Genomic DNA, 57671 nt, shown 5'->3' on the forward strand with positions numbered 1-57671 from the left:
GGGTGGGAGTGGGGGTGTGGGAGGTGGGGTCAGCCGACCAGGCTGGTGGCTGAGGCCAGGGTGGAGCGGGTGCGAGTCAGGCGGGAGACCATGAGGCCGATGCAGGCGTAGGCCAGGGCGAAGAGTATGACCACGACCAGGGGGCCGCCCCACACCGATACGCCGTGCGCCGACGAATCCATGATTGACCCGACGGCGGAGTTGTACCACCAGCCCGGCGTCAGTTTGCCGATGGTCTGCATGATCGGAGGCAAGCTGCCGCTGGAGCTGGCACCGGAGGTGAACATGACCAGCAGGCCGAAGGTGACTCCCACCGAGTTGACCACCGACGAGGAAGGATTGAACTGGGAGAGCATGAACCCGAAGGCCGCCGCCGATGCGGTGAAGGCCAACATGGCCGTAAAGCTCAGGATCACCCTCCCCCAGCCCAGCGAAGCTAGGGACACCCCGACGGCATGCATGTTGAACACCGTGATGGCCACATAGTAGGCCCAGGAGATCACAGCCACGATGAAGGCCGCCAGGAGTTCCTGCCCGTTGAGGCGGTTTGATGGCATGGGCGAGGCCAGCAAGCGACGATGGCGGTCGGCTGAGCTGAAGGCGCCAAAGAGGGTGGCCACACAGACCGCAAGGGCGGTCATCAAGGGGTAGGCAGCCAGACTGACCGTCCTGGCGAATCCTTGGGCCAGGGTCTTGCTATCGCCCTTGGGTATGGCGTGAACCTTTACTGCCGGTTGGTTGCTGGCATAGTGGGAGACCGTGTAGGCCACGGCGCTCCTGAGGGTAGCTGCATGGATCGGGGCAGACTCCTGCCGCAGCTTCCCCTGGCCCTGATTCACTTGACCAGATTGAACCGTCCGGTCCATTTGGCCAGCTCCACCAGAGTGAGCAGTTTGACCAGACTGACCGCCTACACCAGCTTCACCAGCTCGAGCGCCTTCACCAGATTGGCCACTCTGAGTGCCTTCAGGACCTTGGTCACTCTGAATCGTTTGGCCGCCCTGCCCACCCTGACCCAAACCCGTGACTGCGGCGGTCCGCAGCCCATCGAAGTAGGCATCCACCTGCAATTGGGCCAGGCTACCCAGGCTAGAATGGTAGGAGGCGGCGGTCTCCACCTTGGGCAGGGCCTCAACGTGGCCGCCAGCCTGCATCTGGGCAAAGTTTTCGTTGAGCTTGTCCATACATTGCCGCCCATAGCCGGCGGGGATGATGACCGTCAGGTCACTTTTGCCTGAGACGTTGGCGTCCTGGAGGGCCTGTGGATCGTCGTCAACCTTCACCAGCTTGGATGACTGTTGCAGGTATCTCTCCAGGCCCTGGCCCAGTTCACGCCCGGCCTCACTGCCCCTGTCCCTGTTGATGACCGCTATCTTGGCCTGGGCCGGCTGGAAACGACCGACCGAGCTGGAGGCATCGGCCTGCACCGCGGACTGCATGCCCTGCGAACCAATGATGACCATGATGGCGCTCATGCCCACCAGGTAGACCAGGAAGTAGAACTTATGCGCCCAGATGATGCGCAAAGCAGTTTTACAAGTACTCATAGCGTTGTTTCCTTAGGAGCAGGGCGGCCACGGCCAGGAAGACGGCGGTCATGATGGCCAGCACGCCACAGGTGCGGGCGAAGGGCGCCAGGCTGTCGTAGTAGACGATGTCGTAGAAGAGGTTGGATACCTGCTTGACCGGGTTGAGCAGGTGCAGGATCGGGGCATGCTCCTGGATGGCGTAGTTGAGTTCCATCATTGGGCTGCCGTACAGACCGGTGAAGGTACTCAAGGTGCAGTTGATTCCCACGGTCAGGCCCACCTTGGTTTCCGTCGAGATCTTCGGGATGGCGCCCATCATGATCCCGAAGGCGGAAGACATGAAGGTTCCCACCGCTATGGCCAGCAGGGCTACAGGGTCTCGGCCACCAGTCTGTACACCGCAGACTGTGCGGATGAAGATGTAGGCAACAAGGAGACTGACGGCCGAGAACAGCCACGCTGCCAGGAATGCACCCACCATCTGCCTCCCCCGAGAACTTGGGGAACAGGCTCGCCGTGCTCCCAGATCCGAGAGGTTTGGCTGGGTCCTGGCGATCATCGAAGCCGCTGTGCTGGCTCCCAGCAGACAGGCCATGCCAAGCACCGCGAAGTAATAGGGCGCTGTCATCGAGGGATGGATATGGGTCAGTTGTATTTGCCGGGTGTAGGTCTGCCCACCGGACCGTACCAGGGCCTGGAAGCCAGGAGAGGCAAGTTGGCTGGGATCCTGCCGGGCCACAGCGGCCGCCACGGAAGAGGTCTGGTTGAACCGACCCAGAGAAGACGACAGGATGGAGACCGCGATGGCCTCGGAGGTGGTTCCGTCGGCCTGAATGGCTGCCGCATCACGGTCCGACAGCACCATGGTGACCAGTCCGTCAGAGCCGGCATAGAGATAGCCGATGTCCTGCTTATTGTCCATTCGGCGGTCAGCCTCGGCCTTGGAGGCCACCGTGGTGGGCTTGAGCAGCTGGGTTCCATTGGAACCGGACTTGGGCGCCTTTGCCAGGGCCGTGACCAGCTGGTCGGACGAGGGGTTGGCCTTCCAGTTGGCGTCAGCGACTACGGCAAAGGGTTGGGGCGTGACGGTGTAGCCGTCATCCTGGTCGCTCATGATGCCCAGAATCAATGAGGCAAGAATGACCGGGAAGGCCAGGACCCAGAAGAGGGAGGAACTGTTGCGTATCGAGGTCTTGACGTTGATCAGAAATGAGTTCCACATAGCTATAGGTGCTCCTTGAAGCGTATGAGCCTGCGGGACCGCGCTCAGTCGCGCAGTTCCTTGCCGGTCAGTTCCAGGAACACGTCGTTGAGGGACGGCGGACGGCTGGTCAGGTGGCCGTAGTTGGTACCGCTGGATTCCAGGACCGCCAGCACATCCTGGAGGTTGTGGTCACCCTGGCGGCAATGGATGACGAGCTCCTTGCCGTCATAGTCGGCAGATTGGGCCAGCGGCAAGGCTCGAAGCTGGGCCAGGGTCGAATCCTGCAGATCCAGGGTCTCCACAGTGACCTGCTCGCCGGCCTCGACCATGCCCTTGAGCTCCTCGGCCGTTCCCAGGGCTATCCGGCGGCCATGGTCCATGATCATGATCCGTGTGCAGATCTGCTCGACCTCCTCCATGTAATGGCTGGTGTAGACGACGGTCGCACCCTGGGCGTTCAGGTGTTCGATGCCCTCCAGAATCGCGTTGCGGCTTTGGGGATCGACCGCAACGGTGGGCTCGTCGAAGAAGATGAGGTCGGGCTGGTGGGCGATGCCACAGGCGATATTGAGCCTGCGCAGCAGACCGCCCGACAGCTTGCCGGGGCGGAAGCTGCTGAAGTCGCCCAAGCCCACGAAGTCAATGGCCTGCTCGACCAGGTCCTTGCGATCGGCCTTCCTGGGCACATAGAGGGAGCAGAAATAGTCGATGTTCTCCCGGACGCTCAGCTCATTGAAGACCGCCACATTCTGTGGAACCACGCCGATACGACGCTTGAGATCGTAGGAGGAGGGAGTCATCTCCCGCCCGAAGATCCGCACCGTTCCCGACTCAAAGCTCAGCAGGGAGAGTATGCAGTTGATGGCCGTCGACTTGCCCGACCCGTTGGGGCCAAGCAGGCCGAAGACCTCACCCCGCCTGACGTCCAGGTCGAAGTGGTCCAAGGCCACCATGTCACCGTAGCGCTTCACCAGTTTGCTGACCTTCAGGGCCGGCTCATCCATCTGCTGACTATTCATATCTCCACTCATATCTCCATCTTCCCAGCCCAGGACCAGCCGAAGCCATGACCATACTCACTCCTTGGGCGTCTGCCGGGCCAGCTTCCGTGACAATTGTCATGGGATGGGTGTCCCAGCCCGCCTCGCCGGGACTGACAGGGTAGCCTACAGGGTAGGGACAGCAATGGAAGCGAGCATGGGTAAGGGAGGTGGGAATGGGGAGGATCGCCAGCTGGGTCGGCTTGCTTGCCATCGGCGGCATCTGCGGAGCCTGGGCTTTCGGTGGATTCACTGAGGTCCTGGCCTCAAGCTTGCTGGCCGCCGTGGCAGCCGGAGCCCTGAGCGAATGGCTCTTGCCCGCCCCGGGTGCCCTATGGACCGGTGCCCTGGTGGCCCTTGGAGCCATATTCGTGCCGACTTGGATGGTGGTGCTGCCTGCACTGGCCTTCGAGGCGGGGGTTGGCCTTGGAATCCTGGCCACCAACCGGCGGACCATACACGATTCCTTGGCGAGCGGCACATGGATGGGGTCCTCCCGGGATACAGTCGCCACGCGCTTGGGAAGAGGCACCTTCGCCTCGGCCCGGTCCTGGCTGGCCCTGGTCCTGCTGCCCGCCTTCGCCTGGCTGATTCCGGCCCTATCCGCCCTCATCCGCTATGACGGCCCCTGGCAACGGTACGCTCTCCTGTCACTGCTGGCTGCCGCCCTGGCTCAACTCGCCGGCATGACCTACGCCCGCCTGGCCCTGGCGGAACAGCATATATGGCAGGTCACGGACGTGGAGCGCTACAGGGTGCGTCAATTGCGCAGCCGCATCAGCGACCTGAACGAGGAGCTGGACCGAGCGACCCACACGGCCCGTCTATCCGAGCGCACGCGCATAGCCCGTGAGATCCATGACAACGTAGGCCACCAACTCACACGCGCCATCATGCAGACGCAGGCTGCCCGGGTCCTGGCACAGGGCAAGGGCGACAAGGACACTGAGCGCTCCTTTGCCGATGTTGGCCAGACCTTGGACACCGCCATGACCACCATCCGCCGTTCGGTGCATGACCTTGAGGATGACGGCACCGACTTCGCGGCCCAGATGCTGGAAGCCTGCCAGGGCGTTGCCATGGCGGACTCGGATGATGTGGTCGGGCAGTTAGGGGTGGATCTCAACAACGGCATCCTCACAGCACCTGCGCCCGTGGCCCGGTGCTTTGCCGCCATCATCCGCGAATCGTTGAACAACACGGCCCGCCATTCCTTGGCCAGGTCAGCTCATGTCACCTTGCGTGACCTGCCCGCCTTCTGGCAGTTGGTGGTGCAGGATGACGGCAGAGTTCAGCAGTCGCGCGCCACTGGCGAAGATGCCGGCATGGGCAAGCCGGACCGGCCACATGGTCTGCCGTCAGGCGAGCGCCCGCCGCAAGGGGTGGAGCTCTGGCGTGGCATGGGGCTGGCCAACATCGAATCCAGGGCCAGGGCCTTGGGAGGCACGGCCAACAGTGGACCCAATGAGCATGGTTGGCGGGTCTTCGTCTCCCTGCCCAAGGAGCCCTGGACCAATGAGGACCATAATGGCTATGAGGTTCACGAGGAGGCAGCGCTATGAAGGTCGCCATCGCCGACGACGATCCGATCGTCAGCTCATCCCTGTCAACCATTCTGACAGCGACGGGCACCGCAGACGTGCTCTGGACCGCGAACGACGGACAGTCCACCCTTGATCAATTCCTGATGGCGGACAGCAAGCCCGACGTACTCCTTCTTGACGTGCAGATGCCCGGCATGGACGGCCTGGAGGCGGCTGAGCATATTCTTGCCGCAGACCCAGCCGCCAGGCTGCTCTTTCTGACCACTTTCGCCGACAAGAGCTACATTGCCCACGCCTTGGCCCTTGGCGCCAGGGGGTACATCATCAAGCAGGACGTCGCCTCGGTGGTGCCCGCCCTGCAAGCCGTCATGGCGGGGCAGATAGTGCTCGGCGCTGAGGCCGTGGCTCACCTGCCTCTGGCCTCGCAGGACAGCGAACAGCACCATCATTTGGCCTCAGTGGACTCAGACCCCGAAGATCCAACAACGATGCCTGATACGGCCAAGCACATTCCCCAACGATTCCAGACCCTTACCGGCCGCGAGCGCGAGATCACCGCCCTGGTCGCCGACGGACTCGACAACCATGCCATCGCCGGCCGGCTCTATCTGAGCGAGGGCACAGTCCGCAATCACATCTCAGCAATTCTGGCCAAGACCAACCTGACCAACCGCACCCAACTGGCGGTGGAATGGCTATCTTCCCAAAAGCCATGAGGGGGTAGGGGCCTTAGGTAGGGTTGGACCTTAAGAGAGAAGGAACCTCAAGGCAATCCAGGCCTTGGGTGAGTCCGAACCTTACGACCCCGTCCGACTCTATTGGGCCCTTCCCTATTCCTCTTTCTCCTTGGTGATCTGCATGAGGACACCGAAGGGGTCAGTGATGACCGCATGGAAATCAGCGAATTCGTTGGCCATCGGCTCGCGCTCAACCACAACATTGTCCATTGATTGCCGATAATCAGCTGACATTGCAGCGAAAAACTGAGTTTTACTTATAACCTGACCATCTCAATGACCTGTATCCAAGCGCACACCCCAGGCGGCATGGGGACTTCGGAGCTGCCTGACAGCGCAGGTGAACCAGGGAATCCTCGCTGAACCTTGTCACTGCATTATCATGGATAGAAATGATGCGTAAGGGAGACAAGCCGTGGATAGTGGACGCAAGGGCCAGCGGGAGCGCGGGGGTAGCCCACTGGCAACAGTCAAGGGCTTGGCCGGGCTGCTCTACCGCATGGGCAGAACCTTTGATGGCCTCAACTCCTCCTATCTGGCAACCGAGGATTTTCTCAGAACCGGCAATCCCAAGGTTTTGGGATCGAAGAACGATCTGGCGCTACTCAGCGACCTGACCGACGCCTCCCGTTATCTGCTGGCCTACGACTACCGGAACAAGGAACTGGACTTGGGTTGGTTCTGCGCGATCAACGCCCACATGAGCCGTACGGCCGCCATTGAACCCGGAGCCCTACGGACCTCGGCAAACATCATCGTGGCCACACGTCGTGGGCCCTACACACCACCCATTCCCCGGGCCAGCCTCATACAGCAGTGGCTTAAGGAGGCTACCCATAGGCGGCAATCATCCGGCTTACGGGCGGCGACCCTCTTCGCCAGGCTCGCCAAAGCCCAACCCTTTGGTGACGGCAACAAACGCTCCGCCCTGCTGGCAGCCAATGGTCTGCTGCTTAAGGAGGGGGCGGGCGCCATTTTGGCGGTTCCGGCCGATGGCCCAGAGGTCGATGACTTCAACCTGCTCCTGACCAACTGGTACCTGGATGGGGACGAGACGCTGATTGGCTGGCTTGACCAGTGGAACCAGTCTCAAGTCTGAGGGCTTGGCCTGCCTGTCGGCTTGACTGAGGCAGTACAGACCTGAAGACCCACAGGCATTCGGGCTGTGGGCGGGCTGGCGTAGAATCGCTTCGGAGTGCCCTGGGCGGGAAGCCGCTGGGGCCACCTTGTGCCCAACCTCACACACGCAAGAAGAGCTGTCCTATGAAGAAGAGTCTGATCGCCCTGGCCGCCGGAGCCTTTGTTTTGGGAGCCGCCGAATTCGTCATGATGGGCATCCTGCCCCAGACGGCGACGAGCCTGGGAGTGTCGATTCCGCAGGCGGGCAACTTCATCTCCGCCTATGCCATCGGGGTCTGCGTGGGTACGCTGATTCTGGTCTTCGGACGCAAGATAAGCCCCAAGAATCTGGTCCTCATCTTCATGGTCCTGGCCCTGGTCGGCAACCTGGCCAGTGCTCTCTCCCCCACCGCCGCGCTGCTGACCATGTCACGGTTTGTGGCCGGTCTTCCCCATGGTGCCTTCTTCGGCACGGCCACCCTGATCGCCAAGCGAGTGGCCGCCCCTGGGCGTGAGGCTCGGGCGGTATCGGTGATGGTTGCCGGGCAGACGGTCTCCAACATGCTTGGTGTGCCGGCCGGTAGTTTTCTGGCCGAGCACCTTTCCTGGCGCCTGGCCTTCGCGCTGCTGGCGGCAGGAGCCGGCCTTGCCATTGCCCTGAGTCTGGCCTGGATCCCCGACATCGAACCGGTCCCGGATGTGGGGTTGCGTGGCCAGTTCCACTTCCTGCGCAAGCCTGGTCCATGGATGGTGTTGGCCGCCGTGTTTCTGGGCAACACCGGCATTTTCTCCTGGTGGAGCTACGTGTCCCCCTGGCTTATCACCGTGGGCGGCTACCAGCCATCGACTGTGCCCTGGCTGATGATGCTGGCAGGCTTCGGCATGGTGACCGGCGGACTGATCAGCGGACGGGTCAGTGACCATTGGAAACATGCCACGACTGCAGCCCTGGGCCAGGCCATCGCCTGCCTGGATCTGCTCCTCATCTTCCTGGTCCCCGGCTCCCGGCTCAGTACGGCCCTCCTGACCTTCACGGTGGCCTTCGGACTCTTCTTCATCAACACCCCACAGCAACTCCTCATGGCCAACGCAGGCCAGGGCGGAGGCGAGCTGATTGGTGGAGCGACCGTCCAGGTGGCCTTCAATTTCGGCAACGCCGTTGGTTCCGTCGTTGGCGGCAGCATGCTGAACGCCTCCGGCATGAATTACCACTTCACCGGCTTGGGCGGCCTGCCCTTCGGCCTCATGGCCGTGATCCTTCTGGCCCTCTACGCGGTGCGCGAGGAGCCCAAGCGCAAGGCCATCGACCGTATGATCGAGGTCAAGGTCTGACAGTTGGGGACCCCTCTCCCATCGCATTGCCCATTGCCTATCAGGGCCCGGCTTGCCACTCCCGGCGAACCCGACCCTAAGCCAACCAGCCAGGCTCTGTCAGGGAAGTCACACACGTTTGCCCTCCCATGTGCCAACCAGGCCATAGACTGGTGGGGAGGTTACCCGCACGCTAAGGAGCGAATATGGGCAAGGATGCAGACAGCGGTCAGACAGCGGGCCGGCAGGCTTTTGATACCGACGGCTTCCTGAAGGGGCTTGACGCGATCTTTGACGCCCACCAGGGGGCAACCAAGGCCGAACCCTACCTACTCCAGGCCGCCAGTCAGGCCAGGGAGGCCGGAGACGATGGGGGACTCCTGACCGTACTCAACGAGATCATGGGCTTCTATAGGTCCCATGGCCAGCACGACAAGAACCAGCGGATCGTCCAGGAGGCTCTGGACCTGGCCACCCACATGGGTCTGGAGGGCAGTGAGGCCTGGACAACCACCCTCATCAACGCCGCCACTTCCCTGCGGGCGGGCCACCAATACGACCGGGCCGAAAATCTCTACCGGCAGGCTCTGGACTCTTCAGCACAGACCCTGGGCCCAAGGGATCGCAGGCTGGCAGCCCTCCACAACAACCTGTCCATGCTCTACAGCGATACGGGGCGCCCAGAACAGGCACAGACAGAACTCGAAGAGGCCTTGGCAATCCTGGCAGCATCGTCAACCAATGCCCAGGAGGACCTGGACCTGGCCTCCACCCACAGCAACCTGGCCCTGGTGCTCCTGGACCTGGCCCGGCAGACCGACGACAGCGGCCAGCAGGACGACGACCTACGCCAGGCCCAGGACCATGTGGCCAAGGCCCTGGCTATTTACAGGGCCGGGCACCTGGAACACAGCGCCCACTTTGCCTCCGCCCTGGCTGGCGATGCCCAGGTGGCCTTCAGCTGTGGCGACTTCGCCCATGCGGTCGGCTCCTACCGACAGTCCCTGGCGGTCATCGAGGAATGCTACGGCAAGGACACCGACTACTGGCGCATCACCAAACAGAACCTGGACCAGGCCGTGGCAGCAGCGGCCCAAGCCGGCCAAGCACTTCCAGAGGGGAACCCAGCCACGACCCCGCCCCCATCAGAAGCCGACGCCATTGCAGCGGGCTCCCACAGCAACCCCAGCACGGCTGCTGCCACCGCCTCCAATCCATCCCAGCGGCACCCAGACCGGCCCGACATCTCAGGCCTGCGCCTGGCCAAGGCCTACTGGGAGGAGTACGGCAAGCCGCTGATCGCCAGCAAGTACCCAGAGTACCAAGGACGCATCGCCGCCGGTCTGGTCGGTCACGGGTCGGAATGCTATGGCTTTGATGACCGCTACTCCCAGGACCATGACTTCGGCCCGGGCTTCTGCCTCTGGCTGACCGATGAGGATTACCAGGCCATCGGCCCCCAACTCCAGGCCGACTATGAGGCCCTCCCCCAGGAATTCATGGGCTTCGGCCCCAGGGAATCGACTACCCGGGCCCAGGGTGCCGGCAGACGGGTAGGGGTCTTCTCCATCGGTGACTTCTTCGAGGGACTGACCGGCTACCGGCAGGCACCGCCCGAAGACCGGCCCTATGAGTGGCTCCTCATGGATGAGCCAACCCTGGCCGCCGCCAGCAACGGCCAGATTTTCGCCGACCCACTGGGTGCCTTCTCCAAACGCCGGCAGGGCTTCAAACTCATACCGGAGGACGTGCGCCTCTCCCTAATCTCAAAACGCTTGGGCATGGCCGCCCAGGCAGGCCAATACAACCTGCCACGCATGTGGAAACGGGGGGACGGTGCCGCCGCCTGGCTCTCAATCCAGGAATTCACCAAGGCCGTCAGCTCACTGGTTTTCCTCATCAACCAGCCCATCTCCGTGGGCTACATGCCCTATTACAAGTGGCTGTTCGCCGCCCTGCGCCGGATCAGCGAACGCATGGCCGCTGTGCTGCCGGATGTGTGCGAGCGCCTGGAGACCATCCTGCGCCTGTCGTCGGCGGCCTGCTTCGGTGGGGTGAGCTTTGGCGAGGGAGGCAAGGGGGCCCAACCCGCCCAAGAGCAGATCAGCCAGCTGGTGGAAGGCATCTGCGCCGACATCGTCCGCGAGCTCATGCGGGAGGGGCTGACCCCCAGCAATGAGGTATTCCTGGAATGGCAGCGGCCCTACATCGAGGAGCATATCGGCAGCCCGGACCCCAGTCTGCACAGTCTCTAAGGCATGCAAGAGACCAAAAGCGCAGTGAGTTGGACCCTCAAGGGGATTGTTGGACCGCATGGCACCGTGGTTCCCCAGAACTTATACAAGAATGCGGCAAGGCGCAGAAATGGAGCAGCAGATGGACAGCAAGCAGCAGGCGCAACAGGGGGCTGACGATGACCTGGCCGAGCGTATAGTCCGGCATGAATGGGAGCAGTTCCAGCAGACCGACAACGAGGGCGGCCGGGCCAACTGCCAGGGCAACTGGCCGATCTTCCACCAAATGCGCCTAAGCCAGTTCCTGACCTGGACCCCTCCCCTGCGCCGCTCCTATGCCAGGGACCTGGATAGGGCGGACCAGATTGGCCGCAACCTGGTCACGGAGAAGTATGGTCGCATGATGGTCTCGACAGCGCCCGAAGACTACCAGCGCAGCATCGAGCCCTTCATTCCGGCCCTTTCCCAGCCACGCATCGAGAACCAGGAGCAGGTCATCGCCCAGCAGGTCGCCTGGGCCGATGACTTCCGCCAGCGCTACCCCAAGCTGGGCCGGGAGATGCGGCTCCTGACCACGGCAGAGGACACGTCCGAAGACACGTCCTTCGAGACCTACCTGCGCGGGGAGCTTGGCACCTATTCCGACAACACCTTCTCCCTCTACCGGGTCTTCGTGCAGAACCTCAAGGCCCAGGGGCGCAATCTGACGGAGGAGACCATTCGCAATACGGTACTTCTGGATGGCTTCGCCGGTTTGGACGAGGCCGAGGCCCAGCAGCGCTAATCCATACGCCCTAGCTGGGCTTGCCGGAAGCCCAGCTAGGACAGGGACTCCAGGACCGCCATGAGGGCATCGGCCTTGGGTTGGTCGCACTTGAGCTTGTGGTCCCCCTGCTGGTCTATGTCAATCTGAGTGAAAGCGAAGAAGGTCTGCCCCTTGCTGTTGGGATAGTTCAGGCTGGCGTGTGATGTCTTGAGGGTCTTACCGTCCAAGCTGCAGCCCCTGGCCCGAAGGACCTTGCTCTGGTCCCTTGGGGCGAGCAGGTAAAGCCGGCTGCTGCCTTTGGCTGGTATCTTCCGTTCATGTCCCTGTGGGCTGACCGTGAAGGTCCGCATGGCGGATTCCCGACCGGCCACCTCCCCCAGGCTTGGTTCGCCACAGCCTGCCAGCCCTACCAGCATCAGGGCAGACAGCAGCACCGTCGCGGCTGTCACTCGCTTGTCCGTCATGGGAACTCCTCTTTCTTGGCCGACCTTATCGGGTTCGAGTCGGTCGGCCATGCTTGTGGTTGCTGGCGGTTCAGGATTCCTGCTGGTCTGCATCCCCCGTCTGGGACTGGTGCTCCTTGCGGGCATGGACCTCCCTGGTCAGGGCCCAGATGGCCGCCCCGGCAAGAAGTATGGCGCCCAGAACCCCGCACAGCACCGCGATGATGATCTTCGGCTCAAAGACCCAACCGGCGAAGAAGGTCTGCGGAAAGCTAAGGCCCACCAGCAGACCCGCCAGGGCCAGGATGAGGAGGATGCAGCCGAGGACTATGGTGACCGGACTCGGACCGGTCCTGGGCACGAACTCCTGGACCGGCTGGCTCATCCTGTCAACCGGAATATAGGCCTGCCCGGCGGACGCCGACCCTGCCCCTGGGTTGCCCGGGGAGCTGTGGGAATCCTGTTGGCTGCGAGGCGGAGTGGTCGCGTAGAGGGGGATCTGTTCGGTCTGCCCGCAGTCACGCCCATCGGCCGATTCACTCATTGTGGTCTTCTCTGGCCTCGGCTCCTGCGCAGTCGTGTCCTGTGATGTTGTCTCCTGCGAAAAAGTCTCCTTTGGAGTTGTCTTCTCCGTAGCTTTTTCCTCCGTAGCGTTCTCCTGCTTACCAGCAGAGAAATCCATGGTCTCCTCATTCATCCTGGTCTCCTCCATCGCCATCGTCCTCCAAATCGAGTAGGTCATCTAAGTCAAAATGATGGTCACCGGCGTGATCAGCCGACTGGTAGCGCACGTGCAGCTTGGCCTCCACCAAATACGAAGCGTTGATGACCAGATCAGGTCCACCTTGCTGACCCTCATCCTTGCGGTTGTTCCCCAGGTACTCGTACCCTGATTGGCCGGTGGCCTCGAGCCGGCCGCCGATGGTGTTGGTGTAGGGGTAGTCGAATTCCTGCCAGCTATTGAATCCGTAGGTGCAATGGTCGGGAAGGATCATGGTTACCTGGGTCCGGTAGGCGGTCAGGTTGATGGTCCCGGTCGGGCAGGTCGACTGGGTGACCTTTCCTGATTGCGACTTGTGCTCATGGGGCTGGCGGCCCTTGGCGTAATCGGTCAGGTCGATGACGAAGTCGCCCTTGTCGTACTCACTGCTGGAGAGGGCAAGTCCCCTTTGCAGGCGCCTCATATCCTTGGCGCCAGACCTGATGACTGTCTTCCTATCTGCGGCGATGGCCTCGTAGGAGGAGCTGGTCTCGGTCATCTGATGGTAGATGACCGAATAGGGAACCGTGCCACACAGGAAGACCAGCAGCACCACGAGCATGATGGACACCAAGGGTATGAGCCCGCCGGTACGGCGCCCCGCAAGCCCCAGAATCACTATCAGCAATCCCAGCAGTCCGCAGACGACGCTGGCCCAGATCAGCCCCACCTGGAGCAAGGTGCCCAATTGCATATGACGACCCGGCATGAGCAGAAAGGCGACGCCCAATGACAGCAGGATCAGACCGATGGAGGACATAACCAGCGCGGGGCCGGCTGGTTTGCGCCTGGCGAGCCTTGGCTTGGTACTGGGTGGCACCGACGCAATGGGAGAGGCGGAGTTCGGAGCCGCATAGGTCGCCGGGCCAGTGGCTGACGGCCGGTAGGGGCCTGACCCATAGAAGGCAGCAGGGCCATGAATCGCCGCCACTCCCCCATAAGCTCCCCCAGCAGAGTAAGCCTGACCTTGGCCCAGGTCTGCAGCTTGGCCGGAGGGCACAGGTCCCCTGGGGGCCGCCGGACCAGTAGCCGCAGCCGGTGGGGTCACCGGTTCCGGCCCTGGCCCAGGGTGATCCTGGCTGCTAGGGGAGGTCCATGAACTGGGACCTGAGCCAGCAGGCCCTTGAAAGGATGCTGCCGAACCAGCGGGACCGCCGTAACCAGGACTATTAGGACCCTTGCCGGGACCGCCGTAACCAGGGCCACCAAAACCACAGGGACCGTACCCGGAGCCACCAGCACTGGGTCCACCAGGGTAGTAACCGGCCGAATTCCCAGCTGGGGCGGAAACCAAGGAGTTGATCATCAGCATGAGCAGACCAAAGGTCAGCAGCGCCAGGAACAGACCAACACCCGGCATGCCGAATGACATAAGCCAGAAGAGGAAGGGCCCCAGGTAAACATTGCGCCAGATGCCGCGGAAGAGGTCCTCGGCCATGATGCTCCCATCACGGGCATCAGGCAGGAGGAACCAGGCCACTGCGTAGAAGGACAGGCCCAGGCCGCCGACCACCAAGGCCGCCAGGGTCAGGGCCCGGACCAGGAGGACGCTGACACCGAACCGGTCGGCCAGCCCCTGGCATACGCCCCCGATCCACCTGTCACCGGACCTGACAAAGCCACTGCGCCGGATCCAGCCGAAGAATCGCTGGCTCCTGCCGTGCCCCTCGTGGCCTTGTTGCTGGAATTGCTGTTGAGGTGGCTGCTGCCAGCCGGGCTGGTCACCACCATTGCTTTCTGGATTGTTCATACCTTCATTAGACCAAACCACGCCGCTGATGCTTATCCGGGAACACCCTGATTCTTCCCTGAACCCACCCCCAGGGGACCCCGAAAGGGGTGAGGAACAGGCACAATGGAAGCATGCAGGACAAACGGACCGAAGACTACCGGCAGTGGCGGGACCCCAGACAAGGACCCCCACAAGGCACGCAAGGGCAAACCGGCCCCGGCGGCGACCCAGCCCAGGGGCGCTTGCGGGGGTATCCAGCCTACACCGGGAGCCCTGGCAGGCCCAATACCCCTTGGCAGGGTCCCTATGACCATAACCGCCAAAGCCTGCCAGTGCTCAATCAAGCTCATCAACCGGGGAACAGGCCTGCACTGATGAGACCCAGGCATGGCCGCGTCTTCTGCGGCGTGTGCCGGGGTGTCAGCATCCATCTGGGACTTTCCGTCTCCCTGGTACGAGTATTGTTCACCCTCTCCGTCTTCCTCTTCGGTTCCGGACTCCTGGCCTACGTCTTCCTATGGATGACCATGCCCGTCGGCGACCCCATGCAGGCCTGGTACCAGGAAAGCGACAGACCAACCGCACCCCTGGCCAGAGGGAACAGCAATCCCAGCGACCCCGACCCGGCAGCCCAGCCTGCCCAGCGGGCCGAGGCCGGGAACGGTGAGGCCGATCAGAAGTCCGAAAGCCTGGTGGTCACGCTCAGCCGGGCCTCCAAGCCCTCACTCATCGCCCTGGCAGGACTTGCCTTCATAGCCCTGGCCGCCATCCTGCTCTACAGCGGCCTGGACCCAAGGCTCCTCTGCTCACTCCTGCTTGCCCTGACCGGCCTGGCCGTCAGTTGGATGCGCTACAACGCCCAGGAGGGAAAGCTCTGGACCATGCTGGCCGGCATCGTGCTCATCATCCTGGCCTACACCCTCCTGCTCTTCACCCTTGACAGCCATATCCTGGTCCTTATGGAGACCCTGACCCTCCTGGTCTGCCTGGGACTGGCCCTGGCCCCTTGGTTCACCTCCCTGATCCGGGACATCGGCACCGAGCGTGCCACCAAGGAACGGGCCGAGGAACGGGCCGACATGACCGCCCACCTGCACGATGGGGTCCTGCAGACCCTGACCCTGATCCAACTGCACCACACCGAAGTACAGACCGTGCTGAGCCTGGCCCGCCAGCAGGAACGCGAGCTGCGGGACTGGCTCTACCAGGAACGCACCCCCTCTGACAGGTCCGTGGCCGCCGGACTCAAGGAGATAGCCGGCCAGGTCGAGGATGGGCAAGGCAAGGCCATCGAGGTCGTGACCGTGGGCGACGCCAGCCCCAGCCCCCAGACCGATGCCCTGCTGAGCGCCACCCAACAGGCCCTGATCAACGCGGCCACACATGGGGGCGAACCCATATCCCTCTACGCAGAGGCGACCGCCAGCATGGTCGACGTGTACGTCAGGGACCATGGGCAGGGCTTCGACCTACAGGCCGTGCCCCCCAACCGTTTGGGCATCCGGGAATCCATCCGGGGGCGGGTGGAGCGGCGGGGCGGCAGCGTCGAGATCGTCTCACGCCCGGGCTGGGGTACGGAAGTCAGGATGCACATGCCCATCAGCTCCAGGGACGACCAGGCGGACCAAGGTGGGTCGCAGGACCATAACACCACTGACAACACACGGGAAAGGCAGTAATCTTGACAACACCCACCGAGGCCGGCCAGGCCCAACCCATCCGCATAGCCGTGATTGATGACCACGAGATGTTCCGGGCTGGGGTCATATCCACCCTCCAGCCCCACTTCCAGATTGTGGGCCAGGCCCCCGATGTTGAGGGTTCCATAGCCATGATCGAGGAGACCAAGCCCGATGTGGCCCTCTTGGACGTGCATGTCCCCGGCGGCGAGGGTGGCGGAGGTGCCGAAATCCTGACCAAGGCCCAGGCCCTGTCGCCCGGCACGGCCTTCCTGGCCCTATCCGTCTCCGACTCCCCCAAGGATGTGGGGGCCGTCATCCGGGCCGGCGCCCGGGGCTACGTGACCAAGACCATCAGCGGCGAGGACCTGATCAGTTCCATCCACCAGGTCCACGAGGGTTACGCCGTCTTCTCCCCCAAACTGGCCGGCTTCGTGCTCTCCACATTCCAGGGAGCCAGCGAGGAGGGGGCGCCAGAATCCTCCAGGGGAAGCCATGACGAGGAACTGGACCGGCTCTCCTCCCGGGAGCAGGAGGTCATGCGCCTCATAGCCCGCGGCTACACCTACAGGGAGGTGGCCGCCGAGCTCTTCATCTCCATCAAGACCGTGGAGACCCACGTCAGCTCCGTCCTGCGCAAGCTCCAGCTCTCCAACCGCTCCGAGCTGACCCTCTGGGCCGCCGACAGGCGAATCGTCTAGGAGCTTGTGTCACTGGCAGCCATGCTGCCGCCCGGACCCAGCCTGCCGGACTGGTAAGTTTTGACTCAGCCTTATGACTGCACCCACCCCTGGCCTTTACAGCTTGGAAATGTCGGAGACACCTTCGGGAAACCAGAAGCACCTTTCATGACAGGAAATAGCCGAACGACCGAAGGAGTTATACAGATGGACTCAGGCAATGCCGCGTGGATGCTCATGGCTGCCGCCATGGTCTTTCTTATGACTCCTGGACTCGCCTTCTTCTACGGAGGCATGGTCCGGGCCAAGGCTGTGCTCAACATGCTCATGATGTCTGCTGTGGCCATCGCGATCACCGGCATGGTCTGGACCCTGTGGGGCTGGTCCATAGCCTACGCCGGCCAGGATTTGGCAGGCATCTTCGGCGACCCGGTTCGGGGTTTTCTCCTGCACGATACCGTGACAGCCGACCAGGGAGTGTTCACTTCGATCAGCGCTGCCCATGCAAGCTACCCGCGCACCATGGATATCGCCTTCCAGATGGCCTTCGCCATGATTGCAGTGGCGCTGATTTCCGGCGCTCTGGCCGAGCGGGTCAAAATCAGCACCTGGATGCTGTTCGTGGCCCTCTGGATCACCTTGGACTATGCTCCCATGGCTCATATGGTCTGGAACCACGGACTTCTGTCCGAAGACGGCATCATCTCCCAGGCCATCGGCGCCCCTGTACACGACTTTGCCGGCGGCACTGTCATTCACATCAACTCTGCCGTCTCCGCCCTGATCATCGTCCTGATTGTGGGAGACCGGGTCTGCTTCAACAAACACCCCATGCGCCCCCACAACCTACCCATGACCATGCTGGGGGCCTTCCTCCTGTGGTTCGGCTGGTTCGGGTTCAACTCCGGCTCGGCCCTAGCCGCCAACGGGACCGCCGGCTATACATGGCTATCAACCACCATCGCCGCCTGCGCCGCCATCATGGGCTGGCTGCTGACTGAGAAAATCCGCTCCGGTCATTACAGCGCCCTGGGTGCCGCATCGGGCATGATCTCTGGGCTGGTGGCCATCACACCGTCCGCCGATGTGGTCTCACCCTTCTGGTCCATGGTCATTGGACTTCTGGCCGGATGCATCTGCTGTTTTGCCTGCGGACTCAAGCTGCGCCTCAACTATGATGACTCCCTGGACGTGGTGGGCATCCACGGAGTGGGCGGCCTCCTGGGCACCATTCTGGTGGGCTTCTTCGCTGTCGGTACCGGCCTCTTCTCAGGTGGCGGATTCAGGCAGCTCCTGGTCCAGATCATCGTGGCCCTGGTCGCCATGCTCTATGCGGCCGCAGTAACCGCCATCATCGCCTTTGCCCTGGAAAAGACCATAGGCTGGCGGGTGGCCGATAAGGACGAGATCTCGGGCATCGACCAGGCCGACCAGGGCGAAAGCGCCTATGAGTTCTTCGGCTCCAGCAAGCTCATCGGTCAATGAGTCCACTGAGCCGCGAGGACCCAGTTCAGCATCGACGCCTGGCCCAGCCCAATATTGAAGCGCACAACCACTTAACCACACGCGCGATCAACTTGACGAATAGATGAAGTGAGGGATGGGCAGTCAGGCGAAAGCGCTCCGGCCAGAGCGCGTTAGCTCATACGTCCCAACAAAGTCGTTATATTTCAGGAAATACCACTAGTGTCGTGACTAGGTCTACCGTCGGGCCTTGCCGTATTGATTCGCTGTTGTGAGGACGGAGCCGTTACAGGTGTGCCATAAGGCATACCGACCCTAGAAAGGTAACAGTATGCGCAAGGTTCTTTGTTCCCCCGGATCCTATATTCAGCAGGAAGGTGCCATGGGGCAGCTGGCCCAGGAGTATGCAGCCATCGGTTCCACCGGAGCCCACCTGCTGGTTGACCCCACGATCGACAAGCTCTACCACAACCAGATCGTCTCCTCCTTCGACCAAGGCAAGGTACCCTACCAGCTCATGGAGTTCGGCGGCGAATGCTGCCAGGAGGAGATCGAGCGCCACCGGCAGCATCTGGGCCAGGCCGACGTGATTATAGGCATCGGCGGCGGCAAGACCCTGGACACCGCCAAGGCCGTGGCCCACTTCTCCCACCTGCCCGTCATCATTGTGCCCACGGCCGCCTCCTCCGATGCTCCTTGTTCCAGGCTCTCCGTGCTCTACACCCCCCAAGGCGTCTTCGACAGGTACCTGCCCCTGCCGTCCAATCCCAATGTGGTCATCATGGACACCGACATCATCGCCAAGGCGCCGGCACGATTCCTGATAGCCGGCCTGGGCGACGCCTTCGCCACCTACTATGAGGCTGCGGCCTGCGTGCAGTCCAACGCCACCACCATGACTGGCGGCCATGCCACCAACGCGTCATTCGCCCTGGCCAAGCTCTGCCACGACACGCTTCTGGAAGATAGTGTCAAGGCCATCGCAGCGGCCAAGGCGGGCGTACGCACGGCAGCCCTGGAGAACATCATCGAGGCCAACACCCTCCTCTCCGGCCTGGGCTTTGAATCCAGCGGTCTGGCGGCCGCCCACTCCATCCACGACGGCATGACCGCCCTGGCCGGCACCCACAAGATGCTCCACGGCGAGAAGGTCGCCTTCGGCACCCTGGCCCAGCTGATCCTGGAAGATCGACCTCTGGAAGAAGTCAAGGAGGTCTACGGTTACTTCCACATGGTAGGCCTGCCGACCACCCTGGCTGAGATCGGCATCGGGGACGCCTCCGACGAAGACCTGCTCAAGGTGGGTGAGCTCGCCTGCGGCCCCGACGAGACCATGGGGAACATGCCCTTCGAGGTCACCCCTATCGACGTGGCCCACGCCATGCGCGCCGCCGACGAACTCAACAAGGTCCTCTAAGCAACAAGATGGCCTGGGGTTTCAGAGATTCGCCCCAAGCCCTACCGGCGCACCAACCCCACTTAGCCATGGGCCGGGGACTGAAACGCCGGTAAAGCACGTTATGCAGGCGACGAGGCACAAAGCGAATCCAACAAGCACCAGGCGGCAACGGTATGGATATACCGGCATCGACCAGCATCTGGCAGCCAACTCCCGCCTTCCTGGTCGGATGGGGTGGCTGGTCCTCGGTGTGGTACACAGCGGCTAGGGTCGCGGCCGCCGGGCGACCTTGAGGATAAGACCGGTGATGGCGGCCAGAGCGAAGGAGAGGAGAGAGCCAGCCAGCACGGCGACCAGAGCCATGCTGGTCAGCTGCCCATCAGCGAAGGCGATGTTGGCGATGAGAAAGGACATGGTGAAGCCGATGCCGCATAGCTGGCTCACCTGAACCATATCGCCCCAACGGGTACCCAGAGGCAGTCGCAGACCCACCGCCGCACAGGCCAGCAGCATGGCCATGATACCCAGGGGCTTGCCAACCGCCAAGCCAGCCATGATACCCAGGAAGACCGGATTACTGAGCCAGGCCGGGCTGAATCCATGCAGGGATATGCCCATGGACAGGAATGCGAAAGCCGGCAGGACCAGAAGGTTGGAGATGGGGGCCAGACTCATGTTGAGGCAGGCCGCCCGCGAGCGCACACCCCCATGGACCGGGTGACCGGGTGTGAGCAATCCCAGGGCAACACCAGCCAACACGGGGTGAATACCGGTGACATAGAGGCCGTACCAGGCTCCAAGCGCCAGCAGACAGGCCAGTGGCCAGACCGGATGCCTGGCCCGCATCAGCAGGAACCAAAGGACCAGGCACCCGGCCACAGGGATCAGGGCCAGTGGATGACTGAGACTGCTATAGCCCACGGCAATCAGTATCACACCGATGATGTCGTCGAAGACCGCCAGGGTGGTGAGGAAGGCCTGCGTGCCCTGGCTGCCATGCTTGGAGAGCAACTTCAGGGCCGTCAAGGAGAAGGCCACGTCGGTTGCGGTGGGGACAGCCCAGCCCTGCAAGGACGAGGGCGACCCCTGGCAGATGGCGAGGTATATGCCTATGGGCAGGAGGACACCACCCATGGCGGCAATCATAGGGAGGAGGGCCTGCTTGGGTGTGCGCAGGGTACCCGTCTCCATCTCCTGGCACAGGTCAAGTCCCATGACCAGGAAGAAGATGGTCAGCAGACCGTCCTGGACCCATTCCTTGATGGACAGGTCAAGCCCCATGCCGCTACCCAGCAAGCCACCGCGAAGAGGGACCCAGCGGGAGAAGCCATCGTAGACGCGGTCAGCTCCGACCATGTTGGCACACAGGAGGCCGAAGGCTGCCAGGACCAGCATAAGCATGCCGCTTGCAGAGCCGCTGCGCGAGAAGGCCACAAGCCAAGCGGCCAGATTATGGATTCCTTGATGAAGCCGCTTGGTGTCCCTTGTTTCTGGTGTTGGCATGGTCCGCACTCCTGAAGGTATGGTCGGTTCAGTTGCCGACCAGACTTCCCGGCATGAGACCTGCCAGCAGGACTCCCAATCTGCGAGCCTACCCGCCCATCGGTACAGCACGAGAAAAGGGTTCCAGTCATTTGACCGAAACCCTTACTTGCGGATAGGGCGAGATTCGAACTCGCGGTGGCTTGCGCCACAACGGTTTTCAAGACCGTCTCTTTAGACCGCTCAGACACCTATCCAAGTGCGTCAGCATGGCCAACACACCGCCAGCCAGTATAACAGCAGCACTAGTCACACCGCCAGCACAAGCAAAAGCCCCTCCCTGGTGCGCAAGCAGAGGGAGGGGCACATGCCGGGAGGTCAGGCCTCCCACTTGGTGGGTTCGATGACCTCACGGCCTCCCATGTAGGGGCGCATGGCCTTGGGGATCTCTATGGAGCCGTCAGCCTGCTGGTGGTTCTCCAGGATGGCGACCAGCCAGCGGGTGGTGGCCAGGGTGCCGTTGAGGGTGGCGACCGCACGGGTGGAGCCGTCTTCGGTACGCTCACGAATGTTGAGGCGGCGGGCCTGGTACTCGGTGCAGTTGGAGGTGGAGGTCAGCTCACGATAGCGACCCTGGGTGGGCACCCAGGCCTCATTGTCGAACTTGCGGGCGGCTGAGGAGCCCAGGTCGCCGGCGGCGGTGTCTATGGTCCGGTAGGGAACCTCGACCTTGGCCAGCATCTCCTCCTCCATGGCCAGGAGCTGCTGGTGCATGGCCCGGGAGTCCTCCTGCTTGCAGTAGACGAACATCTCCACCTTGTCGAACTGGTGGACGCGGATGATGCCGGCGGTATCCTTGCCTGCGGCTCCAGCCTCCCGCCGGTAGCAGGAGGACCAACCGCAGTACCGCAGGGGGCCATTGCTCAGGTCCAGGATCTCGTTCTCGTGCATGCCGGCCAGGGCCACCTCGGAGGTGCCCACCAGGTACTGCTCGTCAGGCTCACGCAAGCGGTAAATCTCATCGGAGTGGGAGTTGAGGAAACCGGTGCCAGCCATGACCTCGGGGCGCACCAGGGTGGGGGTGATGGCCAGGGTGAAGCCCTTGGATTCGGCCTGGTCAACGGCCATGGTCAGCATGGCGATCTGCAGGCGGGCGACGGAGCCGCGCAGGAAGTAGAAGCGGGAACCGGAGACCTTGACCCCCCGGCGCATGTCGATGCCGGCGACACCCTCACCCAGGGTCAGGTGGTCCTTGGGTTCAAAGCCCTCGGCTGCGAAGTCACGGGGAGTACCGACCTTCTTGACGACCTCATAGTCGTCCTCACCACCTTCGGGCGCCTCTGGGTCGACGATGTTGGACAGCTTCCAGATGGCCGAGGTGTACTCCTCGGCTGCGGCATCGGACTTGGACTTGTAGTCGGAGACCTTGGCGGACAGTTCCTTGGTCTGGGCTATCAGGGCGGCCTTCTGGTCCGGAGCGGCCTTGGCCACCTGCTTGCCGATCTCCTTCTGCTCGGCCCGAGCCTCCTCGTAGGCCTTGAGGGAGGAGCGCCGGGTCTCATCGGAGGAGAGCACCTGGTCTACCAGTTCCACAGACTCACCACGCTTGCGCTGGGAATCCTTGACAATATCGGCGTGGTCACGAATGAATTGGATATCGAGCATGGTCCCAAGATTAGCGCCGCAAGCCGACAGACGGACCGTGCACGACCGGCCTGGAGGGGAATGTGCCAATGACGTGCAGAATTCGTTGATGTCGGCCGCATCTGCCGGAAGAATCGCAAGGAGCGAGCACAATGGAACCCATGGCTTCAAACGTCATCATCGTCATTGCGGCCGCCGTCATCGCCGGAGCCCTGGTGCTCGTCATCGCCGCCGCGCTAGTCTCCCGTACCCTCAGACGCCGCCGGCGGGCCAGGGCCATGCAGAGCAGGAACGACGACCAGGTCCATTACGCTTTCATCATCAACCCATCCAAACCCCAGGCGGCACAACACCGCAGACATATCGAACTCTACTGCCATGCCCATAACCTGACCCAGGTTGAGTACATCGAAACCCAGCTGGACAAGGACGGCCGCGCCTGCGCGCAAGAGGCCCTGGCCCACGGTGCCCAGGTCCTGGTGGCCGTGGGTGGCGATGGCACGGTGCGAACGGTGGCCTCAGCCCTCTCCGGCACCGGCCACCCCCTGGGCATCATCCCCATCGGCACCGGCAATCTCTTTGCCCGCAATATGGGCATCCCGGTGGACGATATGGATACAGCCCTGGCCGTGGCCACCTCCCATGGCTCCCGCATGGTGGATGTGGGCCGCCTGAGCCTGCTCGACCGCCCGGATGACGACCACGGCCACGCCTTCCTCATCATCGCCGGCATAGGTTTCGATGCCCTGATGATCGACGACACGGACCCGGAACTGAAGAAAAGCATCTCCTGGCTGGCATACTTCGCCTCCGGCTCCAAACATATATTCGGCGGCAAATACCACGCCCGGGTCACCATCGAGAACGAGGATGGCAGCTCCCGCACCATCCAACGGCTTACCTTCCGTACCTTCATGGCCGGCAACTGCGGCCAGATACCCATCTTCTCCCTCATGCCCAACGCGGTCTATGACGACGGGCTCCTGGACTTCGAGATCATCGACACCACCAGCGGCATCTTGGGCTGGGCCGGCCTCTTCGCCGACATCGTCCACCAGACCATCACCCGCAAGGCCCAGAAAAGCCCGATTTCCTCATCCTCCACCATTGATCAGCTCCAGGGGGTCAGCGCCGACATCAAGCTTGAGAAACCCGCCCTGGCCGAGGTGGACGGGGATATGCTGGGCGAGACCTGCCACATCCGCTTCACCATAGAACACAAGGCCCTGTGCGTCAGGGTTCCCACCGAGACCGAGCTGGCCATGATGCAGGCTGGCGGCACTGTGGAACCGGCTGCCCTGCCGGCACAGATCACTGCATCAGTCGCCCCGACCAAGGCCCCCGCCGCCAACACGCAGAGCACAGACCTGGCCGACCTCCAGTAGTCTGCCGGCCAGCGCCAGAGTGTTGGGTGCACAGGCAACAGTTCCAGCCAGGCTGCGGCGGGTGACCAGCCTGTACCTGTGACTGCCGAGTACCCACAACCAAGCTGGGCGGCGGCAATATCATCAGCCACCGCCCAACTCAGCATTCAGCTGGTGCCTTCGTGCCAGAGCTAACGGTGGCGGCCGGCGTAGCCTATGAGGCTGAGCTTCTGGTCGTCATACTGCGCCAGGAAGACATCGTTGGTGCCCTTAAAACCCTTGTCCTTGACCTGCTGGTCCAGCCAATCCTCATCATGGCCGATGGTCTCCAGCACGGCCTCGTCCACCTGCCCGTCGGTGATGACAGGCAGTTTCAGGTTCTCATCCTCGTAGGAGACGACGGTAAGCTGGCCACTCTGCTCCAGGACGGCCTTCTTGATGCTGCTGGTCTCGTAGATGCCCTGAGAGCGCAGCTTGAGCATCAGGTCGGATGCTGATATGCCCGACCGCATACAGAGGGCCACGTCCACCTTCCCCCGGAAAATCAGGGTCAGTGGCTTGCCGTCGACCAGTTTCTTGACCGAGGAGAACTGCTCCTTGGCCACTTTGAGGACCAGGACCAGAAGGGTCCAGATCAGCATGACGACGATGAAGTCGAGCACGCTGATGTCCTTGTTGTAGATGACGCCGCCGATGATGCCGCCCAATACGTAGTTCTGGACCTGGTCCATGACGGAGATGGGGGCCAGGTTGGTCTTGCCCATGATGTTGATCTGGACGACCAGGAAAAGAATGCCGACGGCCAATTTAATGAATAAAGTGCTGTATACCACGATGTTTGCGCTTTCCTACTCGATACCAACGATTGCTGAACGGCCGCCGCAAGGACCAGCGGCATGACCACGGCCGGGCTCGCCATATGAGGGGGCCTGCACCCGGAAGGCAGCCGCAACGTCAGCCGCATCGGTCCTGCCGAGGGCTTGCCGGGCCTCAAGTCGCCCCCGGGTCTTGCCGCCCGTCATTTGGCGACCTTGGGCTCGGACATGAGATGGGTCTCGTAGAGTTGGAAGGCCGACCGGTCCGAGCTGAGCTTGGTCTGGTAGTACTTGTTTCTGACCTTGACGATCACCCTGTCGTTGAGGGTGCGTGAGTTGACCAACACGTCATCGGCGGGCACCTTCTCGTCCTTGGCCACCTTCTGGATAAAACTGATCATTTGCTGGTTCTGGACACTGGCACTCTGGCTCTGCTTGTACTGCGAGTACTCGCCCACCAGCGCCAAGGCCACCAGCAGGAAGGCGATGATGCCCAGCTGCCGGTATTTGGTCTCCAACCGGTGGTGCATGTAGAGAATGCTGAAGGCAATCAATGCCAGAAGCAGCACGGCCAGTATCACGTAACGAAGCACCTGGTTGAAGCCACCTTGCGATTCCAGGTAGGAAATACTGTAAAACGTCATATCCTTCTCATTTCATCGGTCAGCAACGGCCCGTCCACACATCCAAACATGGACTGTGCTGCCATGGCTGACACTACATTTATACCTTTTATTGTAGAACTTGTTTGGAGTATGGTGCCGATTATCAGTTGGGTGGGAGCAGATGGATTCGTAGGCCTCAGACCATACGCCACTACGGATTTCGTCGACCCAGGTCACCAGAGATAATGACGGGGAACCTTGAATGGGCCATACTCGCCAGACAGGCCGCTGTGGCACAATGGTGTCCATGGTTGCTAACAATGCGGGCAAGCCCGCCACCCCAGCTGATCTCATCAATGTCGACGACCTCATCGCCCAGTACTACGATGCCGTTCCGGATTCCTCAGTACCCGAACAGTGCGTCGCCTTCGGCACCTCAGGCCACCGAGGCTCCTCCCTGAGGACCTCCTTCAACGAGGCCCATATTGTGGCCATCACCCAAGCCATCGCCGAATACCGCAAGCAGGCGGGCGTGACCGGCCCCCTGTACATCGGCCGTGACACCCATGCCCTCTCCGGGCCGGCCCAGCGCACAGCCATCGAGGTCCTGGTCGCCAACGGTGTGCGGGTCCGCGTGGATTCTCGTGACGACTTCGTACCCACCCCGGTCGTCTCCCAGGCCATCCTTACCCACAACCGCGCGGCTGACGGTTCCCAGCGCTTCAGCGGGGCCGACCTGGCCGATGGCATCGTGGTCACCCCCTCCCACAACCCCCCCACTGACGGCGGCTTCAAGTACGACCCCGTCACCGGTGGCCCGGCTCCGGCTGAGACCACCGAGGCCATCGCCAAGAGGGCCAACGAACTGCTGGGCAACTACCGGACAGTCAAGCGGGTGCCCTACGAGGAGGCCATGAGGTCCGACCTGGTGGAGCGGTTCGACTTCCGCGACCACTATGTGTCCGATCTGGCTTCCGTCATCGACATGGATCTGATCCGCTCCTCCGGCGTGCGCATGGGCATCGACCCCCTGGGTGGGGCCTCGGTCAACTACTGGCCGCTCATGAATGAGATGTATGGCCTGAATATCGGGGTCATCCGCCCGCACGTGGACCCGACCTGGCGCTTCATGACCATCGACCATGACGGCAAGATCCGCATCGACCCCAGTTCCCCCTACGCCATGCAGGGCTTGGTAGACCAGCTCAACGCCGGGGCCTGGAGCAAGTACGACCTGGTGGGCGGCACCGACCCGGACGCTGACCGGCACGGCATTGTCTGCCCCGACTGGGGTGTGATGAACCCCAACCATTACATAGCCGTGTGCGTGGAGTACCTCTTCGGTGGGGCGCGTCCTGACTGGCCTCAGGGCGCCGGCATCGGCAAGACCCTGGTCTCCTCGTCGCTGATTGACCGGGTGGCCGCCGCCATCGAGGCCAAGCTGGTCGAGGTGCCGGTGGGCTTCAAGTGGTTTGTGGACCCCCTCTTCAAGGGGCAGGTGGCCTTTGGCGGCGAGGAGAGTTCCGGCATGAGCTTCCTGCGCCGGGACGGCCACGTGTGGACGACGGACAAGGACGGCCTGATTCCCGACCTTCTGGCCGCCGAGATCACCGCCAGGACCGGCAAGAATCCGGCCCAGCTCCACCAGGACCAGGTCTCCCGCTTCGGCGAAAGCTGGTACAAGCGCGTGGACACCCCCACCACCCTCGAGCTCAAGCAGAAATTCGCCAAGCTGGATGGTGGCGACGTGACCGCCAGTCAGCTGGCCGGCCAGGACATAACCGCCAAGCTCACCAGGGCCCCCGGCAACAATGCACCCATTGGTGGCATCAAGGTGACCACCGCCGACAACTGGTTCGCCGCCCGCCCCTCGGGCACTGAGAACATCTACAAGGTCTACGCCGAGTCCTTCGTCTCCCCCCAGGCCCTGGACCAGGTCCTCACAGAGGCCACCACCGTGGTCGACAAGGCCCTGGGCGACTAGTCCTTCTCGTCGCCGCCTCCCTGAGCTGAACACGCTGTAAGCAACAGCCCCATCAAGCGCTCTGCCTCACCGGCAGCATCCGGTCGGCCAGAGCGCTTTCTCATCCCTCCCCCAGTCACAGAACCCAATCTGTATTTTTTGTACATCCGATGTACGATTTTTTGTACATCCAAGGTATGAAACCTTGCTTCGCTCAACAATCCGCAATTGCCCGACACAGTTTCAGCGGAGTATGCCACGGGAACCGGTTCGGGTAAGGGTGTGTCGCGGTTCTTGTTTTTTGATGCGGTAGATCAGTAACCTTCGCCTTCCAGATGAATCTCCCGGTATCTGTTCCATGCACCGGTCAGCGCATGGTCACGGTATTGGTGGATAGGAGGTTGCCATCTTGGCTCATGGGGGGGGGGGCATCGCGGCATCGTAATACTATTAAGCTCCTGGGCAGGCCTCAATCTATCCGACGATTGTTCGGGACGACCATCTAGGCTGGTGGTATGACTATTACGGTTTCTACAGATGGCAGCGCTTTGGGCAACCCCAATGGGCCCATGGGATGGGCTTGGGCCGACCACCAAGTGGGGGCGGCCCGGACGGACGGGCACGCCCATGATGGCGACAGCGACGCGGGCGGAGCAACCAACGGCACCAACCAGATCGGCGAACTTGTGGCAGTCCTCCAGGCCCTGCGCGCCCACCCGGGGGACGAGCCCCTGGTCATCGAGACCGATTCGCAGTATGCCATCAACTGCTCCACCAAGTGGGTCCATGGCTGGAAGAAGAACGGCTGGAAGAACTCGCAGAAGAAGCCTGTCAAAAACGCCCCGCTCATCAAGGCCATCGACCAGGAGATCTCCATACGACCCGCCTCGGTCAAGTTCGTCTGGGTCAAGGGCCACAACGGCAACCCCGGCAACGAGAAGGTGGACGACCTGGCCCATGGCTACTCGGGCGACTGCCGGGCCGGCGTCAAAGACGGCTACCTGCCCCTGGAAGGCTGGCAGTCCCTTATTCAGTCCGACTACGCCAAGGGCCTCGACATTCCCTCCGATGCGCAGCTGCTCCTTGACGGCAAGATCACGCCGGAGGAGTACCAGCTGGGGCGTGGCTCAGAGAGCCAGGAGGCCGAGCCCCCTCACGCCGCCAGCAACGCCCGGACCGATGGTGACGAGCCGCATGACACCCTTCCAGAGGATATGTCGGCTGGTGCCGAAGCATATTCCAAGGACGAGGACAGCGAAGCGGCGACCTCTGACACCGCTCCAGCGCAAGGAGAGACCGGCCAGTCCGGCCGACCCGCTCAGTCCGACCAGCCCAACCAGCCCAACCAGCCTGAACAGCCCAACCAGCCTGACCCGTCCGACCATGAAGATCAGGAAAACCAGGAACCTGCCTCGAAATCCACCGCAGATCGTGATCGCCAGGAACCGGCGGGAGTGAAGGATCAGCACTCATCCGCAAGGCCCGCACAGTCCCCAGACGCCGGCGACGGGTCCTCAACCTTCGCAAGCCCAGTCGCACAAGAGGCACAAGTTTCGATAGCTCCAAGCCCCAGCATCGGCACAGTCACGGGACTGACGGTCTCAGGCCAGCTGCTCTTCTCTCCACCGCCCTCCTCCAGCCCCAGCTATGACGGCCGCCCCAAGCGCATTCACGGCCTGGTTGAGATTGAGGGTGACGTGGACGGCAGGGGTCGCATTCGGATTGAAGGGGCCCAGTTCAGGCTCCTCTAGGCTTGTGCCCTCAGCTGCGCGAGCCCACTGCCCGGCCCAAGCCCCTGGGCAGGTCGACACAAGTCACGACATGGCCCACGCGAACCGCAGCATAGGACCACAACGCAGGGCCGGCCTGGACCACAGTGCACATGCCCGGAGGCAATTAGGGCCATGCGGCTAGTATGGGAGTGGTTTCCAATACACGGATGCATAAACTGAGAGACCTTGCAGGTGCCCGACCCTCCCGGCCGGCACAGCAGCGGGGTACAAGACCGAAGGAGCAGCCATGGACAAGGCAGAGCAGGATGCGCTGAAAAAGGCCGCAGGTGTCGAAGCGGCCAAGCTTATCGAGAACGGTATGATCGCTGGTTTGGGAACCGGCTCCACCGTCCGCTTCCTAGTCGACGAGCTGGGTCGCCGCGTGCAGGAGGAGGGCCTGGAGTTCACAGGTGTGACCACATCCCGCCGCACCCAGGAGCAGGCCGAGGGCTACGGCATCAAGATCGTCGACATCGACGCGGTGGACCATATCGACGTTACCATTGACGGCGCCGACGAGGTGGACAGGAACTTCAACGGCATCAAGGGTGGTGGCGCTGCCCTCCTTTGGGAGAAGATCGTGGCCACCAACTCCAACCGCATCGTCTGGATTGTGGACGAGTCCAAGGTGGTCGAGACCATCGGCAAGTTCCCCCTGCCGGTCGAGGTCATCCCCTTCGGGGCCGGCCATGTCATCAAACGCTTCGAGGAGCGCGGCTACAAGCCCGTCCTGCGTAAGGATGCCGAGGGCAAGGAGGTGCGTACCGACGAGAACAACTATGTGGTCGACCTGCACCTTGACATGATTGAGCACCCGGAGGATTTGGCCGAAGACCTCATCAACACCGTGGGCGTGGTCGAGCACGGCCTCTTCCTCAACATGGTCGACACCGTGATCGTCGGCAACCCCAACGGCCCCAGGGTCATGACCAACTCCAATAAGTAGGCCTCGGCCCAGTAAGCAGGCGACCGGCTTCAGAATATGGCCCGCCTGTTGAGCGGTTGCCGTGACGCAAGCCTTGTTTCGGTTGTAACCACAGATATGGCTGAGCCCCACCAGTATTCACAGCTGGTGGGGCTCAGCCATATCCAACAAAGCCGACGAGCAACACCACGAATCGGCAGGACTCAGATGAAGTGGTGGTCGGGGGTGATCATGTGGTCGGCATTGTATGCTCGGGCGGTTTTGTCTGCCGCCAAACCGCCTCCGATCAGATCGTCCAGTACGAGGACCACGAGGATGAATACACCCAGCACGGACCATCCGACGGGTCCATGGACGTCACCAGCCGTGATGAAACCGGCGACGAGCCCCGCTACGAGATCCACCACTCCCAGCGCGCAGAAACCGGCAGCAGCCATGAATATCCACGAAAAGCGCCTGTGGATATAAACCCAGGTCTCATCGGAGGCCATAACAGCCTGAGTCTTGATGCCGGAAGTGCTGTTGCGCTTCAGTGTCCCCTGGCTGGCGGCCTTGTAGGTCCATAGCATCAGACCTGTGGCGGCAAGCATCACAAGAACGGACACGAGCATGAGCATGAGCATGGCTTTGACATCCTGAGATCTGATTCAGCCCAACTGCTCCACGGCCTGGCGGGCGGCATCATAGTCAGGCTCATTGCCTACCTCGGCGACCTGCTGGGTATAGGCGACCTGACCCTGCTGGTCGATGACGACCACGCAGCGGGACAGGAGTCCTGCCATGGGCCCGTCATCTATGGTCACGCCGTAGTCCTTACCGAAGCTGGACCGGAAGGCGGAGGCCACCTGGGCGTTCTTGATGCCCTCGGCACCGCAGAAACGGCCCTGGGCGAAGGGTAGGTCCATGGAGATGCAGAGCACAGAGGTGCCTGCCAAGTCCTGGGCCATCTGGTTGAACTTGCGTACGGACATGGAGCAGACGTCCGTGTCCAGGGAGGGGAAGATGTTGAGCATCAGCTTGCGACCGGCGAAGGAGGACGAGACGACATCGTTCAGGTCCAGACCTGCCAGGGTGAAGGCGGGCGCCTTGCTGCCGACTGCGGGGAGGTTGCCAATGGTTTGAGTGGCCGTGCCACCGATAGTTATTTGTGCCATAGGACCATCATGGCACGTTTTCCGCCGGCGCGTCCACTTCTTCCCAAGCTGATTCGGTGACCTCCATCACCAGGGCCGCCCGGTATACGAAAAGGCCAGAACCCTGAAGAGATTCTGACCTTCATGACCCCGAAAACTTGCGGAAGCCAAACCGACAAGGAGTGGCGGCCTATAAGGCAAGGGGCTTCACGAACTCGTAACGCTGATGCTACTTGCGCTGGTGACGAGTCTTACGCAGCATTTTGCGGTGCTTCTTCTTGCTCATCCGCTTGCGGCGCTTCTTGATGACTGAACCCATCTGAAGCCTCCATTCCTTGCTTGAAAGTTTGCAACTTGCCTAATAATACACGTACTCGATGACTTTTCCCATCGGTGCGTCCTCATGCCCTTCCTGGCCCCGATCCGGCCCAGCACTTGCCGATCCGGTGGCGGCCTGAGGGGGCGGTCATCAGAGGGGGAACTTCTGGTAGAACCTCTGCACCGAGTCCTTATCACCACTCACCTGGAAGACCACGGTATCGTTCTGCCAGACGGCGGTGGCCTTGGAGGCTTCCTTCCCTTCGGCATGGAGCGTGTAGGAGCCAGTCGTGGCGCCCGAAACCTTGACGTCGCCGCCGGCCAGCTCCTTACCTTCAAGGGAACCGGTCAGATTGACATACTCAGACTTGGCCTTGTCGGATTCGGCCCACTGGGCGACCAGGAGTGTCAGCTTCTTGCCCTTGGCACCGGTGGAATAAGTCAGGGTGTACTGCTCCAGAGGCGAAGAGGACGACCAGCTGGTTGAGGTCTCGGCCTTGGTTCGCGCGAAGTTCAACACACTGTCCGGCATGGCCTTGAGCAGTTCCGAGGCATCGCCGGGCAAAGGCTCCGCCTTGATGGAGGGTTTGGTGGGTGCCGCCGCCTCCTGTGGCTGGTTGGCCCCAGGCTGCTCAGCCTCACGGTTCATGGCCCAGCCCGGCCACACAAAAGCCGAGAGCAGGGCGAGAACAACCACCAGAACCGCCGCAAGCACCGCGGCAATCAACTTGCCATGAGAGGAAGAAGTCTGAGAATTGACCATACGCCCAGTATCTCACACCCATATGACGCTCCACGGTAGATTCGCGGTCATATTTCCCTGTTCGCTCAAGGCCTTCTTGTCGTTCAAGGCCGCTAGCTTCAGAGTATGGCGAAAACAGCGACACAATACCTGTGCAGCGAGTGCGGCTGGTCCGGCCCCAAATGGTATGGACGATGCCCGGAATGTGGGCAATGGGGCACGCTCGAGGAGTTCCATGAGCCGCGCGCCATGGCCTCCTCCCGCACTGCGGCTCCGGGCAGGACCTCCCGCACCAGTGCCAGCACGGTGGCGGAGGGGAAGGCCAAACCCATCTCGCAGATTTCCACGGATACGGTCAACCGGTTGAAGACCGGCTTCGAGGAGTTCGACCGTGTGCTGGGCGGGGGCATCGTACCCGGGTCCGTGGTCCTGCTGGCCGGGGAACCGGGCATCGGCAAATCGACCCTGCTCCTGGAGACGGCGGGCAACATTGCCAGGTCCAATCCCAAGCGGTCCGTGCTCTATCTGTCCGGCGAGGAATCCCAGGCCCAGGTCAAGCTCAGGGCCTCGCGCATCAACGCCGTTCACAACAATCTGCTCATGGCCTCGACCACCGACCTGTCCACCGTCCTGGGCCTGATCGAACAGGAGAAGCCGGGGCTGGCCATCGTCGATTCGGTGCAGACCATCGTCTCCCAGGAGGTTGATGGCATCTCCGGCGGCTCCACCCAGGTGCGCGAGGTCACGTCGGCCCTCATCGACACGGCCAAGTCCCTGGATGTGCCGATCCTGTTGGTCGGCCACGTGACCAAGGATGGCTCCATAGCCGGGCCGCGCACCCTGGAGCACCTGGTTGATGTGGTCTGCCAGTTCGAGGGTGATTCGCAGACCGCCCTTCGCATGCTCCACGCGGCCAAGAACCGCTTTGGGCCGACCGATGAGGTGGGCTGCTTCGACATGTCCGGGGAAGGCATCGAGGAGGTCACCGACCCCTCAGGGCTCTTCCTGTCCAGCGCGGAAAGCCCGGTTGAGGGCACCTGCGTGACCTTCACCATGGATGGCCACCGGAGCCTGCCCATCGAGATCCAGGCCCTGGTCACCAATTCGGTCCTGCCCACCCCACGGCGCAACACCAACGGCATCGACTCCAACCGTCTGGCCATGCTGGCGGCCGTTCTCTACCGGCACGGGCGGGTCAACCTACTTGCCAACGACCTCTATGTCTCAACTATCGCGGGAGGACTGGCCAAGGAGCCCGGCTGCGACCTGGCCATCGCCGCCGCCCTGGCCTCGGCGGCGGCCTCCAAGCCAATCGACCGGACCACCTGCGCCATGGGCGAGATCTCCCTGACCGGGCAGATTCGACCGGTCCCCCAACTGGCCCATCGGCTCAACGAGGCGGCACGCCTGGGCTACACCAGGGCCGTGGTGCCCGTCAGCCGGCGCGGGGCTAAGCATAAGCCGGTCAAGGGCCTGGAGATCATTGAGGTCGACTCCCTGCGGGACGCCCTGGACGCCCTGCAGGTCAGGAAGAGCTAGGGCAGACCGCGCGTTCGCATACGCGCAGGCCGGCATGGAGGCAAGCTAAGGAGATCACGGTGGTTGAACAGACAACTTCGGAAGCCGGGAACGGTGCTAGCGGGCAGGAATCCTACAATTTTGCAGATTGGGCCCGCCGCTATTCCCAGCACACCAACCGTTCACTGGCCGGAGCCAGGCTGGCCCTGCCCACTGTTGCCGGAAGCCGGGACCCACGGCTGCTGGCCCTGGTCAGCCAGGCACAGCAGTGGGGCATGAGCCTTGCCGGTTCAACGACTGTGGCCAGGCCTCCAAGGTCAGCCGCAGCAGAAGAAACCAGGACAGAGCACAAGCCTGCTGACGAAAGGTGTCAACACAAGACACCTTTGGGGACCAAGACCGTAGAAGGTGCCGAGTCGATTCGCAAGAACAGTGGCACGGACCAGAACGATGACGAAAACGAAGACCGGCCAACCGATGGTGATTCCGGCCGACCGGTCGGACAAACAGCCATCAACAATGACGCCGCCTTTGACTTCGCCTACACAGGCGTTGATCAGGTCACCGATATGCGGGAACAATCCGGGACCCAGGCCATGGCCTATGCCCAGGAGCACATGCCGATCCTCCACCAGCTCATGGGCCAGGTGGCCAGCCGCCACGACCTCTCCGGCACCAGCATTGCGGTCTGCCTGATTCTGGAACCCAAGACCGCCGTACTGCTGCGGGAACTGGCCCAGACCGGTGCCAGGGTGGGTGTCTGCTGCGAATCCGGTGCTGTGGACCAGCGGGTTGCCGACCAGCTCAAGACCGAGGGCATCCTGGTTCAGGCCGATGCCTCCTGGAATGAGGAGCAGGCCAGGCAGGGAGCCTTGGACCTGCTGGACCAGCTGCAACCCAACCTCATCATTGACGACGGCGCCTCCTTCGCCCGCCTGGCCAGCCGCGAGCGCCCGGACCTGGCCGCCAGGCTTGTTGGTGTGGCCGAAGAGACGACCAGCGGAGTCAGGGCCTTTGAGGCCATGGAGGCGGCCGGTGCCCTGACCTACCCGGTGATTGCGGTCAACGACAGCCAGATGAAGACCGGCTTCGACAACGCCCACGGCACCGGCGAAAGCTGTGTGACCACCATGCAGGAGATCCTGGGAAGCCATTGTTTTGCGGGCACCCGGCTGACGGTGATCGGCTACGGCCCTGTTGGTGAAGGCTTCGCCAAGCGGGTGCGGGCCCTCGGTGCCCAGGTGACGGTCTGCGACAGCGACCCCCGGGCCGCCCTCAAGGCGGTCTTCGACGGCTTCCCCGCCCGGAACATCAACCAGGCCCTCCCCCAGGCAGACATGGCCATATCAGCCACCGGCGTGTACCACACCATCGCCCTGGAGCATATGCGGGCCATGAGGCCCGGTGCCCTGCTGGCGGTGATCGGCGGCATAGCCAACGAGATCGCCCTGGACCAGCTGCCCGACTTCCACCCGGTAAATGGCCGGAAGATCCGCAGTATCAGCGTTCCCGACGGCCCGGAACTGACCCTCCTGGCCGAGGGTGATGGGGTCAACTACACGGCAGGCGGCGGCAATCCCATAGAGATCATGGACCTCAGCTTTGCCGTCCAGGCCGCAGCCCTGGCCTACCTGTTGGACCAGCGGGGCGAGTTGACCCCCGGAGTCCACCGGCTGCCCGAATCCACGGACCGGCACATCGCCTCCCTGGCGCTGGCCGCCCGGGGCTACCAGGCCAGCCAGCCCCTTGCCGACCACAGCCACAGCTGGCAGGTGACCCGCTTTGACCACGAGCATTGAAGGGACCTGTGACTAGCATCAGGAAGCAACAGACCAGGGCCAGCGGCACACGGTTCAAGAAGGATAGGGATACACACGATGGATTACTCCACTGACTCCAGGAATTCCCCCCTGAGCAACCGCCTTCATACCAGCGGTATGCAGCGGGGGACGAGCAATCCCGCCAGCATCGGTACTGGTCCTGACCTGCTGACCGACGTGGTGGTCTACTCCTCAAGGATGGTCATTCCGGTCACCGCCCCAATGATAGTCAACGGTGCCGTGGCCGTCTGCGCCGGACGGGTGGTGCATGTGGGCACCCGCCAGTGGGTCATGGAGCAGCTCAAGGACGAGATAGCCCCAGGCAGCCGCGTCAAGGAGCGGCATTGGAATGGGGTGCTCATGCCCGGACTGGTCAACGCCCACACCCACCTGCAATACACCGGCATGGCCCAGGTTGGCCAGGGCCACTACGACAGTTTCCAGGCCTGGGAGGCCGCCTTCGACAAGGTCTATGAGGGTGGAGGTCAGGCCAAGGCCTGGCGGCACTGGGCCATGGTCGGTGCCCGGCAGCTGGTCGAATCAGGCACGACCGCAGCCGCGGATGTCGTCACCGACCTGGACGCCGCCGTGGCCTTGGTCTCCCAAGGTCTGCACGGCATCGCCTACTGGGAGGTCATGGGTTGGCGCAATGATGACTGGCTCCACAAGGGCCGCTTCCAGCTCAACCGGCAGCTTGGCAGACTCCGCCGGGAGCGGGTGCCCAACCTGGGCATCAGCCCCCACGCCCCCTACACCCTGGAATCCGAGCCCTTCGTCGACTTGCCCGACATCGCCCGGCAACTCAACATGCGCCTGCACATCCACCTGGCTGAAACGCCCTTGGAGGCCAGCTCCCTCCCGCCAGCCGCCACTAGCTATTCCACAGACTCCTGGCAGGGCGACCACTGGTCCAGCTACCAGGAGTTGAAGCGGCAGGGCAAGGGGGTCTCCGCCATACAATTCGTGGACCAGCTGGGTTCCCTGGGCCCTGACGTCCACATAGCCCACGGTGTCTGGGCCAACGAGGAGGACCGGCGAATCCTGCGCCAACGCCAGGTCTCCGTGGCCCTATGCCCCCGGTCCAACCGGATCACCAACACCGGCCGCGACGCACCGGTGCGCGAGTACCTGGAGGAGGGCAACCCCCTGTCCATCGGCACCGATTCCCTCTCATCCTCCCCCAGCCTGGACCTGCTGGACGAGGCCGCCGTGCTCTACGACCTGGCACGCGAACAGGGCTACCGCAAGGCCGACCTCCCCCGCCGGCTCATCCACATGCTGACCCTGAACGGGGCCGCCTCCATGGGCCTGCACCTGGGCGCCAACCGCATAGGCCAGATCAACGCCGGAGCCCTGGCGGACCTAGCCTTCCTCGACATCCCCACCCGCGTCGACACCCCCCAGCAAATCGAAGAGACTCTGGAGGAGCTGGTCCGCGCTGGCGCCGGCCGCAACCGCGCCACCGTCATCTCCGGCGAACTGGTCTACAACCAGGGAGCCTTCTAAGGTCCCTGAACCCGAATTCCCTTCTGCGCCGGAACAGACCCTGTGCAGCACTGTTATCCGCCATCCTCAAGCTCATCAATAAGAGCATAGGGAACTCTGATGCCCCCAAGGCCTCATCACGTCAACCCAACTGGACCTGGGACCCACAGGGTAGCGTCCCGCCCACCCTGGCAGCCACCACACCGGTCAGCAACGGACCCAAGGGTTCACGGCCAAAATCCGTCACCCCGGAACCTTGCCAAGACTGACCGGCCAACCAATCCGCCTGGTCAGACGAGTCACCTATCTGTCGGGTTACGAGCCGGCAGCAAGCACACCGCTCCCCCGCACCCGGTATCATCGGCAGGGTATACGAGCCCACGGGCGACGTGGCGAAACCGAAAACGAGTGAATAGGGAGTTGTGATGAGTCTGGCGTTGGAATCAATGAGCGAATATGCCCAGTCCTTGGTCAAGCGGTTGGACCTGGAGCCTCACCCGGAGGGTGGCTGGTACGCGAGTGACTGGCGCAGCAGGCATGAGGACACGGTCTCCAAGCGGCCGTTGAGCTCCCTGATTTACTTTCTGCTGGCGCAGGGGGACGCCAGCGCCTGGCACAAGGTGGATGCCGACGAAATCTGGCTCTGGCATGGGCCGGCATCAGTCCGGCTGGAGCTGGGCGGCTACGGGGATGCGCCCGAATCAGACCCTGACAAGATTCAGACCATAAGCTTGGGCAACCAACTGACCGATGGCGGCAGTCAAGATGCATCAACCACACCGGTTGGCCACATGCTGGTGCCGGAGGGCTGCTGGCAACGGACCGTACCCGGCAAGGGCGACGCCCTGGTCTCCTGCGTGGTCAGCCCCGGTTTCACCTTCGATGGATTCACACTTGAGGAGGGCAAGAGCCTGTAACCGGCTATAAGTAACGGTTATATGGCCGCGTTTTCAATTGACCCGGCACGCCGGTTCCCGGTGCTGCCAAGCCACTATCATGGGTGATGTGCCTGGTCCCAGTCAGCATACTTGCAGTCAGATTGCTTGGTTTGGTATCGGCTCATCAGGGCCCATCAGGGCTATCACTCAAGAGAGTACACATATCAACAACAAGGGGCATAGCGGTATGGTCATAAGTGGCAAGAACAAGGTTATCCGTCTGATTGCGGCAGCAGTGAGCCTGGTGGCTCTAGCTACCAGCGCGGGCTGTGGCGCAGGCACAGCGGATGCCGGCAAGTCTGACGACATCAAGCAGCAGACCATCAACCCCGGCAAGCTGACCATCGCTACTGGCCAGCCGGCCTACGCCCCCTATGTCATCGACAACAAGCCCGAGTCTGGTAAGGGCTTCGAGTCCGCCGTGGCCTATGCGGTGGCCGAGAAGATGGGCTTCTCCAAGTCCGACGTCACCTGGACCCGCACCACCTTCGACGCGGCCATCGCCCCCGGTTCTAAGGACTACGACCTGAACATCCAGCAGTTCTCCATGACCCCGGAGCGCAAGACGGCCGTAGACTTCACGCCCAGCTACTACAACCCCACCCAGTCGGTCATCGTGCGCAAGGACTCCAAATACGCATCGGCCAAAACCCTGGCGGACCTCAAGGATGCCTCCGTGGCAGCCATGGTGGGAACCACATCATATGACTTTGCCAAAAGCAAGATCAAGGATGACATCAAGACCTTCAACGACAATGTGGCCCTCTCCCAGGCTCTGGACTCCAACCAGGTTGATGCCATCGTGGATGACACTCCCACGGCCGTCTATGTGATTGAGGACAATCAGGTCAAGAACGCCAAGGTCTTGGGCCAGATTGGCGGCTCGGAGGACCCGGAGGGCATGGGCATTGTTCTGCCCAAGGATTCCAAGCTAACCAAGGCCGCCTCCAAGGCTGTCAGCGACATGACCAAGGACGGCTCCCTCAAGAAGCTGCAGGATACCTGGCTCAAGGAATACACCACCGACATCCCCACCCTCAAGTAAGTCACCAACCAGTAAGTCACTGAGCTTGCTGAGGGCAGGGCTGCGAGCAGAACCATCACGCTCGCAGCCCTGCCCTGTTTTGCACCCTACATGAAGCAAAACATATGAGCCCCACAACTGTGCGCGTGGAAAGCTTCATGTAGAGCCGCTTTATGAAGCTTCCCACGCATGAATGTGTGTCAAGCATATGTTTTTGCTTCATTTGACTGACCTGGGTGTCAGCAGCAGCGAAGTGTCTGAGCTTTAGGACATGCAGCAGATGCCTACCGCTCAGGAACACGGCGGAGGCAGAGCCTAGAGGCCCGGCAATACCTCCAGACTAAGGCTCCAGCGAAAGCCCATCATTGGGCAGCCAACTTCCTGAGCACTCCCAGGGTCAGCCGCCCGGCCTCGTCTGCGGCCAGAGTGGACTTGTCTTCCTGGTCATTGAGTTCCTCATAGGACTGGCCACATGGATTGCTGATGCCACGGATGCAGAGGAAGGGAACCTGGCACTTGCCGCAGATTTGGGCGGCAGCCGCCTCCTCCATAGCCTCGCCATCGGCGGCGAAACGCTCAACCAGCTCCTGCAAAACCTCCGGGTCAGTGTTGAAGCGGTCGCTGGTCGACAGGGAACCCAGCAGGTAATGGCGCCGGTCAGCCCCCTCCCTATCTGCCCGATCAGATACCGCTGCCAGGTCGCCAGCTGCGCCCAACCTCCCGGGGTCAACCACCCCAGACCAACTACCTGACTCCAGCAGCTCACGGACCGACGGAATCCGTTTCAGCCCTGCCTCTTGCGCAGCGGTCACCACAAGCTCCAACAAGCGCGAATCAGCAGGGAAGAATTCTTGATACGGCGGGCATTCGGCAATAATGGCCGTGTTGGTCTCCGCATAGTGCTGTTCGGCACCCACCAGTATGTCGCCTACGCTAAGTCCAGGATTGATTGAGCCCGCGATGCCGCTGAATATAAGGGCCTGGGGCTGGTAGCGGTCAATGAGAAACTGGGCGGTGGCCGCCGCATTGGCCACTCCCATGCCACCCACACATACGGTGAGGTCTATTCCCTGATAGGTCCCTTCAGTGAGCTGGTTACCCAACATTGACTGGCTGGAGGCATGATCCATAGCCTTCACTATTGGAGCCGCCTCCTTGGGAAGGGCACATTGAATGGCTACTCGTACAAGCTGTGGACTGTCCATATCTCGATAGTGCAAGCAAGCCACGACAAGCACAGATCTGACGGCGACCCTCGGCGGGCCTTAATAACCAGTAATAGAAAAAAGCTATATGGTACAGGCGATGGGCCTACATAAGACCGGGGTGTTTACGCGGGTTTGCGGATAGCATGGCAGGTGTCCAGCAAGGACATATGGCATCGGTAACTATCAGTGGTCAACAACAAGCACAACCCAAGGGAACCTGTATGACCTTTAGTCGTAAGAACACCGTTATCCGTCTCATCTCAACCGCCCTCACTTTCATGCTCCTGGCAGGCAGCTCCGCCTGTGCAGCGGATTCAACCGCCAGCTCCGATTCATCCACAGACATCAAGCAGGCAACCATGCAACCCGGCACGCTGACCATCGCCACCGGCCAGCCCGCCTACACCCCCTACGTCTTCGACAACAAGCCGGAAACCGGCAAGGGTTTCGAGTCGGCCGTGGCCTACGCCGTGGCCAAGAATATGGGTTTCTCCAAAGATGAGGTGCACTGGGTTCGCACCACCTTCGATGCGGCCATAGCACCGGGTTCCAAGGACTATGATCTAAACATCCAGCAATTCGGAATTACTCCCGAGCGCCGCAAGGCCGTCGACTTCAGCCCCAGCTACTTCAAACCCACCCAGGCCATTGTTGTGCGGAAAGATTCTAAGTATGCCCCGGCCAGCAGTATCAGCCAGCTTAAGGACGCTTCCATCGGAGCCATGGTCGGGACGACCTCCTATGACTGCGCTAAGCGCAAGATTACCAAGGACATCAAAACCTTCAACGACAACGTGGGCCTGGCGCAGGCCTTGGATACCGACCAGATAGACGCTATGGTGGTCGACACTCCCACCTCAGTCAACATCATCAAGACCAAGCAGGTCCATCAAGGCAAGGTGCTGGGGCAGCTCCCCGGCTCCCAGGACCCGGAGGGCATGGGCATCGTTCTACCCAAGGATTCCAAACTGACCAAGGCTGTGAGCAAGGCCGTCAGCGACATGACCAATGACGGCTCCCTCAAGAAGCTGCAGGATAGCTGGCTCAAGGAATATACCAGCGACATCCCCACCCTCCAATGAAGCGTGGGGACAACCAGGGGCAGCCCATGTGGGAGACCGTCTCACTCGCGGGCCTGCCCGGTGCTGTGCCCTACATGAAGCAAAACATATGAGCCTCACAACTTTGTGCGTGAAGAGCTTCATGTGGCGTATGCGGACTCCCCGCAGGAAGCATGGGACGAACTTCCAATAGCGAACCACGGTTGCGCTGATTGGCGACCGGAACAGGGAGCTGCTAAGCAGACAGCCAACATTCCACGCCGGAATAAGTCGGTATTCTGCGACAAAATGGGTGACGGTGCGGTCCGCATCGGATTCGCCGGACCGGACATGACGACAGGAATCAAATGAGGACAGGGGATTCATCAGTGTCTGTAGAGGGTTCTTCATCACAAACATCGGCCCCGCGTGCCGACGACTGGCCGGCCAGCTCCGGACACCCGGGCTCTTCCGGGCAGCCACCAGTCAGCCAGATTGAGCTTGACCGCGAGCGCTACCGTGAGCGGCAAAGCCTCAAGTCGGTGGTCACGAGCATTGTCTCCACCATGGTCCTGGCCGCCCTAATCATGGTCGGACTCAAGCTCTCCCCGGGTTGGCCCCGGGTCCAGGAGTCCTTCTTCTCCGGCAAGTACTTTGTGGAATCCTTCCCCAAGGTCCTCCAAGGGTTGTGGCTGAATGTGCAGGTCCTCTTCTTCGCTGTCATCGGTGTGGCCATCTTCGGTACCCTCATGGCCATGATCCGTGTCAGCAAGTCCCCCTTCCTCTTCCCCCTACGGCTTCTGGCCCGTCTCTACACCACGATTATGCGAGGCATTCCCATGATTGTGGTCCTTTATTTAATAGGCTTCGGCATTCCCGGCCTGGGCATTTTCGGCCGGATTCCCGCGGCCGTACTGGGTACCATCGCCGTGATTCTTTCCTATTCGGCCTACATTGCCGAGGTGCTCAGGGCCGGCTTCGAGGACGTCCACCCCTCCCAGCGGGCCTCGGCACGTTCCCTTGGCCTGACCTCCGGGCAGACCATGAGAATGGTGGTCATTCCCCAGGCCCTGCGCAAGGTGGCACCGGCCCTGATGAACGACTTCATCTCCATGCAGAAGGATGTGGGCCTGATCTCTGTTCTTGGGGCCGTGGATGCGGTCAGGGCCGCGCAGATTGTGGTGGCCACCTCCTACAACTTCACCCCCTATGTGGTGGCTTCGATTCTCTTCATCCTCACCTCCGTACCCTTCATCATCCTTAATGATTGGTATTCGGCCAGGTTACGCAAGCGCGAGCAGAGTGGAGGCACCGTATGAGCCAGCAGCGGGCAGACAAGAACATGAACCAGCAGCACAGCGACCAGCTCATGCAGCTACAGCAGGGTCCAGGACAGGGCCAGCGTGAGATTCAAGGGCAGGGGCTGCAGACCAGCCAGCACAACCCGACCGGCCGGACCAGCCCAACCAGCCCAACAGGCAAGGCTGTGCTGCGCCTGGACTCCGTGCGCAAGTCATACGGGAGCAATCATGTGCTCAAGGGCGTTTCTTTCGACATCAACCCCCATGAGGTGGTGGCGCTGCTGGGCCCCTCCGGCTCGGGCAAGTCGACCCTCATGAAGTGCATCAACCTACTGGAACAGGTCAACGATGGTCAGATCTGGCTAGCTGGTACCGAGATTACCGACCCTCGGATTAACCCGGACCACAGTCGTTCCCGGATTGGCGTGGTCTTCCAGCAGTTCAACCTCTTCCCCCACATGAACGTTCTCAGGAACGTGACCCTAGGCGCCATCAAGGTCCATGGCATGAACAAGGACCAGGCCCAAGACAAGGCCCTTGAGCTCCTTGACCGCATCGGCATGAAGCAGAAGGCCTCCGCCTACCCTGACCAACTGTCGGGCGGACAGCAGCAGCGTGTGGCCATCGTCAGGTCCCTGATGACCGACCCTGAGCTGCTGCTCCTTGACGAGATCACCTCCGCCCTGGACCCCATGTTGGTCGGCGAGGTGCTGGAGATGGTCACCGAACTCAAGGACCGGGGCACCACCATCCTCATGGCCACCCACGAGATGGGCTTTGCCCACGACGCAGCGGACCGAATTGTGCTGCTCCTCAACGGCCAGGTGGCCGAGAACGGAAGTCCACAACAGGTCATGGACGAGTCGCAGAACCCTCAGACCAAGGAGTTCTTCAGTCATTTCAGAGGTCTCTGACCGCCCACACTCGGCAGGGTTCAGACCGCGTCAATACGGCGCATAGGCTGGTGGTAGCTCGGCGGCCCGTACCCTGTTGGAAGCAGGGACTGGAAGTCGCCCCAGGCTTAGGACCAGAAATGGAACTGGCAGCCGAACCATGGCTAAGACCAGGACCAGTCCTGACCCAGGACTAAGACCAGGGCCAGGACTGGGACGCAGATAAGGACTAGCGCTAGAACCAGAAGACGACACTATTCGGGACCAGAACTGGGGCTAGGACTTGGATGTGCTGTAGGCCGTGACGTCCAAGGTCTGCTGGACGTTCTCAGCCAGGGCCTGCTTGAGTTCTTCCGTGCTGTCGAACTTGACCTGCGGCCTTAGAAAGGTCTCGAACTCGACCCGGACATGGTGGCCGTAGAGTTCCAACCACTGGTCGGTGACGGCGTAGGCTTCAATGACACGGTTCAGCAGACCGGTCCGCTCGCTATAGGTGGGTTTGCTGCCGATGGAAATGGCGGCCGGCCAGCGCCAGGGTGACCCAGGGGCCATACGGGCCCTGTCCGAGACCAGCTGCCGGTGGAAGTCATCCTCATTGAGTGGGGTGCCGGGCGCATCCGTCTGACCTGACCACGCAGTCTGCCCTAAGTCTTTAGTCTCGCCCTTCCCATCAGCCGAGCCATATCCATGAGCCACACTCTGCTGATCAGCCACACCTTGCCCATCAGCAGCGTCTGTGGTCTCAGCTTCGCCAAGGTCCACCAACCAGCCGGCGTACACCCCATCAACAGGTATGAACCCTTCAACATGGTCGGCGAGGTTGACCGTCGGGAATCCTATCTCCCTGCCCCGCTGCTCGCCATGCACCACCAGCCCTTCAACGGCATGGGCACGGCCTAGAATCTCGTTGGCGGCCTTGATGCGCCCCTGGGCCAGCAGATAGCGGAGGTTCGACGAACTCCAGATGCGGGTGAGTCTGCCCTGGTGGTCCTTGCTCCACGCCCTCAGCTCGGCCTTGCTCATGCGCTCGGTCGGGTCCGCGGGCTCACCGGGGCCCTGAGGAACCTGGTAGGTCCATTGGGCCGGCACGCGCACCTCTCCCGGCCCCTGACTGTCGACCTGATCAAACTCGAAGACACCGGTGGCCGCAGCCAAATCAGCTATGCTCTTGGCATCACCAGTACGGCCTGACCCCATGACGGCATCCTTGCCCAAGACCAGGGTTCTCATACCCAGTTTGCCAACCAACTGCCCCAGGAAGAAACGGTAGGATTTAGCCGCAAAGGCCAGGGTGTAGCGAACCACCAGCACATGGTCTACCCCCAGCTCCTCCATAACCCGAAGGCGCTGGTGGATGGAGGTCAAGGCCTGGCTGTCCACGTAATCGGTAGGCAGTTCCATGCCATCGTGGGCGGATCCGTAGGTGTGGGCCACTTTGGGCCGGGGGTCGAACATGATGACCACGGACAGGGCATTGCTCTTCCTGGCCTCCTCCACCATGCGGCTGACCAAGGCCTGGTGGCCCCGGTGCATGCCATCGAAGGAGCCGACGGTGACCACCGAACGCTTCTGGGTGCTGAGGGTGGGCCAATCGACCAGCCCACTGCCGTCGGGGGTCAGACTCATGATCTTCATCTACTGTCCTTGTTCACTTTCCTGTCATGTGGCCCAGGCAGCCCGGCTCTCGTGTGGGCCAGGCGCGCAGGCCGTATCCGGGTCCACTCTATCAGTCCATCATTCCACCGGAAAGACCAACAGCGGCTTCAGTTTGCCGAGCTTCCCGGCTCCCACCGGACCGACCACGGCCACAAGCTCCGGTGATTGGGGAACCTCCTCCTGGGAACCGGGGCCTAGCCCCTTGGCAGGCACAGCTAGGAGGGCTGCGGTTGGCTCTTCGATCGCCGGGCCCGCCGACTGGTCGATCCACCTGCCGAAACGTAGGTCACGGGCCTGGTCAGCGCTGATGCTGGCGGTGGGCATGACCAGGGCCGCCGCCTGGGCCATGGCCAGGGCCCGCTTGGCCAGGTCGGGACCCGTCACATCGAAAACAGCCTGGGGGCGGGTGACCAGTTGGCCCTCTCGATTGGTGAAGCTATGTTCAACAGCCTGGGCCGTCAGCAGCTGGGGCATGGCCAGGTCGAAAGCGCCTATGCGGGTGCGTCGTAGGCGGGTCAGATGCCCACCCACCCCTAGTTTCTGCCCCAGGTCCCTGGCCAGGGAACGGATGTAGGTTCCGGCGGAACACTCCACAGTGACATCCAGGTCCAGAAAACGCGGGGCTGGGTTGGCTGCTGTACCTGCCGGACCGGAAAGACCGTCATCGCCGACGGCACGAAGGGCATCGAGGCTGAAGCGCCTGATGGTGACCGGCCTTGCCTCCAGATGCACCTCCTTACCCTGCCTGGCCAAGTCGTAGGCCCGCTGGCCCTTGATCTTGATGGCGGAGAAACTGCTGGGCACCTGTTGGATCAGCCCGGTGAAGGAGCCCTCGATTACGGCCTTGATGTGGCCCTGGGTAAGGCTCCCAAGTCTGGCCCGAACTTGCTCCAATTCCTGGTCGGACTGGGCAATGACCTCGCCATCGGCATCATCGGTGCTGGTGGCCTGCCCCAGTCGGATGGTGGCCTGGTAGCTCTTGCTGTGGTCGACGATGTAGTTGAGCAGACGGGTGGCATGGCCAAAGCCCACAATCAGCAGGCCGGTAGCCATGGGGTCCAGGGTTCCGGCATGGCCGACCCTACGGGTCTTGAGCTCATGGCGGGCCGCAGCCACGACATCATGGCTGGTGACCCCCTGGGGCTTATCAACCAGCAGCAGGCCCGATGGGCCGGTGCTGGACTCCCTAACTCTCCTACCCACGGCGGTCAGGACTCGTCACCTGAGCTGCCAGCCTCGGCTCCCTCTTGTTCAGATTCGCTAGCGGGCTCAGGTTCACCGGGCTCATCAAGCTTGGACTCGGTTCCAAACCCAAAGCCAGGCTCCGTGCCAGACGCCCCAGCAGACGCTGCTTCAGCATCGGTATCAGCAACATCCATAGCCTCATCGTCATGCCGGTAGGGATCAGCCTCCCCGGCATAGCTGGCCTGCTCCCTGGCCAGTGCCAGTTCCTCGTCGCGCTTGTGGGCCACGGCGAGAATATCCTCGATTTCATGGGCCTCCTCAGGCACCTCGTCGTAGATGAACTGGAGTTGCGGGGTCAGGCGCAAGCCGGCCCTTGCTCCTACCAGACTCCGCAGTTTGCCCTTGGCCGCCTGGTTCAAGGCCTGCTGTGCACGCTTGCGCTGGCCCTCCTCCTTGTCCTGGTCGCCCAGGAAGGTCCAATAGACCCGGGCGATCTGCATGTCGTTGGTTACCCGCACCTCGGTGATGGTGACACCCTGAAGGCGCTTGTCGTGCAGCTGGGATTCCATCGACGAGGCAATCACCCGCTGGATCAAGGCCGCGATTCGTGCGGACCTGGGATTGGTTCCTGGCATCTGTGTGTTCTTTCCTTCACGTAGTCATGGGCCCACGACCTGACCTGTGGGCCTGCAGCAAGCGGGCCGCCTGGGGCCGCTCGCTGCCTTAGTGCTGTGCTCATTCTAGCGGCTGACCGGCGCGACTGGCAGCGGCCTGAGCTTGGAGCGAAGGACCGCGCTGGGTCCCACTGTTCGCTCTCCAGCACCATTCCTGCCTGCCATCCGCCAACCCGCCACTATGGCATTGCCCGCAACCTCTGCAGGCAGCGGGCAATGGAGGCAGGTGAGGTATGGAGACACAATACCCCTTGGCTGCCGACCGCTTCAAACGCCCGGCAGCCGACGGCCTACTGGCGCTCGATTTCCTTCATCTCGAAGGTCTCGATGATGTCGCCGATCTCGATGTCGTTGAAGGAGCCAAGGTTGATACCCGCCTCGTAGCCTTCCTTGACCGAGTTGACATCATCCTTGAAGCGACGCAGGGAGGAGATCTCCAAGTCGTTGACCGTGGCCACACCATTGCGCAGGATCCTGCACTTGGTGCCGCGCTTGACCTCGCCGTCCTGGACCATGACGCCTGCGATGTTGCCGAACTTGGAGGAACGGAAGATCTCGCGGATCTCGGAGTGGGAGGTGGTGACCTCCTCGTATTCAGGCTTGAGCATACCCTTGAGGGAGGCCTCGATGTCTTCGATGGCCTGGTAGATGACCGAGTAGTACTTGATCTCCACGCCCTCATGCTCTGCCAGGTCGGCAACCTGCCGGTTGGGCCGGACATTGAAGCCGATGATGACGGCCTTATCGACCGTGGCCAGGTTGACATCGTTCTGGGTGATGGCGCCAACACCACGGTGAATCACCTGGATGCCGACCTCGTCGGAGACCTCGATCTTCATCAAGGAGTCCTCCAAGGCCTCAACGGAACCGGAGGAATCGCCCTTGATGACGATGTTGAGCATATCCACCTCGGACTTGGCGAACTGCTCCTTGAGGCTCTCCAGGGAGACGATCTTGCGGCGCTTGGCCAGCTGGGCGGCACGCTCGGTGGCCTGGCGCTTCTCGGCGATCTGCCGGGCCGCGCGGTCGTCGGGAGCGACCAGGAAGAGGTCTCCGGCCGAAGGAACGGATGTCAGACCCAGGACCTGGACAGGAGTGGACGGTGCGGCGTCGGACATGGTCTGGCCATTTTCGTCCAGCATGGCGCGGACACGTCCGTAGGAGGTGCCAGCGACGATGGAGTCGCCGATATGCAGGGTGCCCTGCTGGACCAGGACGGTCGCCACAGCACCGCGTCCCTTGTCCAACCTGGCCTCGACGGTGGCTCCTCGGGCATCCATGTCGGGGTTGGCCCGCAGGTCCAGCTCGGCATCGGCCGTCAGCAGCACAGCCTCCAAGAGCTTGTCGACATTGGTGCCCTGCTTGGCGGAGATGTCCACGACCATGGTGTCGCCACCATACTCCTCGGGGACCAGGCCGAATTCGGTCAGCTGACCGCGGACCTTCTCCGGGTTGGCGCCCTCGACATCAATCTTGTTGACCGCGACGACGATGGGAACGTGGGCCGCCTGGGCGTGGTTGATGGCCTCGACGGTCTGGGGCATGACACCGTCATCCGCAGCGACCACCAGGATGGCAACATCCGTCAGCTCTGCACCACGGGCACGCATGGCCGTGAAGGCCTCGTGGCCTGGGGTGTCCAGGAAGGTAATCTTGCGGGGGTTGCCCTCAAGGTTGACCTCGACCTGGTAGGCGCCGATGCGCTGGGTGATGCCACCGGCCTCACGGGCGATGACATTGGTCTGGCGGATGGTGTCCAGTAGGCGGGTCTTACCATGGTCGACGTGGCCCATGACGGTGACCACCGGCGGACGGGGCTTCAGGTCCTCGTCATCCTGACCGGCCTCTTCGTCATCGAGGTTGATGTCGAACTGCTGGAGCAGTTCCTTGTCTTCCTCTTCCGCCGAAACGATCTGGATCTTCCAGCCGATTTCCTCGCCCAGAATCTGGAAGGTCGCCTCGTCCAGGGATTGGGTGGCCGTAGCCATCTCCCCCAGGTGGAAAAGTACGGTGACCAGGACCGCCGGATTGATGTTCATCTTCTCCGCCAAGTCCGACAGGGTGGCCCCCTGCCTCAGGCGAATGGTCTGGCCATTGCTGACGGGAACCCGCACACCGCCGATGGCTGGTGCTTTGATCTCCTCATAATCCTGGCGTTTGGCGAGCCTGTTCTTGCGGGACTTGGACGATTTGCCGCCCTGACGTCCGAATGCCCCTGCGGCTCCGCCCCGGCCGCGGCCACGGGAGGGACCACTGCCGCCACCGGTTCCAGGACGTTGGAATCCTGATGGAGCTCCGTTGAAGTGGTTGCCTGCCGCAGCTCCCCCCTGGCGGTTACCGCCCGAGGACTGGCCGAAGCGGCTGTGGCCCCACTGGCTCCTAGGAGTTGCGCCACCCTGGTTTGGACGGCCTCCACGGCCACGACCTGCGCCACCCTGGCCAGGACGGCCTCCACGGTGGTTGTTGACCATGGGCTTGGCCATGGGATGGGGACGGGGTATGTCGCCGGGCGTAGGGGCATGCATGCCCTGCTTACGGCTGAAGGGATTGTTCCCGGGCCGAGGACCGGCAGCGGGAGTATGGGGGTGGGGCGCAGCAGAACCGGATGCACCACCTGGCTTGGGCTGACCGCCACGAGCCTGGCCGGGAGCCGGATGCGGCCCGCCCTGCTGGGGGGCCGTGGGCTTCTGTGAAGCTGCTGCGGGTGCCTTGGGCATGGGGGATCGGGCTGGTGCCTCTGCTGCGGAGGCAGGAGCCTGAGTCTTCTTGGACTCTGCCTTCTTACCTGGGGCTTGGAAGAGCGCTCCCGATGGGGAGGAATTGCTGCCGGAGGCAGCTGCGGACGAGGAAGCCTGGTCGGTTTCCTGCTGGGAGCTTGCAGCTGGCTTGCCGCCAGCGCTGGCTTGCGGCACTGCGGATCCTACCGTTTTGGAGGCCTTGGGCCTTGGTACGCTGGCCTTCCCAGCCGTGCCGGGAGCCTGAGCATCCTGCTTGGCTTCCCCTGTTCCAGCGAAAGCGGTCTTCAGCCGACGGACGACCGGCGCTTCCACTGTTGAGGAAGCCGATTTGACGAACTCCCCCATGTCCTTGAGCTTTTCAAGGACGGTTTTGCTATCGACGCCCAGGTCTTTAGCCAATTCATATACGCGCTGCTTTGGCACTCAGTTTTCTCCTATTCTGATGACCACGCGTATATGCGCGGTCATTGTTCCATGACGGCGAGCCTACCCTGTTTCATCGTGCGACCATGATCGTGTTACCTCGTCTCCATTCCGCCACGATGGGCATGACGCCTGGCGTCATGCCCATCGTCGGGATTCCATTACCTAGACCCAGCATACTCGAGAGCCTGGATAGATGACTCACTACTGCCCGTCTGTATTAGCCGCCTGACCAGTCCCCTCAGCCGGGGCCGATTGCGCAGCCGGGCTCTGGACCGCCGCGGCAGCCTCCTTGGCCGCATAGGCCTCAGTCGACTCGATACCAATCTTCCACCCGGTCAGCTTGGCGGCCAGGCGTGCATTCTGCCCTTCCTTGCCGATGGCTAGGGACAGTTGATCGTCATGGATCAAGGCGATGGCCGTCTTGTTCTTCTCACTGACGATCTCTACCTTGGTGGCCACGGCGGGCGACAGGGCGGCCGCCACAAAGCTGTCTGGCTCCTTGGACCAGTCCACGATGTCGATCTTCTCGGGGCCAAGATTCTCCATGACCGCGCGGACCCGAGCGCCGCCGGGCCCGATCAGGGACCCCTTGGGATTGACCCCTGGCGTGTTGGCTCGGACAGCCACCTTGGTACGGGCCCCGGCCTCACGGGCGATCGCCATGATGGATACGGCACCGGAGACCAGCTCCGGGACCTCGCGCTCGAAAAGCCGACGCACCAGCTCCGGGTGGGAGCGGGAGACGACAATCTCTGGCCCCTTGAGCCCCCGGGCCACGTTGACCACATACACACGCAGGCGTTCACCATGCTTGTAGTGTTCTCCCGGCACCTGTTCGCGCTTGGGCAGGATTGCCTCAACTTCGCCTACGGCCACATGCACATTGGCCGGATCCTTGGCGTCCTGCTGGACCACACCGGTGATGAGCTTGCCCTTCTGGCCAGAGAAGGCTCCAAAGATCTTCTCATCCTCGGCGCTCCTGAAGAGGTCACGGATGACCTGCCGGGCGGTGGAGGCGGCCAAACGGCCGAAATCCTTGGGAGTGTCGTCATACTCCTCACCCAGGCGAGTGCGGGGGTGGGGGTTGTCTTCAGTGGGCTCGACGGGTTCCTCGTCCCGGGCCCAGATGGTGAAGCTGCCGGCGCGCTCGTCGAGTTCGATACGTGCAGTGGGTGCAGCTCCGGGAGTCTTGAGATATGCCAGACGTAAAGCTTCAGAAAGAGTGTCGTCCAAGGTTTGCTTGTCGATGCCTTGGTCGGCAGCCAGCTGATGAATTCCTGTCAGGTCCAGTTCCATGAGTTACGAGACCTCCTATTAAGTTATGCATACAGGCACTTTGCCTGCTTGGTCATAATGAACTACTAGTCTAAATCTTTATGCAGACACATCGCCAGCCCATTCCGTCGAGAGCGGATTGCTTCCGCCGCACCCTAGTCTGCCTGCTGTGCCTGCTCACCCTTCTACCCCTGCAGGGCTGCGCTCTGCCCCGTTTGGAGGGTCGCGCCGAGTCCGAACACAAGGCCGGGGCCTGCGAGCGTTCCTACCAGGCGGCCAGAGCCGACAGCACGGCCTCCGCGCCCTCATCCGGCGCTCCCCTGCTCCTTCGCTACCAGTCAGCACAGCGAGCCCCTGATGAATGGGCCCAGGTGGCAGCCCACTGTCCGCAGCGTTTCGCCGAAGGCACCATGCGCAGCGGCCAGGCGAGCCTGACCCAAGCCATACTTGCCGGTCAGCTCGGGGCTGAGCCTCCCAGCACAAGCAGTGTGCTCTTGACGGGGACGACTGGCTTGGACCTTGCTTCGGCCACCCTGGCCGCCATGGCCCTGGCGGAGGATCGTGCCGGTTTCGCCTTGCAGCTGTTGGCCGCCAGGCGCCTTCCCGGCGCGGACCTGGCCATCAGCGATGACCATGCCCAGGCGGGCCAACAATTCATGTCCATGGCCGCCGGCAAGGATGACCCAAGGCAGAAAGTCTATGATCTGGGTCCACTGCTGGAGGCCCTACAGACCTCGGCCGACAGCATTGATGCCAACACCGGCCTGACTGCCCCTCTGGTCGCCCAGGTAGAGATGAACTGTGTTCGTGAGGAACTGGCGGCCATGCAGGCCGACAGGGGCAAGACTGAGAACAGCCGGGCCAAGCCAGGTAGGAAATCGGCCAATGGCCATCTCTCCCTTGACGACACGGCCAGCCAGCGGCCCGCCAGCCTCCTGATCGTGTCCAGGTTCATATCGGCCCGGGCCTACCGCTCGCTGGTCCTGGGCTACCCTGCCTTCGACACGGCCCTCTATTACTGAGAACTCCTCCATAACGACCGGCCCTCATTCCCAGCAGATCAGCATCAGCGTGCGGGAAGTGACCCATCGAGGGGCTGAGCATGCCGAGTACCAGCCCTTACGCTCACCTCACCGCCCAAGTTAGGCCCAAGACCCAATCGAGCATGATGGGTTATACGCCAGCATGTATGCGTTGTGGTGGTGCGAGCTCTTGCGTCAGTGGGATTGGTTCTTGCTGGTAAGTGCTATGGGGAACTTTAAGGGTGGCCAAAAAGCATGCGTTTTCCACTGCTTGAGCTTTTGTACGAGTAAGGCTGGGCACGGTTAGTAAGTATCTGCTCTGCTTGAGGGTTATGAAGACACCGAATTGCCCTGCCTGTGGCAGGCGAATCGGTGATCGGCTCGGGCCGCCGCAACCCGCACACCGAGGTGGAACGCAGAACCCGCTTCCTGCAGTGCGCAAGGTTGGCGACAATAGCGCGGCCGGCACCATCGCCGCATAGCTGGCCTCTTCGGGCCCTGCCCGCTCCGGCCCGGCTGATCGTCACGCACGGACAACGGCACGGCGTTCGCCCGCCACTACGAGCCGACAGACTCGCTGAGCACGGACACCTGGTTCTCCGCCCCCTACAGCTCCTGGCAGCGGGGAAGCAACGAGAACAGGAACGGCCGCCTGAGCCGCCATCTGCACAAGGGCATGGACCTGGATGGACTGACGGAGGCTAGCTGCAGGCCATCGTCGACGAGATCAACAACACACACCTGAAGGTCCTGGGCTGGAGGACACCCACCCAGGCCGGGCAGGAGGAAATCGACCCCCTACCAGAATCAAACAAAGAGCAGTGTTGCACTTGCAAATAGACAACGGGGAAAAGACCTCACCCCCGCCCTTTTGCTACCATGGAATTGCCATAAGGCGTACACGTCAACCAAAGGTGATTGATAATGTTTACTCTCACCAGAATCGAACGCAGGATAGGTGCCACCGCCGTGGCTGTGGTCGCGACAATGACTATGTCCTGTGCGACAAACACCGCTAGCACCACAGAACCCCATCAAGGAACCAATCGAGCAACGGTTGAACTCATGGGCTTCCCTCTCTATTGGGACGACCCGATCAGCGCTGAGGAACTCGACCATTTCTCTGAACGATTGGACCAGCTCCCAGACGAAGTGCAAACCCATGAATCCGAGCAAATACCCGCATTTCTCTGACTGTCTGTACAATTTCATGACCGGCGGAACATTCACCCATAGACGGTTCCATAATGAGATGTGGCCAATGTTCAACCTGGGCGGTTTCTACCATCAGGTCGGCGATGTCCTCGTCGAACACGAAATGCCGACTGGCGAGTTGTCCGACGGCATTCATACGCTCCGCAGGATATGGGGAGACATCCCCAATATCCAACATGCACTCTCCAACGGACAGGCGGTCCAGCTAATCGGCCATGACGTTGCCAGGACAATGGATGACATTCTGATTCTTGACGGCAGCAATCGAAAGCTGCTCTGACTATCAGCTCAATTAGCATAAGGCAATTCCATTGAACATAACCGCATTCTCCATAAGCAATTAACCTTGCCAGGAACCGCCACTGCTTCTACCATCGCGAATAGCATGAACGCAATGGCAACCTCCTGCCGGGTGCAAGGTATACGCAGAAAGGAGTGGAGTTTACTAAGACCTTTGTTATTTCCCCGCACATACTATAGTCTTAATGTATCGAGGATGCACACATGCCGATATCGACACGAGGAAGTGTTGTTTGATTATAAAACGAAGGAGATGATTAAAATGCATGGACAACATATATCTAAAAAACTGACGGCATTATTGGTCTCGCTGATGGCTCTGCTTGGTTTCTTAGCCATACTGCCCTCTACAGCCAACGCAGCGGAGACGCAACTGTCCGATCCAACGGCTGCGGCAGGTAAACAAGAAGTGCTAGGGTCCGACACTCTGGTTAAAGGGCTGGACCATGTCGTTCGCGGTATACAACCACAGCATCAAAACATGTTCCCCACTTTCACTATCGATGCTGCTTCCAGTGATGTAATGACTATAACCGGGCAGGGGAACGTGTTTGAGTGGAAGGATAGTCAAGGCAATCTGATTCTTCATATTGATTCCCCAGAGCTCCCGAGCGGTCGGCCTGCAATGCTTAAGTGGGATGCAGATCAAAAACAGTTAGTTATTGCGCCTAAGCTTGGATTCATGATGCGTTGTGGGAAAGGCAAATTAGGAGAGATTGCTGCAAATATAGGATGGGGCATCGGGGTCTGTCTGCCAGCTGGTCTTGCGAATGTTATAGTAGGTGCCGTTTGCACGATTGGACAATCAGTGGGTAGTGCTTACATCCCATGGAACAATGTCTGCTGAAAGCAACCTCTTCGTCAAAATGCTGAAAAAGGTTCTCTCAATTCCTCTATATGTAGGATTTTGCATGTTGTTGACAGGAGTAATAGCTGAGTTTGTAGGTAAACCTTGGAAGGCAGTGTTGTCTGATCCATATACGATTATTGGCTTAGTCAGCGGGACTATAACCTATTGCTCCATTACATTCATTGTCCCTTGGTTACGCAAACGCCTTTAGCTAGTTTAGGGTTGAAAGTGCTATTAACAATAGCGGGTGGCTATCCGTAGTCATCATTTGATTAGGGTTAACCCCCTATATTAGGACTGTTTTACCGGGGCAAGTGACGGTGGGATGCATCTGGCATATAACGAGAGTCCAAACCTGACCAATGGCCGGAGGCCTGTTCCCAAGCCGAAACAACCCTTTCGGACTCAATCCGCGACTCCCGCAAGTCCTTGTCATAGAATAATACGCCGCCAGCACGCGATTCAAGGCTTAAGGCTCATCGTGACCTGGTCTGCCTCAACTAGGCCGATGTGGCCAACACCCATGGCATCAAACCAATCACGGTCAAGAAATGGGAAGACCCTAAATCCTGCGCTCTGCCCAGGAAGGCCGTATAGTTTCCCCTGGAGTACGTCGCAGACATCATCGAGCAGAAGAGCGACAACCTGGCCGCACAGACATACAAGACCAACCATAGGGCCCGAGCGGACGGCTGGGAGCCGGAACCCGTCCCGCTGACCTACTGGAGCACCCGAGAGGACTGAGACAACTCACCGCTCAGCCATTCCGACAAGATCCCGGTAATCGACAACTACTGGAAGATCGAAATCGCCATCACCAAGACCGGGCTCTGCGCCGGCAAAAAACGCAACCCCATTCAGCATCGTGTATGTGGAGTCTAAGCCATAAGCCGCAAGTCCGATACGGAATCCTTTGACCAAATTGACATTGTAATAGATTTGACACACTTGTGGCTACCATCACAATTTCGAAGAAGAGTGGAATCACCATGTTTAGCATACTGCTTGCAGGCCTTGTCGCTGCATTGCTGGCCTCACCGGCCGGAATATATGAAGGCTCCACCTCCAACATAATCCAAGACACGCAGCCGCAGGTGACGATGGCAACGAGCAAGGCAACATGCGACCGTGGGTACAAGGCCCAGGCCATAGATGCCGTAGGATAAGGAATACTAGGGCCGCAATTGTTCGCTGGACCCCTCCACATGCGGCCTATGCCGCTTGCCTTGCGACGGCCCATCTCGCTGGACCTGATGAGGGGTTGGTTGATGATCCTCCACTCCCCGAACAGGAGCAAGTAGCATATCTAGGTACTGCCATGACCAATCCGTTTGTAACCAGGAATCTACTCCGTGAGGGTATTGGCTATGTGCTATATGTCGAGCAGCCGGTCAATGACGAAGACGGTGCTTGGAGCACGCAGGTCGGTCTCCTTAGGGGTAGGGAGGAATGCTGGTCACATAACGTTTATGGATATGATGGCCTGCAGTCCCTGCTTCTTTCGCTGAGTCTGGCAAAACGTTTGCTGGAGAGCGAAGGCGGATTCACTGTTGGGGATAGCGATGATCTCATGTTTCCCGACATCCCAGATAACTGACAACATAGACAAGCAAGTTGGTGCCGGTTTTACCCAATCAGGTAGTACTGGCACCATTGTCATTTTACTGTTCCCCCGGCCCTCAGCAGACCTCACCTCTGGGCTTATACGCCAAACTGTGTGCGTTTGTGGTGGTACGGGCTCTTGTGTCAGTGGGATTGGGGCTTTTTGGTAAGTGGTATGGGGGGGGGGGGACTCCGCTAACTGTCATCAAACAAACCGGCTGCACACATTCCTGCGTAATTTATTATATTTGGCACCGCCAAATGTAACAACATACGTGTGAAAGTGTGTGAAGCGAGTGTTTTATGAGATTTAGGACGAGGGACTATAAGGCTTGGGACCAGGACAGTGCGGGCGATGGGTTATGGGGCTACGGACTTATGGGCCCTGATGGACATCCGACGGGAGCTAAACACCAACAGCACAGACTGACCCACACAATTTGGCAAATACCCCACCCCTGCGGTCTCTGGACTTGGCTGATATGAAAAGGGTTCCGTCCATCTGGTCGGAACCCTTGAAAGCGGATGAGGCGAGATTCGAACTCGCGGAGGTTTAACCCTCACACGCTTTCGAGGCGTGCTCCTTAGACCGCTCGGACACTCATCCATGTTGCTGGGCAACTTGACCAGTATAAGGCATTCGCGGGACCTTGCAAGCGGACCGGCATGGTGGGGTGGCCCTAGCAGGCACCACAGGTCAGCAGCCGAGCATACAGAGCCAAGTGTTGGCCAGGAGACCAGCAGCAAGAGTGGGGGTTAGGCCACCGACTGCGCTTGGTGACCGGCTGAGAAGGTGCCGGGAAAGCGGAGGAACTCGGACTATGTCGCAAGTGATGTCAGTAGGTTACCTAGAGCCAACCAGTGTGGACAGGTAAGGTCCACCGACCTCAGACAGTCATCTGCTGGTCACTGGCAGGAGGCCTCGTGGCCCCATAGGGTGGCGCTTGGCCCTGATGGCACCAGACCTTCATCTGCTGGCCACCGGCAGGAGGCTTCGCGGCCCTATAAGGTGCGCTTGGCCCTGATGGCCTCGGACCGTACGGCCAGCTGGTCATCCGGCGGATAGGCCACATGTTCGAGGGTCAGCCCCCGGGCTT

General features: G+C 61.5%; 47 protein-coding genes, 2 tRNA genes and 2 pseudogenes (1 of these 51 running past the window's edge). 26 read left to right on the forward strand and 25 right to left on the reverse strand.

Features of this window, described 5'->3' with window-relative positions; all coding sequences use genetic code 11:
* Nucleotides 1-29: 29 nt before the first annotated feature.
* The 3 genes from CRD60_RS05730 to CRD60_RS05740 are packed head-to-tail and all read right to left on the reverse strand — an operon-like array spanning nt 30 to nt 3764.
* On the reverse strand, nt 30-1547 hold the full coding sequence (locus tag CRD60_RS05730; protein ID WP_113860347.1) for an ABC transporter permease: 1518 nt from the start codon (nt 1545-1547) through the stop codon (nt 30-32).
* Nucleotides 1534-2751: an ABC transporter permease gene (locus CRD60_RS05735; RefSeq protein WP_113860348.1), complete on the reverse strand. Its 1218-nt coding sequence runs from the start codon at nt 2749-2751 to the stop codon at nt 1534-1536. The genes CRD60_RS05730 and CRD60_RS05735 overlap by 14 nt, the downstream gene beginning before the upstream one ends.
* A 44-nt stretch (nt 2752-2795) precedes the next feature.
* Nucleotides 2796-3764: an ABC transporter ATP-binding protein gene (locus CRD60_RS05740; protein WP_113860349.1), complete on the reverse strand. Its 969-nt coding sequence runs from the start codon at nt 3762-3764 to the stop codon at nt 2796-2798.
* A 185-nt stretch (nt 3765-3949) separates the two neighbouring features.
* Here CRD60_RS05740 and CRD60_RS05745 point away from each other — a divergent pair, with 185 nt between their 5' ends.
* From CRD60_RS05745 to CRD60_RS05770, 6 genes are all read left to right on the forward strand, one after another.
* Entirely contained in the window at nt 3950-5335 is a 1386-nt protein-coding gene (locus CRD60_RS05745; protein ID WP_113860350.1) for a histidine kinase, read from the forward strand.
* On the forward strand, nt 5332-6033 hold the full coding sequence (locus CRD60_RS05750; RefSeq protein ID WP_113860351.1) for a response regulator transcription factor: 702 nt from the start codon (nt 5332-5334) through the stop codon (nt 6031-6033). Before CRD60_RS05745 ends, CRD60_RS05750 begins: the two co-directional genes overlap by 4 nt.
* A gap of 436 nt (nt 6034-6469) precedes the next feature.
* Nucleotides 6470-7153, forward strand: coding sequence for a Fic family protein (locus CRD60_RS05755; RefSeq protein ID WP_113860352.1), 684 nt, complete (start codon nt 6470-6472; stop codon nt 7151-7153).
* A 164-nt stretch (nt 7154-7317) separates the two neighbouring features.
* On the forward strand, nt 7318-8505 hold the full coding sequence (locus CRD60_RS05760) for an MFS transporter (RefSeq protein ID WP_113860353.1): 1188 nt from the start codon (nt 7318-7320) through the stop codon (nt 8503-8505).
* A 185-nt stretch (nt 8506-8690) separates the two neighbouring features.
* Nucleotides 8691-10739: a DUF4037 domain-containing protein gene (locus tag CRD60_RS05765; RefSeq protein WP_113860354.1), complete on the forward strand. Its 2049-nt coding sequence runs from the start codon at nt 8691-8693 to the stop codon at nt 10737-10739.
* Between the two features lie 109 nt (nt 10740-10848).
* A complete protein-coding gene (locus CRD60_RS05770; protein ID WP_236630862.1) occupies nt 10849-11502 on the forward strand; it encodes a DUF4125 family protein in 654 nt (217 codons plus the stop codon).
* Between the two features lie 35 nt (nt 11503-11537).
* On the opposite strand, the gene CRD60_RS05775 is transcribed toward CRD60_RS05770, so the two are convergent.
* The 3 genes from CRD60_RS05775 to CRD60_RS05785 form a co-directional block, all read right to left on the reverse strand.
* Nucleotides 11538-11948 carry a hypothetical protein gene (locus CRD60_RS05775; RefSeq protein WP_127975655.1) on the reverse strand — a complete coding sequence of 137 codons (411 nt, stop codon included), beginning with the start codon at nt 11946-11948 and terminating at the stop codon, nt 11538-11540.
* Nucleotides 11949-12018: 70 nt separating this feature from the next.
* Nucleotides 12019-12624, reverse strand: coding sequence for a hypothetical protein (locus CRD60_RS05780; RefSeq protein ID WP_127975656.1), 606 nt, complete (start codon nt 12622-12624; stop codon nt 12019-12021).
* Nucleotides 12617-14437 (reverse strand): PspC domain-containing protein, encoded by a 1821-nt coding sequence (locus tag CRD60_RS05785; RefSeq protein WP_113860357.1) that lies wholly within the window; start codon nt 14435-14437, stop codon nt 12617-12619. The genes CRD60_RS05780 and CRD60_RS05785 overlap by 8 nt, the downstream gene beginning before the upstream one ends.
* 356 nt (nt 14438-14793) lie before the next feature.
* Here CRD60_RS05785 and CRD60_RS05790 point away from each other — a divergent pair, with 356 nt between their 5' ends.
* The 4 genes from CRD60_RS05790 (at nt 14794) to CRD60_RS05805 (ending at nt 19659) form a co-directional block, all read left to right on the forward strand.
* Entirely contained in the window at nt 14794-16098 is a 1305-nt protein-coding gene (locus CRD60_RS05790) for an ATP-binding protein (RefSeq protein WP_113860358.1), read from the forward strand.
* Nucleotides 16099-16100: 2 nt separating this feature from the next.
* Complete coding sequence (locus CRD60_RS05795) at nt 16101-16799, forward strand: response regulator transcription factor (protein ID WP_330848983.1); 699 nt, start codon at nt 16101-16103, stop codon at nt 16797-16799.
* A gap of 186 nt (nt 16800-16985) precedes the next feature.
* A complete protein-coding gene (locus CRD60_RS05800) occupies nt 16986-18263 on the forward strand; it encodes an ammonium transporter (protein WP_113860360.1) in 1278 nt (425 codons plus the stop codon).
* Nucleotides 18264-18573: 310 nt separating this feature from the next.
* The gene (locus CRD60_RS05805; protein ID WP_113860361.1) at nt 18574-19659 is read left to right on the forward strand and encodes a glycerol dehydrogenase; all 1086 of its coding nucleotides are present in this window, start codon (nt 18574-18576) and stop codon (nt 19657-19659) included.
* 246 nt (nt 19660-19905) lie between these two features.
* Here the strand turns inward: CRD60_RS05805 and CRD60_RS05810 are convergent, their stop codons facing one another.
* The 3 genes from CRD60_RS05810 to serS form a co-directional block, all read right to left on the reverse strand.
* Nucleotides 19906-21144 carry a Na+/H+ antiporter NhaA gene (locus CRD60_RS05810; RefSeq protein ID WP_113860362.1) on the reverse strand — a complete coding sequence of 413 codons (1239 nt, stop codon included), beginning with the start codon at nt 21142-21144 and terminating at the stop codon, nt 19906-19908.
* A 151-nt stretch (nt 21145-21295) separates the two neighbouring features.
* Nucleotides 21296-21380, reverse strand: a tRNA-Ser gene (locus CRD60_RS05815).
* Between the two features lie 121 nt (nt 21381-21501).
* On the reverse strand, nt 21502-22788 hold the full coding sequence (gene serS, locus CRD60_RS05820) for a serine--tRNA ligase (protein ID WP_113860363.1): 1287 nt from the start codon (nt 22786-22788) through the stop codon (nt 21502-21504).
* A gap of 131 nt (nt 22789-22919) precedes the next feature.
* Between serS and CRD60_RS05825 the strand changes: the two genes are divergently transcribed.
* Nucleotides 22920-24152, forward strand: a complete 1233-nt coding sequence (locus CRD60_RS05825; RefSeq protein ID WP_113860364.1) for a diacylglycerol/lipid kinase family protein — start codon at nt 22920-22922, stop codon at nt 24150-24152.
* 170 nt (nt 24153-24322) lie between these two features.
* On the opposite strand, the gene CRD60_RS05830 is transcribed toward CRD60_RS05825, so the two are convergent.
* From CRD60_RS05830 to CRD60_RS05835, 3 genes are read right to left on the reverse strand one after another with little or no spacing between them, the layout of a single operon-like run.
* Entirely contained in the window at nt 24323-24964 is a 642-nt protein-coding gene (locus CRD60_RS05830; RefSeq protein ID WP_201737227.1) for a DUF421 domain-containing protein, read from the reverse strand.
* A gap of 15 nt (nt 24965-24979) precedes the next feature.
* Entirely contained in the window at nt 24980-25153 is a 174-nt protein-coding gene (locus tag CRD60_RS08815; protein WP_161522197.1) for a hypothetical protein, read from the reverse strand.
* Nucleotides 25150-25590, reverse strand: a complete 441-nt coding sequence (locus CRD60_RS05835; protein WP_113860366.1) for a DUF3290 domain-containing protein — start codon at nt 25588-25590, stop codon at nt 25150-25152. The genes CRD60_RS08815 and CRD60_RS05835 overlap by 4 nt, the downstream gene beginning before the upstream one ends.
* Nucleotides 25591-25858: 268 nt before the next feature.
* Between CRD60_RS05835 and pgm the strand changes: the two genes are divergently transcribed.
* The 3 genes from pgm to rpiA all read left to right on the forward strand — a co-directional run bounded on the left by pgm (nt 25859) and on the right by rpiA (nt 30232).
* Nucleotides 25859-27535 (forward strand): phosphoglucomutase (alpha-D-glucose-1,6-bisphosphate-dependent), encoded by a 1677-nt coding sequence (gene pgm / locus CRD60_RS05840; RefSeq protein ID WP_113860460.1) that lies wholly within the window; start codon nt 25859-25861, stop codon nt 27533-27535.
* Nucleotides 27536-28029: 494 nt separating this feature from the next.
* A complete protein-coding gene (locus tag CRD60_RS05845; RefSeq protein WP_113860367.1) occupies nt 28030-29265 on the forward strand; it encodes a ribonuclease H family protein in 1236 nt (411 codons plus the stop codon).
* Between the two features lie 268 nt (nt 29266-29533).
* A complete protein-coding gene (rpiA, locus tag CRD60_RS05850; protein ID WP_113860368.1) occupies nt 29534-30232 on the forward strand; it encodes a ribose-5-phosphate isomerase RpiA in 699 nt (232 codons plus the stop codon).
* A gap of 182 nt (nt 30233-30414) precedes the next feature.
* On the opposite strand, the gene CRD60_RS05855 is transcribed toward rpiA, so the two are convergent.
* The 4 genes from CRD60_RS05855 to CRD60_RS05870 all read right to left on the reverse strand — a co-directional run bounded on the left by CRD60_RS05855 (nt 30415) and on the right by CRD60_RS05870 (nt 32425).
* On the reverse strand, nt 30415-30780 hold the full coding sequence (locus CRD60_RS05855; RefSeq protein WP_161522198.1) for an SdpI family protein: 366 nt from the start codon (nt 30778-30780) through the stop codon (nt 30415-30417).
* Nucleotides 30781-30858: 78 nt separating this feature from the next.
* Nucleotides 30859-31365, reverse strand: a complete 507-nt coding sequence (tpx, locus tag CRD60_RS05860) for a thiol peroxidase (RefSeq protein WP_113860370.1) — start codon at nt 31363-31365, stop codon at nt 30859-30861.
* Between the two features lie 208 nt (nt 31366-31573).
* Entirely contained in the window at nt 31574-31663 is a 90-nt protein-coding gene (locus CRD60_RS05865; protein ID WP_003817716.1) for a 30S ribosomal protein bS22, read from the reverse strand.
* Nucleotides 31664-31813: 150 nt separating this feature from the next.
* Complete coding sequence (locus CRD60_RS05870; protein WP_113860371.1) at nt 31814-32425, reverse strand: hypothetical protein; 612 nt, start codon at nt 32423-32425, stop codon at nt 31814-31816.
* A gap of 105 nt (nt 32426-32530) precedes the next feature.
* Between CRD60_RS05870 and radA the strand changes: the two genes are divergently transcribed.
* The 5 genes from radA (at nt 32531) to CRD60_RS05895 (ending at nt 39210) form a co-directional block, all read left to right on the forward strand.
* The gene (gene radA / locus CRD60_RS05875; protein WP_113860372.1) at nt 32531-33943 is read left to right on the forward strand and encodes a DNA repair protein RadA; all 1413 of its coding nucleotides are present in this window, start codon (nt 32531-32533) and stop codon (nt 33941-33943) included.
* A gap of 59 nt (nt 33944-34002) precedes the next feature.
* Nucleotides 34003-35721 (forward strand): adenosylhomocysteinase, encoded by a 1719-nt coding sequence (locus CRD60_RS05880; protein ID WP_236630863.1) that lies wholly within the window; start codon nt 34003-34005, stop codon nt 35719-35721.
* Between the two features lie 138 nt (nt 35722-35859).
* Nucleotides 35860-37248, forward strand: coding sequence for an amidohydrolase family protein (locus CRD60_RS05885; RefSeq protein ID WP_113860462.1), 1389 nt, complete (start codon nt 35860-35862; stop codon nt 37246-37248).
* 404 nt (nt 37249-37652) lie between these two features.
* Nucleotides 37653-38144, forward strand: a complete 492-nt coding sequence (locus CRD60_RS05890) for a cupin domain-containing protein (RefSeq protein ID WP_113860373.1) — start codon at nt 37653-37655, stop codon at nt 38142-38144.
* A 208-nt stretch (nt 38145-38352) separates the two neighbouring features.
* Nucleotides 38353-39210, forward strand: coding sequence for an ABC transporter substrate-binding protein (locus CRD60_RS05895; protein ID WP_113860374.1), 858 nt, complete (start codon nt 38353-38355; stop codon nt 39208-39210).
* Between the two features lie 341 nt (nt 39211-39551).
* Here CRD60_RS05895 and CRD60_RS05900 read toward each other — a convergent pair whose 3' ends face one another.
* A complete protein-coding gene (locus tag CRD60_RS05900; RefSeq protein ID WP_236630873.1) occupies nt 39552-40319 on the reverse strand; it encodes a 5'-methylthioadenosine/S-adenosylhomocysteine nucleosidase family protein in 768 nt (255 codons plus the stop codon).
* A 356-nt stretch (nt 40320-40675) separates the two neighbouring features.
* Here CRD60_RS05900 and CRD60_RS05905 point away from each other — a divergent pair, with 356 nt between their 5' ends.
* From CRD60_RS05905 to CRD60_RS05915, 3 genes are all read left to right on the forward strand, one after another.
* Nucleotides 40676-41479, forward strand: a complete 804-nt coding sequence (locus tag CRD60_RS05905; protein WP_236630874.1) for an ABC transporter substrate-binding protein — start codon at nt 40676-40678, stop codon at nt 41477-41479.
* A 452-nt stretch (nt 41480-41931) separates the two neighbouring features.
* Nucleotides 41932-42756 carry an amino acid ABC transporter permease gene (locus CRD60_RS05910; protein ID WP_236630875.1) on the forward strand — a complete coding sequence of 275 codons (825 nt, stop codon included), beginning with the start codon at nt 41932-41934 and terminating at the stop codon, nt 42754-42756.
* Complete coding sequence (locus tag CRD60_RS05915; RefSeq protein ID WP_236630864.1) at nt 42753-43652, forward strand: amino acid ABC transporter ATP-binding protein; 900 nt, start codon at nt 42753-42755, stop codon at nt 43650-43652. Before CRD60_RS05910 ends, CRD60_RS05915 begins: the two co-directional genes overlap by 4 nt.
* A gap of 255 nt (nt 43653-43907) precedes the next feature.
* On the opposite strand, the gene CRD60_RS05920 is transcribed toward CRD60_RS05915, so the two are convergent.
* The 6 genes and pseudogenes from CRD60_RS05920 to nusA form a co-directional block, all read right to left on the reverse strand.
* Nucleotides 43908-45266 carry a riboflavin kinase gene (locus CRD60_RS05920; protein ID WP_113860378.1) on the reverse strand — a complete coding sequence of 453 codons (1359 nt, stop codon included), beginning with the start codon at nt 45264-45266 and terminating at the stop codon, nt 43908-43910.
* A 99-nt stretch (nt 45267-45365) separates the two neighbouring features.
* Nucleotides 45366-46490: a tRNA pseudouridine(55) synthase TruB gene (gene truB / locus CRD60_RS05925; protein ID WP_113860379.1), complete on the reverse strand. Its 1125-nt coding sequence runs from the start codon at nt 46488-46490 to the stop codon at nt 45366-45368.
* 5 nt (nt 46491-46495) lie between these two features.
* On the reverse strand, nt 46496-47107 hold the full coding sequence (gene rbfA / locus CRD60_RS05930; RefSeq protein WP_113860380.1) for a 30S ribosome-binding factor RbfA: 612 nt from the start codon (nt 47105-47107) through the stop codon (nt 46496-46498).
* Nucleotides 47108-47436: 329 nt separating this feature from the next.
* Nucleotides 47437-49833 (reverse strand): annotated as a pseudogene (gene infB / locus CRD60_RS05935) (translation initiation factor IF-2); the annotation flags it as partial.
* Between the two features lie 182 nt (nt 49834-50015).
* Nucleotides 50016-50307, reverse strand: a pseudogene (locus CRD60_RS09500) (translation initiation factor IF-2 N-terminal domain-containing protein); the annotation flags it as partial.
* A gap of 204 nt (nt 50308-50511) precedes the next feature.
* Nucleotides 50512-51606: a transcription termination factor NusA gene (gene nusA / locus CRD60_RS05940; RefSeq protein WP_113860382.1), complete on the reverse strand. Its 1095-nt coding sequence runs from the start codon at nt 51604-51606 to the stop codon at nt 50512-50514.
* Nucleotides 51607-51686: 80 nt separating this feature from the next.
* On the opposite strand from nusA, the gene CRD60_RS05945 reads away from it, so the two are divergent.
* The 4 genes from CRD60_RS05945 (at nt 51687) to CRD60_RS05965 (ending at nt 56569) form a co-directional block, all read left to right on the forward strand.
* On the forward strand, nt 51687-52607 hold the full coding sequence (locus CRD60_RS05945) for a hypothetical protein (RefSeq protein WP_113860383.1): 921 nt from the start codon (nt 51687-51689) through the stop codon (nt 52605-52607).
* Between the two features lie 1162 nt (nt 52608-53769).
* A complete protein-coding gene (locus CRD60_RS05950) occupies nt 53770-54102 on the forward strand; it encodes a hypothetical protein (RefSeq protein WP_127975657.1) in 333 nt (110 codons plus the stop codon).
* Between the two features lie 249 nt (nt 54103-54351).
* Nucleotides 54352-54969, forward strand: coding sequence for a hypothetical protein (locus CRD60_RS05955; RefSeq protein ID WP_113860385.1), 618 nt, complete (start codon nt 54352-54354; stop codon nt 54967-54969).
* 1321 nt (nt 54970-56290) lie between these two features.
* Nucleotides 56291-56569: a hypothetical protein gene (locus tag CRD60_RS05965; RefSeq protein WP_113860387.1), complete on the forward strand. Its 279-nt coding sequence runs from the start codon at nt 56291-56293 to the stop codon at nt 56567-56569.
* Between the two features lie 527 nt (nt 56570-57096).
* Here the strand turns inward: CRD60_RS05965 and CRD60_RS05970 are convergent.
* A tRNA-Ser gene (locus CRD60_RS05970) sits at nt 57097-57181 on the reverse strand.
* Nucleotides 57182-57576: 395 nt separating this feature from the next.
* A protein-coding gene (gene truA, locus CRD60_RS05975) for a tRNA pseudouridine(38-40) synthase TruA (protein WP_201737228.1) crosses the window boundary here: on the reverse strand, nt 57577-57671 show its final stretch. It continues 835 nt past the right edge of the window; only the last 95 of its 930 coding nucleotides appear in the window; its start codon lies off the right edge, out of view; the stop codon is at nt 57577-57579.

It is taken from the genome of Bifidobacterium aemilianum, from assembly GCF_003315635.1.
Lineage (GTDB): Bacteria > Actinomycetota > Actinomycetes > Actinomycetales > Bifidobacteriaceae > Bifidobacterium > Bifidobacterium aemilianum.

Coding starts and splice junctions, on each gene's coding strand:
- CRD60_RS05780 (WP_127975656.1), bottom strand. CDS start 12,624: ATGAATGAGGAGACCATGGATTTCTCTGCTGGTAAGCAGGAGAACGCT.
- CRD60_RS05805 (WP_113860361.1), top strand. CDS start 18,574: ATGCGCAAGGTTCTTTGTTCCCCCGGATCCTATATTCAGCAGGAAGGT.
- pgm (WP_113860460.1), top strand. CDS start 25,859: ATGGTTGCTAACAATGCGGGCAAGCCCGCCACCCCAGCTGATCTCATC.
- CRD60_RS05945 (WP_113860383.1), top strand. CDS start 51,687: ATGCAGACACATCGCCAGCCCATTCCGTCGAGAGCGGATTGCTTCCGC.
- CRD60_RS05920 (WP_113860378.1), bottom strand. CDS start 45,266: ATGAAGATCATGAGTCTGACCCCCGACGGCAGTGGGCTGGTCGATTGG.
- CRD60_RS05765 (WP_113860354.1), top strand. CDS start 8,691: ATGGGCAAGGATGCAGACAGCGGTCAGACAGCGGGCCGGCAGGCTTTT.
- CRD60_RS05740 (WP_113860349.1), bottom strand. CDS start 3,764: ATGAGTGGAGATATGAATAGTCAGCAGATGGATGAGCCGGCCCTGAAG.
- CRD60_RS05905 (WP_236630874.1), top strand. CDS start 40,676: ATGCTCCTGGCAGGCAGCTCCGCCTGTGCAGCGGATTCAACCGCCAGC.
- CRD60_RS05900 (WP_236630873.1), bottom strand. CDS start 40,319: ATGGATCATGCCTCCAGCCAGTCAATGTTGGGTAACCAGCTCACTGAA.
- CRD60_RS05895 (WP_113860374.1), top strand. CDS start 38,353: ATGGTCATAAGTGGCAAGAACAAGGTTATCCGTCTGATTGCGGCAGCA.
- CRD60_RS08815 (WP_161522197.1), bottom strand. CDS start 25,153: ATGACGGGCGGCAAGACCCGGGGGCGACTTGAGGCCCGGCAAGCCCTC.
- CRD60_RS05965 (WP_113860387.1), top strand. CDS start 56,291: ATGACCAATCCGTTTGTAACCAGGAATCTACTCCGTGAGGGTATTGGC.
- CRD60_RS05950 (WP_127975657.1), top strand. CDS start 53,770: ATGAATCCGAGCAAATACCCGCATTTCTCTGACTGTCTGTACAATTTC.
- CRD60_RS05790 (WP_113860358.1), top strand. CDS start 14,794: ATGAGACCCAGGCATGGCCGCGTCTTCTGCGGCGTGTGCCGGGGTGTC.
- CRD60_RS05885 (WP_113860462.1), top strand. CDS start 35,860: ATGCAGCGGGGGACGAGCAATCCCGCCAGCATCGGTACTGGTCCTGAC.
- rpiA (WP_113860368.1), top strand. CDS start 29,534: ATGGACAAGGCAGAGCAGGATGCGCTGAAAAAGGCCGCAGGTGTCGAA.
- CRD60_RS05800 (WP_113860360.1), top strand. CDS start 16,986: ATGGACTCAGGCAATGCCGCGTGGATGCTCATGGCTGCCGCCATGGTC.
- CRD60_RS05785 (WP_113860357.1), bottom strand. CDS start 14,437: ATGAACAATCCAGAAAGCAATGGTGGTGACCAGCCCGGCTGGCAGCAG.
- serS (WP_113860363.1), bottom strand. CDS start 22,788: ATGCTCGATATCCAATTCATTCGTGACCACGCCGATATTGTCAAGGAT.
- nusA (WP_113860382.1), bottom strand. CDS start 51,606: ATGGAACTGGACCTGACAGGAATTCATCAGCTGGCTGCCGACCAAGGC.
- CRD60_RS05845 (WP_113860367.1), top strand. CDS start 28,030: ATGACTATTACGGTTTCTACAGATGGCAGCGCTTTGGGCAACCCCAAT.
- CRD60_RS05770 (WP_236630862.1), top strand. CDS start 10,849: ATGGAGCAGCAGATGGACAGCAAGCAGCAGGCGCAACAGGGGGCTGAC.
- CRD60_RS05775 (WP_127975655.1), bottom strand. CDS start 11,948: ATGACGGACAAGCGAGTGACAGCCGCGACGGTGCTGCTGTCTGCCCTG.
- CRD60_RS05825 (WP_113860364.1), top strand. CDS start 22,920: ATGGAACCCATGGCTTCAAACGTCATCATCGTCATTGCGGCCGCCGTC.
- CRD60_RS05750 (WP_113860351.1), top strand. CDS start 5,332: ATGAAGGTCGCCATCGCCGACGACGATCCGATCGTCAGCTCATCCCTG.
- CRD60_RS05890 (WP_113860373.1), top strand. CDS start 37,653: ATGAGTCTGGCGTTGGAATCAATGAGCGAATATGCCCAGTCCTTGGTC.
- CRD60_RS05810 (WP_113860362.1), bottom strand. CDS start 21,144: ATGCCAACACCAGAAACAAGGGACACCAAGCGGCTTCATCAAGGAATC.
- CRD60_RS05870 (WP_113860371.1), bottom strand. CDS start 32,425: ATGGTCAATTCTCAGACTTCTTCCTCTCATGGCAAGTTGATTGCCGCG.
- tpx (WP_113860370.1), bottom strand. CDS start 31,365: ATGGCACAAATAACTATCGGTGGCACGGCCACTCAAACCATTGGCAAC.
- CRD60_RS05915 (WP_236630864.1), top strand. CDS start 42,753: ATGAGCCAGCAGCGGGCAGACAAGAACATGAACCAGCAGCACAGCGAC.
- CRD60_RS05760 (WP_113860353.1), top strand. CDS start 7,318: ATGAAGAAGAGTCTGATCGCCCTGGCCGCCGGAGCCTTTGTTTTGGGA.
- CRD60_RS05735 (WP_113860348.1), bottom strand. CDS start 2,751: ATGTGGAACTCATTTCTGATCAACGTCAAGACCTCGATACGCAACAGT.
- CRD60_RS05865 (WP_003817716.1), bottom strand. CDS start 31,663: ATGGGTTCAGTCATCAAGAAGCGCCGCAAGCGGATGAGCAAGAAGAAG.
- radA (WP_113860372.1), top strand. CDS start 32,531: ATGGCGAAAACAGCGACACAATACCTGTGCAGCGAGTGCGGCTGGTCC.
- CRD60_RS05835 (WP_113860366.1), bottom strand. CDS start 25,590: ATGACGTTTTACAGTATTTCCTACCTGGAATCGCAAGGTGGCTTCAAC.
- CRD60_RS05745 (WP_113860350.1), top strand. CDS start 3,950: ATGGGGAGGATCGCCAGCTGGGTCGGCTTGCTTGCCATCGGCGGCATC.
- rbfA (WP_113860380.1), bottom strand. CDS start 47,107: ATGCCAGGAACCAATCCCAGGTCCGCACGAATCGCGGCCTTGATCCAG.
- CRD60_RS05855 (WP_161522198.1), bottom strand. CDS start 30,780: ATGCTATGGACCTACAAGGCCGCCAGCCAGGGGACACTGAAGCGCAAC.
- CRD60_RS05730 (WP_113860347.1), bottom strand. CDS start 1,547: ATGAGTACTTGTAAAACTGCTTTGCGCATCATCTGGGCGCATAAGTTC.